Source organism: Microcoleus sp. AT9b-C3, assembly GCF_036705485.1.
GTDB lineage: Bacteria > Cyanobacteriota > Cyanobacteriia > Cyanobacteriales > Microcoleaceae > Microcoleus.
Window position 1 is genome coordinate 1 of the sequence record NZ_JAUBUR010000004.1, and the last position, 57,671, is coordinate 57,671.

Annotated in this window: 51 protein-coding genes (1 of these 51 running past the window's edge); 20 read left to right on the forward strand and 31 right to left on the reverse strand. The window is 46.0% G+C overall.

Annotated features, from left to right (window positions below):
- The first annotated feature begins 68 nt into the window (after nt 1-68).
- Entirely contained in the window at nt 69-260 is a 192-nt protein-coding gene (locus QUB77_RS05070; RefSeq protein ID WP_333170830.1) for a fasciclin domain-containing protein, read from the forward strand.
- A gap of 195 nt (nt 261-455) precedes the next feature.
- On the opposite strand, the gene QUB77_RS05075 is transcribed toward QUB77_RS05070, so the two are convergent.
- Entirely contained in the window at nt 456-1,922 is a 1,467-nt protein-coding gene (locus QUB77_RS05075) for a glycoside hydrolase family 13 protein (protein ID WP_333170828.1), read from the reverse strand.
- A 767-nt stretch (nt 1,923-2,689) separates the two neighbouring features.
- Between QUB77_RS05075 and QUB77_RS05080 the strand changes: the two genes are divergently transcribed.
- Nucleotides 2,690-3,979 (forward strand): glucose-1-phosphate adenylyltransferase, encoded by a 1,290-nt coding sequence (locus QUB77_RS05080; protein WP_333170826.1) that lies wholly within the window; start codon nt 2,690-2,692, stop codon nt 3,977-3,979.
- Between the two features lie 1,335 nt (nt 3,980-5,314).
- On the forward strand, nt 5,315-6,328 hold the full coding sequence (locus QUB77_RS05085) for a J domain-containing protein (RefSeq protein WP_333170825.1): 1,014 nt from the start codon (nt 5,315-5,317) through the stop codon (nt 6,326-6,328).
- Between the two features lie 168 nt (nt 6,329-6,496).
- Here QUB77_RS05085 and QUB77_RS05090 read toward each other — a convergent pair whose 3' ends face one another.
- The 5 genes from QUB77_RS05090 to QUB77_RS05110 all read right to left on the reverse strand — a co-directional run bounded on the left by QUB77_RS05090 (nt 6,497) and on the right by QUB77_RS05110 (nt 10,564).
- A complete protein-coding gene (locus QUB77_RS05090) occupies nt 6,497-6,772 on the reverse strand; it encodes a DUF1816 domain-containing protein (RefSeq protein ID WP_333170822.1) in 276 nt (91 codons plus the stop codon).
- A gap of 264 nt (nt 6,773-7,036) precedes the next feature.
- Nucleotides 7,037-7,327, reverse strand: coding sequence for a DUF1816 domain-containing protein (locus tag QUB77_RS05095; protein WP_333170820.1), 291 nt, complete (start codon nt 7,325-7,327; stop codon nt 7,037-7,039).
- Between the two features lie 236 nt (nt 7,328-7,563).
- Nucleotides 7,564-8,319: a DUF2993 domain-containing protein gene (locus tag QUB77_RS05100; RefSeq protein WP_333170816.1), complete on the reverse strand. Its 756-nt coding sequence runs from the start codon at nt 8,317-8,319 to the stop codon at nt 7,564-7,566.
- A 127-nt stretch (nt 8,320-8,446) separates the two neighbouring features.
- The gene (locus tag QUB77_RS05105; protein ID WP_333170814.1) at nt 8,447-9,043 is read right to left on the reverse strand and encodes a pentapeptide repeat-containing protein; all 597 of its coding nucleotides are present in this window, start codon (nt 9,041-9,043) and stop codon (nt 8,447-8,449) included.
- A gap of 108 nt (nt 9,044-9,151) precedes the next feature.
- Complete coding sequence (locus QUB77_RS05110) at nt 9,152-10,564, reverse strand: HD domain-containing phosphohydrolase (RefSeq protein WP_333170812.1); 1,413 nt, start codon at nt 10,562-10,564, stop codon at nt 9,152-9,154.
- Nucleotides 10,565-10,940: 376 nt separating this feature from the next.
- On the opposite strand from QUB77_RS05110, the gene QUB77_RS05115 reads away from it, so the two are divergent.
- Nucleotides 10,941-11,678, forward strand: coding sequence for a DUF2993 domain-containing protein (locus tag QUB77_RS05115; protein WP_333170809.1), 738 nt, complete (start codon nt 10,941-10,943; stop codon nt 11,676-11,678).
- A gap of 498 nt (nt 11,679-12,176) precedes the next feature.
- On the forward strand, nt 12,177-12,749 hold the full coding sequence (locus QUB77_RS05120; protein ID WP_333170806.1) for a DUF6658 family protein: 573 nt from the start codon (nt 12,177-12,179) through the stop codon (nt 12,747-12,749).
- Between the two features lie 579 nt (nt 12,750-13,328).
- Here the strand turns inward: QUB77_RS05120 and psb35 are convergent.
- Nucleotides 13,329-13,541, reverse strand: coding sequence for a photosystem II assembly protein Psb35 (gene psb35 / locus QUB77_RS05125; RefSeq protein WP_333170856.1), 213 nt, complete (start codon nt 13,539-13,541; stop codon nt 13,329-13,331).
- Nucleotides 13,542-13,731: 190 nt separating this feature from the next.
- Here psb35 and QUB77_RS05130 point away from each other — a divergent pair, with 190 nt between their 5' ends.
- Nucleotides 13,732-16,767, forward strand: a complete 3,036-nt coding sequence (locus QUB77_RS05130) for a glycerol-3-phosphate acyltransferase (protein ID WP_333170804.1) — start codon at nt 13,732-13,734, stop codon at nt 16,765-16,767.
- A 116-nt stretch (nt 16,768-16,883) separates the two neighbouring features.
- Here QUB77_RS05130 and QUB77_RS05135 read toward each other — a convergent pair whose 3' ends face one another.
- From QUB77_RS05135 to QUB77_RS05155, 5 genes are all read right to left on the reverse strand, one after another.
- Nucleotides 16,884-18,614, reverse strand: coding sequence for a chemotaxis protein CheB (locus tag QUB77_RS05135; RefSeq protein WP_333170801.1), 1,731 nt, complete (start codon nt 18,612-18,614; stop codon nt 16,884-16,886).
- A gap of 322 nt (nt 18,615-18,936) precedes the next feature.
- Complete coding sequence (locus tag QUB77_RS05140) at nt 18,937-20,157, reverse strand: ABC transporter permease (RefSeq protein ID WP_333170798.1); 1,221 nt, start codon at nt 20,155-20,157, stop codon at nt 18,937-18,939.
- Between the two features lie 170 nt (nt 20,158-20,327).
- Nucleotides 20,328-21,545, reverse strand: a complete 1,218-nt coding sequence (locus tag QUB77_RS05145) for an ABC transporter permease (RefSeq protein WP_333170795.1) — start codon at nt 21,543-21,545, stop codon at nt 20,328-20,330.
- Between the two features lie 121 nt (nt 21,546-21,666).
- Nucleotides 21,667-23,535 carry an efflux RND transporter periplasmic adaptor subunit gene (locus QUB77_RS05150; protein WP_333170792.1) on the reverse strand — a complete coding sequence of 623 codons (1,869 nt, stop codon included), beginning with the start codon at nt 23,533-23,535 and terminating at the stop codon, nt 21,667-21,669.
- A 233-nt stretch (nt 23,536-23,768) separates the two neighbouring features.
- Nucleotides 23,769-23,945, reverse strand: a complete 177-nt coding sequence (locus QUB77_RS05155; protein ID WP_333170789.1) for a hypothetical protein — start codon at nt 23,943-23,945, stop codon at nt 23,769-23,771.
- A gap of 109 nt (nt 23,946-24,054) precedes the next feature.
- Between QUB77_RS05155 and QUB77_RS05160 the strand changes: the two genes are divergently transcribed.
- Nucleotides 24,055-24,465: a hypothetical protein gene (locus tag QUB77_RS05160; protein ID WP_333170787.1), complete on the forward strand. Its 411-nt coding sequence runs from the start codon at nt 24,055-24,057 to the stop codon at nt 24,463-24,465.
- An 11-nt stretch (nt 24,466-24,476) separates the two neighbouring features.
- Here QUB77_RS05160 and QUB77_RS05165 read toward each other — a convergent pair whose 3' ends face one another.
- From QUB77_RS05165 to QUB77_RS05190, 6 genes are all read right to left on the reverse strand, one after another.
- The gene (locus tag QUB77_RS05165) at nt 24,477-25,487 is read right to left on the reverse strand and encodes an ABC transporter permease (protein WP_333170784.1); all 1,011 of its coding nucleotides are present in this window, start codon (nt 25,485-25,487) and stop codon (nt 24,477-24,479) included.
- A 239-nt stretch (nt 25,488-25,726) separates the two neighbouring features.
- The gene (locus tag QUB77_RS05170) at nt 25,727-27,385 is read right to left on the reverse strand and encodes an ABC transporter substrate-binding protein (protein ID WP_333170781.1); all 1,659 of its coding nucleotides are present in this window, start codon (nt 27,383-27,385) and stop codon (nt 25,727-25,729) included.
- Nucleotides 27,386-27,894: 509 nt separating this feature from the next.
- Entirely contained in the window at nt 27,895-28,380 is a 486-nt protein-coding gene (locus QUB77_RS05175) for a Spy/CpxP family protein refolding chaperone (RefSeq protein WP_333059259.1), read from the reverse strand.
- 19 nt (nt 28,381-28,399) lie between these two features.
- The gene (locus tag QUB77_RS05180) at nt 28,400-28,846 is read right to left on the reverse strand and encodes a hypothetical protein (protein ID WP_333170778.1); all 447 of its coding nucleotides are present in this window, start codon (nt 28,844-28,846) and stop codon (nt 28,400-28,402) included.
- Nucleotides 28,843-29,433: a sigma-70 family RNA polymerase sigma factor gene (locus QUB77_RS05185; protein ID WP_333170776.1), complete on the reverse strand. Its 591-nt coding sequence runs from the start codon at nt 29,431-29,433 to the stop codon at nt 28,843-28,845. The genes QUB77_RS05180 and QUB77_RS05185 overlap by 4 nt, the downstream gene beginning before the upstream one ends.
- A gap of 561 nt (nt 29,434-29,994) precedes the next feature.
- Nucleotides 29,995-30,921, reverse strand: coding sequence for a LysR family transcriptional regulator (locus tag QUB77_RS05190; RefSeq protein WP_333170774.1), 927 nt, complete (start codon nt 30,919-30,921; stop codon nt 29,995-29,997).
- A gap of 93 nt (nt 30,922-31,014) precedes the next feature.
- On the opposite strand from QUB77_RS05190, the gene QUB77_RS05195 reads away from it, so the two are divergent.
- Entirely contained in the window at nt 31,015-31,758 is a 744-nt protein-coding gene (locus tag QUB77_RS05195; RefSeq protein ID WP_333170772.1) for an SDR family oxidoreductase, read from the forward strand.
- A 48-nt stretch (nt 31,759-31,806) separates the two neighbouring features.
- Nucleotides 31,807-32,259: an ester cyclase gene (locus QUB77_RS05200; RefSeq protein ID WP_333170770.1), complete on the forward strand. Its 453-nt coding sequence runs from the start codon at nt 31,807-31,809 to the stop codon at nt 32,257-32,259.
- Nucleotides 32,260-33,121: 862 nt separating this feature from the next.
- On the opposite strand, the gene QUB77_RS05205 is transcribed toward QUB77_RS05200, so the two are convergent.
- The 5 genes from QUB77_RS05205 to gor form a co-directional block, all read right to left on the reverse strand.
- Nucleotides 33,122-35,170 carry a transglutaminase domain-containing protein gene (locus QUB77_RS05205; protein WP_333170768.1) on the reverse strand — a complete coding sequence of 683 codons (2,049 nt, stop codon included), beginning with the start codon at nt 35,168-35,170 and terminating at the stop codon, nt 33,122-33,124.
- A gap of 2 nt (nt 35,171-35,172) precedes the next feature.
- Nucleotides 35,173-36,459 (reverse strand): DUF58 domain-containing protein, encoded by a 1,287-nt coding sequence (locus QUB77_RS05210; RefSeq protein ID WP_333170766.1) that lies wholly within the window; start codon nt 36,457-36,459, stop codon nt 35,173-35,175.
- 69 nt (nt 36,460-36,528) lie between these two features.
- A complete protein-coding gene (locus QUB77_RS05215) occupies nt 36,529-37,491 on the reverse strand; it encodes a MoxR family ATPase (RefSeq protein WP_333170764.1) in 963 nt (320 codons plus the stop codon).
- A gap of 55 nt (nt 37,492-37,546) precedes the next feature.
- Nucleotides 37,547-38,083, reverse strand: a complete 537-nt coding sequence (locus QUB77_RS05220) for an opioid growth factor receptor-related protein (protein WP_333170761.1) — start codon at nt 38,081-38,083, stop codon at nt 37,547-37,549.
- A 180-nt stretch (nt 38,084-38,263) separates the two neighbouring features.
- Nucleotides 38,264-39,607: a glutathione-disulfide reductase gene (gor, locus tag QUB77_RS05225; protein ID WP_333170759.1), complete on the reverse strand. Its 1,344-nt coding sequence runs from the start codon at nt 39,605-39,607 to the stop codon at nt 38,264-38,266.
- A gap of 312 nt (nt 39,608-39,919) precedes the next feature.
- Here gor and QUB77_RS05230 point away from each other — a divergent pair, with 312 nt between their 5' ends.
- Nucleotides 39,920-40,600: a Uma2 family endonuclease gene (locus QUB77_RS05230; RefSeq protein WP_333170757.1), complete on the forward strand. Its 681-nt coding sequence runs from the start codon at nt 39,920-39,922 to the stop codon at nt 40,598-40,600.
- A gap of 323 nt (nt 40,601-40,923) precedes the next feature.
- Nucleotides 40,924-41,688 carry an ABC transporter ATP-binding protein gene (locus QUB77_RS05235; RefSeq protein WP_333170754.1) on the forward strand — a complete coding sequence of 255 codons (765 nt, stop codon included), beginning with the start codon at nt 40,924-40,926 and terminating at the stop codon, nt 41,686-41,688.
- A gap of 181 nt (nt 41,689-41,869) precedes the next feature.
- Here QUB77_RS05235 and QUB77_RS05240 read toward each other — a convergent pair whose 3' ends face one another.
- The 3 genes from QUB77_RS05240 to tadA all read right to left on the reverse strand — a co-directional run bounded on the left by QUB77_RS05240 (nt 41,870) and on the right by tadA (nt 44,045).
- Nucleotides 41,870-42,226: a hypothetical protein gene (locus QUB77_RS05240; protein WP_333170752.1), complete on the reverse strand. Its 357-nt coding sequence runs from the start codon at nt 42,224-42,226 to the stop codon at nt 41,870-41,872.
- 156 nt (nt 42,227-42,382) lie between these two features.
- Entirely contained in the window at nt 42,383-43,111 is a 729-nt protein-coding gene (locus QUB77_RS05245) for a lysophospholipid acyltransferase family protein (RefSeq protein WP_333170749.1), read from the reverse strand.
- 433 nt (nt 43,112-43,544) lie between these two features.
- On the reverse strand, nt 43,545-44,045 hold the full coding sequence (tadA, locus tag QUB77_RS05250; RefSeq protein WP_333170747.1) for a tRNA adenosine(34) deaminase TadA: 501 nt from the start codon (nt 44,043-44,045) through the stop codon (nt 43,545-43,547).
- 75 nt (nt 44,046-44,120) lie between these two features.
- Here tadA and QUB77_RS05255 point away from each other — a divergent pair, with 75 nt between their 5' ends.
- Both QUB77_RS05255 and menB read left to right on the forward strand, forming a co-directional pair.
- On the forward strand, nt 44,121-44,717 hold the full coding sequence (locus QUB77_RS05255) for a TerB family tellurite resistance protein (RefSeq protein WP_333170744.1): 597 nt from the start codon (nt 44,121-44,123) through the stop codon (nt 44,715-44,717).
- 309 nt (nt 44,718-45,026) lie between these two features.
- Nucleotides 45,027-45,860 (forward strand): 1,4-dihydroxy-2-naphthoyl-CoA synthase, encoded by an 834-nt coding sequence (menB, locus tag QUB77_RS05260; RefSeq protein WP_333170742.1) that lies wholly within the window; start codon nt 45,027-45,029, stop codon nt 45,858-45,860.
- 223 nt (nt 45,861-46,083) lie between these two features.
- Here the strand turns inward: menB and QUB77_RS05265 are convergent, their stop codons facing one another.
- Nucleotides 46,084-46,386, reverse strand: coding sequence for a hypothetical protein (locus tag QUB77_RS05265; RefSeq protein ID WP_333170739.1), 303 nt, complete (start codon nt 46,384-46,386; stop codon nt 46,084-46,086).
- Nucleotides 46,387-46,964: 578 nt separating this feature from the next.
- On the opposite strand from QUB77_RS05265, the gene QUB77_RS05270 reads away from it, so the two are divergent.
- The 3 genes from QUB77_RS05270 (at nt 46,965) to QUB77_RS05280 (ending at nt 50,309) form a co-directional block, all read left to right on the forward strand.
- A complete protein-coding gene (locus QUB77_RS05270; RefSeq protein ID WP_333170737.1) occupies nt 46,965-48,179 on the forward strand; it encodes a transposase in 1,215 nt (404 codons plus the stop codon).
- Between the two features lie 60 nt (nt 48,180-48,239).
- Complete coding sequence (locus tag QUB77_RS05275; protein ID WP_333170735.1) at nt 48,240-49,460, forward strand: SPOR domain-containing protein; 1,221 nt, start codon at nt 48,240-48,242, stop codon at nt 49,458-49,460.
- Nucleotides 49,461-49,604: 144 nt separating this feature from the next.
- Nucleotides 49,605-50,309, forward strand: a complete 705-nt coding sequence (locus tag QUB77_RS05280) for a PspA/IM30 family protein (protein ID WP_333085036.1) — start codon at nt 49,605-49,607, stop codon at nt 50,307-50,309.
- Nucleotides 50,310-50,363: 54 nt separating this feature from the next.
- On the opposite strand, the gene QUB77_RS05285 is transcribed toward QUB77_RS05280, so the two are convergent.
- Nucleotides 50,364-50,540 (reverse strand): hypothetical protein, encoded by a 177-nt coding sequence (locus QUB77_RS05285; protein ID WP_333069845.1) that lies wholly within the window; start codon nt 50,538-50,540, stop codon nt 50,364-50,366.
- Between the two features lie 70 nt (nt 50,541-50,610).
- Here QUB77_RS05285 and QUB77_RS05290 point away from each other — a divergent pair, with 70 nt between their 5' ends.
- The 4 genes from QUB77_RS05290 (at nt 50,611) to QUB77_RS05305 (ending at nt 52,902) form a co-directional block, all read left to right on the forward strand.
- Nucleotides 50,611-51,396, forward strand: a complete 786-nt coding sequence (locus tag QUB77_RS05290; RefSeq protein WP_006635936.1) for a PspA/IM30 family protein — start codon at nt 50,611-50,613, stop codon at nt 51,394-51,396.
- Between the two features lie 392 nt (nt 51,397-51,788).
- Nucleotides 51,789-52,199, forward strand: coding sequence for a hypothetical protein (locus tag QUB77_RS05295; protein WP_333170732.1), 411 nt, complete (start codon nt 51,789-51,791; stop codon nt 52,197-52,199).
- A 129-nt stretch (nt 52,200-52,328) separates the two neighbouring features.
- Nucleotides 52,329-52,652, forward strand: coding sequence for a hypothetical protein (locus tag QUB77_RS05300; RefSeq protein ID WP_333170730.1), 324 nt, complete (start codon nt 52,329-52,331; stop codon nt 52,650-52,652).
- 7 nt (nt 52,653-52,659) lie between these two features.
- A complete protein-coding gene (locus tag QUB77_RS05305) occupies nt 52,660-52,902 on the forward strand; it encodes a hypothetical protein (protein WP_333170728.1) in 243 nt (80 codons plus the stop codon).
- Nucleotides 52,903-53,492: 590 nt separating this feature from the next.
- Here QUB77_RS05305 and QUB77_RS05310 read toward each other — a convergent pair.
- The 3 genes from QUB77_RS05310 to QUB77_RS05320 all read right to left on the reverse strand — a co-directional run.
- On the reverse strand, nt 53,493-56,303 hold the full coding sequence (locus tag QUB77_RS05310) for a chloride channel protein (RefSeq protein ID WP_333170724.1): 2,811 nt from the start codon (nt 56,301-56,303) through the stop codon (nt 53,493-53,495).
- 148 nt (nt 56,304-56,451) lie between these two features.
- On the reverse strand, nt 56,452-57,162 hold the full coding sequence (locus QUB77_RS05315) for an HAD family hydrolase (protein ID WP_333170721.1): 711 nt from the start codon (nt 57,160-57,162) through the stop codon (nt 56,452-56,454).
- A gap of 14 nt (nt 57,163-57,176) precedes the next feature.
- Nucleotides 57,177-57,671, reverse strand: the 3' portion of a protein-coding gene (locus tag QUB77_RS05320; RefSeq protein ID WP_333170719.1) for a GDSL-type esterase/lipase family protein. It continues 591 nt past the right edge of the window; 495 of the gene's 1,086 nt are visible here — the last part of the coding sequence; the start codon falls outside the window, past its right edge — the gene reads right to left on this strand; the stop codon is at nt 57,177-57,179.

The following is a 57,671-nucleotide window of genomic DNA, read 5'->3' on the forward strand; positions in this document are numbered from 1 at the left end:
CCTGGCACATCTCTTGATGAAGTTATTCGTGCTTATTGTGCATAAAGAGTGTCTCATACTTATTTGAAATGACTATAACTGAGAATTTGCTTGAGTTAAGTTCTGCTGAAACAGTGGAAGGTTCTGTGGTGGGAATTGATACTTCTGACGGCATTAAAGTGAATGATGCTAAAGTTATCACTCCAAATATTCTTGCCGACAATGGCGTCATTCATATCATTGATGCGGTGCTAATACCAGCATTGGTTGCAGCCGAATAAAACTTGTGTTTTCGCTGGGAAATTTCGGGTGCGCTAGGCGCACCTGATGCCTATAATAAATTCTAATAAACTTAGAATACGCGGGGCCAATCACCGATAAATGTCTGGTGCGCACTTTACACGGATAAATGTCTGGCGCGCACCTTACACGGATAAATGTAGGCCTATGGGGAGCAGACTACCCTACATTTTAAACTAATTATCTGAACCTAAAATCAAGCCAGAGCGTGCCGGCAGCATCAATTCTAAATGCCGAGTTTCCCCGTCACCTTTCCAAACAAACTCGCCTTTACCGAACAGCAATTTATCGTGAGGAGATTTCAAATTAGCTGGCTCAAAGCTAATATTAGCTGATTCTGTCGCGACATTGACCGCAACAACTATTTCCTCATCCCCCAAAATTCGGGCAAAAACGTAAACCGTTCCCTCCGCAAACAGAACTTGGTACGCTCCAGTGCGGAGGGCAGCGTATTTGTGCCGCAAACCTATCAACTGTTTGTGGTAATCTAAAACATCAAGTTCCCAGCGAGATTCTAAGGGAAAACCGCGGCGAGAATCGGGATCGAGAGCACCGGGTAAACCAACTTCATCGCCGTAGTAAATGCTGGGAGCTCCAGGAAAAGTTAACAGCAACAAAGTAGCGAGTTCGACGCTAGCTTTATCGCCTCCCGCAATTGACAGCAACCTAGCTGTATCGTGACTGGCCAACAAATTGAGTTGAGTTAGCTGTATCGGCCACGGGTACAGTTCCAAAACCTGCTGAATTTTTTCGCCGTACTCTTTAGCAAAAAGCGCCGGATAGGGATGGTAAGAACGACCTTCTATTTGAGCTAAATCTACCCGGTCGCCCGCTGCAAAAGCAATAGTCGGGGCAGCAAAAAGATAATTCATCACCCCGTCAAACTGAGTGCCATCGAGCCATTCTCTCGCATCTTCCCAAACTTCGCCGACAATGTAAGCTTCGGGATTAATTGCTTTGACTCGATCGCGAAATTCCTGCCAAAATCCCGGGGTTTTAATTTCAAAAGGAACGTCCAGCCGCCAGCCGTCAATGCCGAATTTAATCCAGTATTCGGCGATTTCCATGATGTATTCTCGCACTTCTGGATTTTCGTGATTGAATACAGGAAGTGCTCGATTCCCGTCCCAACCGGCATAGTTAGCAGGAAAATTGCCGTCGTAGGCCGATAGCGGCCAGCCTTCAACTTTAAACCAATCCAGCCAAGGAGAATGGGGGCCGTTTTCGAGGATGTCGTGAAAGAAGAAAAAGCCGCGGCTGGCGTGGTTGAATACGCCGTCGAGGACGATTTTGATGTTGCGATCGTGAGCTGCGTCTAGAAGCTCTTTAAAAGCCGGATTGCCACCCAACATCGGATCGACTTGATAGTAGTCGTGGGTATGGTAGCGGTGATTGCTGGCCGACTGAAATATTGGGGTGAAGTAAATTGCGTTAATGCCTAAGTCTTGCAAGTAGTCTAGCTGTTCCATCACGCCCCACAAGTCCCCCCCTTTGTAGCCTTGCAGAGTGGGGATTTCGTGCCATTCTTCCCACATGAAGTTTTGCAGCAGGCGTTTGCGGGGCTGTTTGCTTTTGGCGAAGCGATCGGGAAATATTTGGTAGAATACGGCGTTTTTAACCCAGTCCGGCGTTTGAATTAGCATACACTTTTTCTAGCTTTTAGGGGTTAGGCTACAGTAGTAAAGGTTACTCGCGGATCTAGCTTTTGGTAGAGAATAGACATTTTATGCAATTTTGTCGATCGACAAATTGTAAAATCTTACACAAATGTGCAGTCAATTTAAGATTGAAAACTGACTCTACCTAGAAATTTTTTATCGTCCCGGCGGCCGGCGCTTCCTCCCTGCAGTGGAGTTGGACACACTCACATAACAGGAACGCCAGCAAAAACCACCCGATCAAACTCAAACAGAACCAGAGCGCACTTTGGGCCCAAACAGAGCCTCAGCGGACGTGGCGGTGCGATCGCCACCTGCTTTGAAAAAGCACAACAGCGCCATGAGCCGGGAGCGATAAATTGCCAAAACGGGGAATTTACCCACAAAACTTGTTATTAACTACCAAAACCCAGAACCTTATTCTTTTGTTAAACTGCCCTTATCGATAGAGGGGTATTTTAACTCACAACTCCCAACTATTTTAAATATTCATTATCGATAGAGGGGTATTTTAACTCACAACTCAAAAGCCATAACTCCAGCCCCGGAAACACTCCAACTCTTATAAACCGGGTTTTTTAACTCTTATTGAGGGTCGGAAGAAGTATTTGGATTAAACAACCCGGTTTGTGGGTAAGCGACTCAACTCATCACTCAAAACTCAAAACTTCCTTGCTCCCCCCCCTTGTCAAGAAGCCCTCACCATCCGACACTGTACTTGGAGAGTTAATCGACCCTAGGGAGAAAGTTCCTTGAAAAAAGTCTTAGCCATCATCCTCGGTGGCGGTGTAGGCACCCGCCTTTACCCCCTAACCAAACTGCGAGCCAAACCCGCAGTTCCTCTTGCAGGCAAATATCGCCTCATCGATATTCCTGTCAGCAACTGCATCAACTCCGAAATAGTCAAAATCTACGTCCTCACGCAATTCAACTCGGCATCCCTCAACCGTCACATCGCTCGCACCTACAACTTTTCCGGCTTCACCGACGGATTTGCCGAAGTGCTCGCCGCCCAGCAAACTCAGGAAAACCCCAACTGGTTTCAAGGGACAGCCGACGCAGTTCGCCAATATCTCTGGCTGCTAGAAGAGTGGGATGTTGATGAATACTTGATTCTTTCGGGCGACCACCTCTACCGCATGGACTACCAGAAGTTTGTGCAGAGACACCGCGAAACCAATGCCGATATCACCCTCTCAGTTTTGCCTATGGACGAGAAGCGGGCCTCTGATTTTGGTTTGATGAAAATCGATGACAGCGGTCGCATTGTTTCTTTCAGCGAAAAGCCAAAAGGCGATGCGCTCAAACAAATGCAGGTGGATACTACTAAACTGGGACTGACAGCGCAGCAGGCTCAGGAAAGCCCTTACATTGCTTCGATGGGGATTTACGTCTTCAAAAAAGAAGTTCTGATTAAACTCCTGAAAGAATCTCCCAACCAAACTGATTTTGGTAAAGAGATTATTCCGAATAATGCAAAAGACCACAACGTTCAAGCTTATTTGTTTGACGATTACTGGGAAGATATCGGAACCATTGAGGCTTTTTACGATGCTAACTTGGCTCTGACAAAACAGCCTAAGCCACCTTTCAGTTTCTACGATGAAAATGCGCCGATTTATACTCGCCCGCGTTTCTTGCCGCCGACTAAGCTTTTAGATACTCACGTGACTGAATCGATTATTGCTGAAGGCTGCATTCTCAAACAGTGCCGGATTGACCATTCTGTGTTGGGAGTTCGATCGCGCATTGAAGCTGGATGTACGATTCAAGACACTCTAGTCATGGGTGCTGACTTCTACGAACCCGACGCCGAACGGCATTCGAGTTTGGACAACGGCGGCGTCGCCCTCGGTATCGGTGCAGATACTACAATTCGCCGCGCGATTGTGGATAAAAATGCCCGCATTGGCCGCAATGTTCAAATAATTAATAAAGACCGAGTGGAAGAAGCCAACCGCGAAAACCAAGGTTTTTACATCCGCAGCGGCATTATCGTAGTTCTGAAAAATGCCACGATTCCTGATGGAACTATCATTTAGTTATTAGTCATTAGTCATTAGTCGTCAGTCATTAGTTTTTTAAGTTAAAATCTGTTACCTCTCAGCAAGTGACTGATGATAAATAAGTAAATTAGTGACAGATCACCAATGACCGATGACTGATGACTGATGACGAAATTCATTTGACGAAAATCATTCTTTTTTTAGTTGATTATTTATTCCCACCGCTGAGGCGAGGTTGTCGAAATACTTGGCTTTATTCAAAGGCCCGCGCATTATTAATAAGCGACAGTCTCTGTTACTGTCTGCCGTGATACAGATATGTCCGATCGCCGGCGTCTGGCCAATAGCTTCTGATTCTTGTATTTGCGCTGGTAGCAGGACTGACAAATGCGCTGCCCGTTTCTGAGTAAAACAGAACTCTCGGAACTATCTTTCCAATCGTCGCAGCAGCCACAAGGCCAACTTAGCAAATAATTCATAATGTTAGCACCCTGGTAGCGTTAAAAGCTGATCACTCTACTATCCTATCTTAATGTTTTATAAAAGTGTGTGATGTAGCTAACAGACAGGGGAGACATTATGTTATATTACTTGGATTTAAATCTATTCAGAGGTTGTAAAAAAAAAAAATTATAGCACCGGTGTGGGGTTAATAAAAAATATCTAGAAATTTTGTGGAAGAACGGCGCAAGTTAGGGTATTATATAGTCACAATTTAGACACCTGATAGGATCGAACTTGCTGATGAAAACCGGCTAAGATTTCGATTGGGTGATAAAGCTCATACCGAGAAGTTCGTAGGCGTAAGCCGGGGCGTAGCCATCGCACCGCGCCCCGGAAAAAAAGACCAAAAAAAGCTCGATCGTCCGCGCCCATTAACCCTCCTGGGCTCGCGCCCGCAACAGCAAAAGCTTTCGCCCCCTCGCCTCAACCAAGCTGCCACCTCCCTAAAGCCCTAAGCCTCATAACTCCCTAAAAGTTTTGACTGCAGGAGTTTCACCGTATCAAAGCTCACAGGTATAGCAACGGCCTATAGGTGAAGGACGTTCCTTAATGGATGAAAGCATTGTTTTTGCTATCGAAGGCCAAAAGCATTTCTAGAGGCGGCTGCTCCGGCTCCCTTCTGCACGAGAGAGCCGAATGCTATAAAATCTTAAACAGCAGCGGAGTGCGGAAATTGCGATCGAACGCCAAGCAACAACCGAACTCGATCAAGTCCAAACCTTTGATAACCTATAATTTGAATGAGATGCCGCAGGCACTTCGGCTCCTGGCATTATACTAATGCGCCATCCTGCGACTAATTTGGGATTTATTCTTTCTAACAACTAACAACTAACAAATAACAACTAATAAAGAGGGGATTGCTTAATGGCTGCAACAGATTTTAAAGACTATTACGCTATTTTGGGACTCAACAAAACTGCCAGTTCTGACGAAATTAAAAAAACTTTCCGCAAACTAGCCCGCAAATATCACCCGGACATGAACCCCGGCAACAAAGAAGCCGAAGCTCGTTTTAAAGAAGTAAACGAAGCTTACGAAGTGCTCTCAGACCCTGAAAAACGCAAAAAATACGACCAATACGGTCAATACTGGAAGCAGGCTGCCACAACTCCAGGCGGATGGCCAGGCGGGGGCAGTACGACTGTAGACTTTGGCGGCGTTGACTTCAGCCAGTACGGCAGTTTTGACGAATTTATCAATGCCTTGCTAGGCCGCGCAGGTAGCCCCGGTGCTAGTGGTGCCCGCAACGCCAAGTGGAATTACAGTAACTACCGCAACACCAGTGGCGGGCCCACAGGTTTTGGCGGATTTGAAGATTTCGCGGGGTACGAAAACCGCAGCCCCGGAAGCTCTCTCGACACCGAGGTGGTGATTTCTCTGACTCTGGGGGAAGCATTTCGGGGAACTTCTAAGCGAGTCGCCACGGGCGAAGTTTCGATTCCAGCAGGAGTGAAAAGCGGCAGTAAAATTCGGGTAAAAGGCAAAGGTCAAGTTGACCCGTACACCAAGCAGCAGGGAGATTTGTACCTAAAATTAGAAGTTTTGCCTCATGCTTTCTTCCAGTTTGAAGGAGAGAATTTGGTTTGCGAAGTGCCGATAACTCCCGACGAAGCGGTGTTGGGAGCTTCAATTGAAGTGCCGGTGCCTGAAGGTATGATCACGGTGAAAGTTCCAGCGGGGATTCGTTCAGGTCAGTCTTTGCGGTTGCGGGGCAAAGGATGGCCGAAACCCAAGAAAGACGAGCGGACTGATTTGTTAGTAAAAATTGCGATTGTGCCACCGAAAGAAATTAGCACTGTAGAACGCGAATGCTATGAAAAAATCAAAGCCAATCGCACTTTTAATCCCCGGAGCAATTTAAACCAAGCGCTACTTTGAAAAAACTTGCATTGCTCGTACCAAACAAAATTAGGAAGAGGAGCGAATCATCTCTTGGGTTTAGGCGGGTTTACCAATATCCTGGCTCTGAACTCATCGATATTGGTCAACCCGCGCCCTAGTAGATTTAGGTTGATCGACCTATTCATAGTTGAACATTCCACTTTCTCAAGACTCTTCGCTAGCTTTTAGCTGACTTGGTTGGCGACCTTGCCTGATGTTAATGCTAATGTTTTTAGCTCCTTTCTTTTCCAAGTCTGTGATGTAGGCGTTAGTGTTATTAGAAGCTTCATCCTTGCTGTCGTAGGGGCCAAAGTAATAGGTGTGCTTAGGCGAATCTGTGTCAACTTCCACCCACCACTCGCGACCTCTACTGCTGGCCATCGGTTGAGTCAGTATCGAAACCGCCGCCAAGAACAGACCGAACATATAAACTTCAAACATAATTCACCTCTGCAACAAGTTGAGTAGTTTTTACTCTTCTCAACTTATCCGGGCAAATAACTCGATCGGCTCGTCCTTAGTGCTGATTTGACGAGGTAAGTTTTGAGAGTAGGTGCTGTCTAAATCAGCATTTCGGTGGAGAAGAGTTTTAGGCGGGGCGAATCTAAGTCACTGCTAGACATACAAAGTCCGCAAGGCAAGGACTAGAAAAAGAGCCTTTTTATCTTATTGTTGAGATTTGAGTTAACTCAAAACTCAAAATCATTAAATCGCTACACTTTCTGAGACTTCCTCTTCGCAAATGGTCAGATGCGAAGGCTGACACCGTTTAATGCGGATGCTAAGCCTTTTGGCTCCCTCGCTTTCCAAGTCTTCTATGTAGCCTGGAGTATTGCTGGAAGCTTCTTTGTCGGTGTCAAAGGGGCCAAAGTAGTAGGTACAGTGGGGCAAATCGGTGACAATTTCTACCCACCATTTCTCAGCTCGGCGGTGGCTGGGCCCCGCAAGCACGGACAAGACTGCGACGTAGATACAAAATAAATAAAATCCGAGCATCTTTATTCTTGAGGGGTGATTTAATTTATTATTTAAATCTATCAAAATAATTTGCCAGCCTGAATCAACCTCAGTGCTGATTTTGAGTCTATCGAACAGAGATGTTAGATTTTAGATATTAGATTTTTTCTCCCATCTAACATCTAAAGCAAAACCCGCCGGTGCGGGTTGTTTGCTAACTGAAAAATGCTCTTTTTCCAAACTAGAGGGGTGGGTAAACCTCAGCCTGCTGAGGTTTAGCGCTTGCCTTTGGGGAACTGTTCGATACCAGCCCAACCGTAGAAAACCAGCTCGTCGTTCTGAACTCGGCAGCGGTCTACTCGCAGTTGAGTGCCTTCTAAGGCAAATTTGTCTAAGTCTAGCAAGTTATTTACGTGGGCAATTATAGCTTGGCCCAAGTCTACTGCTTGCCCGTCACCGCCGTAAGTAACGCTGACAAATTGGATTTTGCGTCTGTCTTCTACTTGCAACTGAGCTGTAATATCTATGTTGATCGGTTCGCTGGCATCGCCTACGGTAATTTCGGACTGAAGCCGAATTGATTTGTCGGCTCCAAAGCTGACTTGAGTGTTTTGAAAGTGCAGAGATTGCTCTTGGTACTTCAGCTTCTGGAGTTTTTCAACTACAAAAGGTGTATTGAATGAGGTGGTTAAATCCGATCGACTTAAGACTACTCGCATATTTGCCTGGGTAGGCTGTCGCAATTTCACTTGACCTGCAAAAATTGCCCCAAAATCAATTGAGACTGCTTGCAAGTAGAGTTCCATCACTTCTATGCGGAGGCCGTTGTACATCAACATACCTTTGCCAATGAAGTCGAAACCGTCGATGCTTCCCTGCAAGAGTTTGGCTACTGGTTCGACTCGGATGTTGGCTTCAGCCTTTTCAGAACGCTTGAATAAGGCTGCGATCGCAGCTCCTGCTACTTTACTAACAAGGCGATCGCCACTTTGACCTTGAAAGGATGTACTGCTAAACAAAGCTGCTACCATTTATTCGTTTGCTCATCTACAGTCGCCATTATAACCCCATATTAAGAAATGTAAAAATCGCTTGTGCTTATTCACTTCATAAGCAGAGATTGTTTTTTGTCTGTCTTCAAAACCACATTGTGGAAATTTAATGGCTCAGGGGGGTGCCTTGGAGACAGGCGCGATCGAGCAACGCTCCATCCCAAAGGGTTTGTTCGATCGTGGCGCAAAGCAAATTAGCCCCCGTCAGGTTAGCGCCGCGCAGTACGGCTCCATTCAGGATCGCTTCTTCTAAGTCAGCTCCCGACAAATCAGCGCCGGACAAATTGGCATTGCTCAAATCGGCGGAGCGCAAAATTGCCCTAGCCAAAGAAGCGCCGCGCAAATCGGCGCCGCGAAAATCGACACCGCTCAAATCCAAATTGCCGATCATCGCAGCCCCTGTCAAAAAAGCACCCCCAAAACTTGCGTCGCGGACTAAAGCGTTAGCGAAGGAAGCTCCCCGCAAATCGGCATTACGAAAATCTGCGCCTCGCAGGTTGGCGCCGCTCAAGTCAGCGCCGCGGAGGTTGGCTCGCAATACTGCCCGCTGCAAGTTAGCGCCGGCGAGATTAGCTCCTGTCAAATTGGCTTGAGACAAGTTAGCATCGGCGAGCTCGGCTCCCGCTAAGTCTTTGCCGGCTAAATTAGTGCCGACCAACATCAAAATTTTGCCTTTTCGTATGGCTTCGAGGTCATTAGTCATTAGTCAGTTGTCAGTTGTTGGTTGTCAGTTGTTGGTTAACAGTCAACAGTCAACAGTCAACAGTCAACAGTCAACAGTCAACAGTCAACAGTCAACAATCCAGTTATTTTATAATGCCGGAGCGGTCGCGGTCGTTCGATCGCCCAATTCCTCCAACCATACATTCGGCAGTTGACTCGGGCGGTTCGGTAACTCCATCAAACCCATTTCTGTCAGTCTGACGACGTTGCTGAGAGTTTCCACCAAAGCCGGATCGAAGCAACTGCCAGACAGTTCGCGGCACTCTTCCAAAGCTTCGCTCAAACTCAAAGCCGAACGATCGCCACGCGGTTGAGTCAATTCTTGAAAATAGGCGACCAACCCCAAAATCCGCGAAGCAACGGGTATGGTTTCGGCTCGCAAACCCTCTGGCCTGCCGCTGCCGTCCCAATATTCGAGTTGGTGCTTGACAATTTCCGCCACAGGTGCTAGCTCCGGCATTGCTTGCAGCAGTTGGGAACCAATGAAACTGCGATCGCGCCAAAAAGAGAAAGTTGCTGGGTCGAAAGCATCGGGGGTGCGATCAAACACCTCATTCGGGGCAGAAACTAAGCCGACTCGAAATAGCAATCCAGCCAGCCGCAGCCTCCGCAACTGCAAAGCCGGCAAATCCAGCAGTTGACCCAAAGTTTCCGACAAAGCCGCCACCTGCAAAGACGCTGTGGGGTTTGCGGTATCGCGTTCGTCTACGCGCTGGGCCATCCGCAGAAAAGCTTGAAGTTTGTTAGCGTTCAAATTGCGGCTGACGCGCAAAGCTTGACCTTCCAATTCCCACAACTCGCGGGTTTGGCGGTTAATTGCTACCATTTGCTGCTGAGAACTTTGCAAGTAAGTGACTATCCGCGATACCACGCCACTAATGTCTGCTAAGGGCGGGCCAATGGTAGCCAGGATTTCGTGGTACATTTCCAGCAAACTGTCGGCCAGGGGAGAGTTGTAATGTCGCGTCTGTTCTATAAAAATTTCTGCAGCAGCCGACACCAAAGACTGGTCAAACGACCACAAACCGTAGAACTTTCGTTCTGTATCTACTTCAGGCTTGCCTTCGGGCAAGTATTCCTGGTCTGAAAGTTCGCGACAAAGCACCATTGCTTTGTATGTCGGGGCCAGGATGATTAAATTCCATTCTTGGATTATGGGGTCGTTCTCATCGAGATTTATTAAAGATACATTTTCTAATTGCCCGGTTTTGTGGGTAGCGAAACCGCTGTCGGCTACTGCACCGATGACCACGCGCCGCGAGGCATTAGCAATATCTAGGTAGCGATCTGCTTCCTGTAAATACCATTTTCCCTGCTGAAACGTTACCAAAACTAAGGGTTGGAGTTCGCTCTTGTCCCCGCCACTGGTTTGCAAAATGTGGTCTTCTAGGGCGTGACAGAGGGCTACTAGGGTGTTTTTGAAGTATACCCCGTAGCTAGAAGGCATTTTTCCGTCGGGAAGTGTAGCTTGTAGTCTAGCGAGAGTTGATTCTGAATTCATTGCAAAAAGCGGTGCCGGCTCTTACTTATTGTAGCGGGCGATCGAACTTCTAGAAAATACTTTGGGCAAAAATCCGAGTTTTTGGGTTTTCACCGCTTCCCAACCGAGTCAATCGATTTTAGATTTTAGATTTTAGATTTTAGATTTTAGAATTGAAGCATTGACCCCACGGATGAATACGGGGGCTGGTATCCTGGATGCTTGATTTTCAATGTAGAGTGCGCCGAAGAGTACCTGATTAATTTTAGGAATTTTCTGGAAACCCTCTGTCTTTGGCAGAGTTTTTTTCAGATGATAAACCTGCCGAGAGGCAGACGGTAAACGACTTAAATATTAACTACTATTTCTTACAACAATATTATTAGGAATTCTGAGCGTGCTTCAACAAAATAGAAGTTTAGGGGAACAGGCGATCGACAAAGTAGCCGAGATTGCTATTGCTAGCAAATTAGATGAATCTGAAACTTTGTCTGTCACAGTTAACACCGATCCTGGCCAGCTAGCCCAGGGAGAAGTAGAGGCCGTTGCCGTTGAGGGCAAAGGATTGGTAATGCAGCAAGATTTGCGCGTGGAAGAATTGCAAATCCACGTTAAGGATATTGCTGTCAATCCCCTGAGCGCTATGTTCGGGAAAATAGAAATGAACGGGCCTGCCTTCGGTGGGGCGCGCGCCGTTTTAACCGAAAGCGATATCAACCGCGCTTTTAATTCCGAATACATCAGTAGGAAACTGAAAAACTTAAAAGTTACTGTTGACGGACAACAGCAGACAATAGACGTTAAAACTATTGAGTGCAAATTGCTAGCCGGAAAAATCGCTTTAAATGCTGAGGTATTGGTGCGGGAAACTGCCTCCACGGAAAAGATTTCTTTCACAGCAAAACCTGAGATCGCAGCGGGCGGTTGGGCAATTTCTCTTCAGGATGTCGAGTATCCCGAAAACAAGGAATTTTCGCCGGAGTTAACAGCAGCTTTGGCGGACAAAGCTGGTGAAGTTTTAAACTTGCGAAATTTTGAAATTGAGGGAATGTCCCTGCGAATTCAGCAGCTAAATGTGGAAGCTGGTGTGCTGACTTTGCAAGCTGAAGCGAAAGTCGAAAAATTCCCTAATTAGCAGTTGGGTTCTGAGGTTAGTAGCTGGTAGGGTGCGTCAGTGGATTTGAGATTTTAGATGTTAGATTTACTCCACAGATAAATCTGGGAGGTTGAACAAGAGTCTAAAATTTTGATCTCTCCACGACTGGACTCGTTGGCAAGTATGCGTTTTTGGGCGGGGTCAAAAACAGAAAGGCTTTTGATATAGAGCAATTATTGGAACTGACGCACCCGAAGACTATGCTTTGAAACTACCTCTGGCTTTTTCTTGTCTTTCGGGTACGAGTGTCTCAACCGAACTTATTCTAGAAACCCGGTAAAAAACCGGGTTTCTAGATATCAGTGCGTTAGTCATACCGAAAAGAGTTTCTCGAAGACCATCACACTTTTTAAATCCCTCTAAAGTTATAAAAAAAATGCTAGCAATCGGTGGCAAAATATCACCGCCGTTAGAGGCAGATAGGGGGAGTTTATTTTTACTCTATGACAAGTAGTAGTAAAAAAATGGAAACCTTTTGTGAACACTGTAACTTCTTTTTTGAAAAAACTGCGTATAGGTCAATTTTTGACTGTATTGATGGCAGGTGTGCTTCTGTTTACCAGCACCGCTTGCAATTCGGGCGATGTTCGGGGTGCTCGGCCTGAGAATCCTCCCGTTCAAGCTGGAGGAATGAATAACCCTCACAAGGGTGGGGGTGATGGATACACGAATTATAAAACATCCACCGATCCTAAAGTAAATCAGTCGCCTGCTCAAGCAGAAAAGAATCGGGCTGATTTGTCGATCGTGGGCGATCGTCTCCTGGCCTCGACTACCGCTGAATCTAATTCCTCAAAGCTGCTTTATCCTGGTTCTGCACCGATGGAAACTGACAAGTTCGACCTCGAAATCGGCGGAGATAAAACTCTGTTAGAAGCGCCAGACGGACAGCCGGCTAAGGCTCAACCCGTATTCGATCGCAGCGATCCCGATGCCAATATTTTAGAGAGAGTAGGCGCCGCCGTTAAGGATGCTTCTGCTTTCCTAAAAGATAGCGCTGAAGATGCCAAGGAAAGCTCGGTTACGAAACTCAATCCGCTGCAAAAATAAGCAAGCAGAAATTGCGGGATATCGCCGATTTGTAGGGGCTTTTTCAGAATTGCCCCTACACTATATTCACAATACTTAGGCAGAAATTCTCTATCTGTCTTGAAAGAGGAATCTCTAGGTGTGCTGGGCGCACCTTACTATATTTAGTTATGTAAAATTATTTTTTTCCTAAGTCCTGTATATCTAGCGTGCTTATGGCGCACCTTACCCTATATGTATCGTGTCAAACTACTTAAAAAGGAGAATTAAATAACTTCCACAAGATTGTGGGGTGGGTGTCCCGTCCGTCCAAAAAAGACTGCCGGGACGCCCATCCCACAATAACAATTAAATTTGTAAGTTATTTAATTCGCGAGCCTTAATTTTTTCGTAAGCCCTGTATATGTATGGTGCTGATAGCGCACTTTATCCATCTTGTAGATTTTAGATTGGGATTTGAAATTTCTAGGACTTGCGCCAAAAATGGAAAAGTGAAGCCTTGAAATTGCCGCGCTCCGGCTGGCAATGACAAACTCGCAATGACCGAGTTTTCTCATTAATGCACAAGTCCTGCTTTTATTCCTCTAAAGAAACTTTGTTTTATTTACCTTTGGAGTCAGAAACATCAGCAATCAAATCGTCTTTATCAACTTTCGGTACAAAATCAGGGCGTTCTTTGGCTTCCCAACCGGGGGGACGCTTGGAGTTATACCAGGCGATCGAGCCGATCGTAGTTGCGGCAATAAAGCCAGCAACCAGAACTGCTATGGGAGCGTTCAAGCTGACACTTGATTCCGGCACTGGCTGTTGCATCAGCAGCTCAATCATTACTTGGCTGATGGGCGTGGTCAAGCTGATATCTATCATTAGGCTAAATCCTTATTTACTCTACTTTTACATTATCTTAAGTGCTAATGCTGTTTTGTAGATATATCTGAAGACTGAAAAATTGGCAGAATTGCCGTCATAATGTTTAGAGGTTGAAAATAGGAGATCAGATTTTATGCCGTTGGGGACAATAGCATTGCTGTTGGCTGCGAGTTTCAGCCTGGGTGCTTTACCGCTAACGAGATGGGCGGTGCGAGTGTTTACCCGCCGAGATTTGAGGGCGCTGGGTACGGGGAATGTGGGTGTGTCTGCTGCTTTCATTCACGGCGGGAAATTAGCGGGAATTGCTGCAGTGTTGGCGGAAATTGCCAGAGGTATTTTGCCGGTTTTGGCGGGGCGATTTTGCTTCCCGGATGCACCTGCGATCGCGATCGCCCTGTTAATTCCGCTAGTTGCGGGCCGATATGCGATCGCCCGAGGTGGAGGCGTGACCAACGCTGTTTGGGGTCTTTTGGTATTTTCGCCGCCGATGGCTGTTTCATCGGGCATTTGGGGGCTGCTGGTGTGGGGTTTGGCACAGCGGTGGTGGGGTGAGGGCGATCGGGCGAGACTCTTTGCTTCCCGTTGTGGGTGTCTGTGTACTCCTATCTGGGTTTGGGTGTGGCGACAATCAATGCCGGAATTTTTAGCAGCAACAGGATTAGCTTTGTTGTTAGCAGCAATTAATTTCAGTCAGGGTGACGATATGGCTTTATCTAAATCAGAAAAATTGTTTTCTCTTGATGACTCGTTAGATGCTGCAATCTGCGGCGATAAAGCGGCTAAATTGTCTCAACTCAAACGCGCCAGTTTTAACGTACCTAATGGTTGGATATTATTGAATGAATCGGGCATTGGGCATCGGGCATCGGGCATCGGGCATCTAGAAAATGGTGAGGAATTATCAATTCCTAATTCTGTAATCCAAAATCTAAAATCCAAAATCCAAAATCGAATGATTGTGCGTTCTTCGGCTGCGGGAGAAGATGGCGATACGAGTTCTGCCGCCGGACAATATCAAACTATTGGCCCTGTTTTCAGTAAAGCAGAATTAATCGATGCAATTAATCGCTGTCGCCAGTCTTATTGGACTTCCGAAGCCGTTGCTTACCGCCGACAGCGACAACTGCCAGACACGCAAATGGCTGTATTAATTCAGCCTTATATTGACAGCCAAGTTGCGGGAGTCATGTTCAGTCGCAATCCTTTAGATGGCGGTTCCCAGGTAATTATAGAAGCTCTGCCGGGAGGTGCTGAATCTGTTGTCGGCGGCCAATGTACTCCTGTTCATTTAGAAATTGATTTTAGTAAACCTGAGTCTGTAGAAAAAAAATTAACTGAAATCCAAAAAGATTCAATTATTTCTCAACCAGTTTTAGCAGAACTGGTGAAACAAGCGCAAGCGATTGAAGCATTTTTTCACGGAATTCCGCAGGATATTGAGTGGAGTTGGGATGGCGAAAAAGTTTGGATTTTGCAAAGTCGCCCGATTACTAATTTGCAGCCATTCTGGACGCGAACTATTGCAGCAGAAGTGATTCCCGGTGCAATTCGCCCCCTAACTTGGTCGATTAATCGGCCGCTGACTTGCGGGGTTTGGGGAGAGATTTTTAAGGTGGTTTTGGGCGATCGCGCCACTGGCTTAAACTTTAATGAAACGGCAACTTTGCTCGGTTCTCACGCCTATTTTAATGCGACTTTGTTGGGCGAAATCTTTCGGATGATGGGATTGCCAGAGCAGGGTTTGGAATTTTTGCTGAGAGGGCAAAAAATGGGCAAGCCGCCTTTGGGGAAGATTTTGCCTTCTTTGCCCGGTTTGTGGCGTTTGGTGCAGCGGGAGAGGGCGCTGAATGCAGAATTTAAGCGCGATCGTACTTTGATTTTCCTCCCGGCACTGCAAAGTCTGGAGAAGGAAGGCACGACACGGATTTTGACACGGATACACGGATTAATTATTGAGGATGAGTCAAAAGGAATATTAATGCCTAATGCCCAATTACCAATGCCCAATGCCCAATGCCCAATTCCTAATGCCCAATGCCCAATTCCCACTTATCAATATTTAACGGGATTGTTGGAGAAAGCCGAGCAAATTCAGGAGTGGCTGAAACCGATTACTTACTACAATATATTAGGGCCGATAGGGCTGGCTATTCGCAAGGCAATTTTTCGCGTTTCTGATGAATGGCTGGACAATGACAGCGCTCCTGAAATTGCTTCGGTGCGAGCTTTACAGCAGTTGGCTCAGAAGTTGCGACAAGCTGCTGTTTCGCAGCCTGACGAAACTATTTCAGTCGCAAATTTAGCACATACATTTGCGGAAAGTCCGGCTTTACAAGCAGAATTTGAAAAGTGGCTTGATATTTACGGATATTTGAGCGAAGTGGGAACGGATATCGCGGTTCCTACTTGGCGAGAACAACCGGAAGTTTACCAAAAACTGCTAATAACTATGGCTCAAAAAGCCGAAAGTAATTTAGTCGAAAAGCGGAAATTAGGATTGAGTTTTGGGCAGAAGTGGCGACTAGATAAATGTCAAGAAAGAGCGCTCGTAAAAAACGAAATTAGCGAAATTTACGCGCGGTTGTTGGCTCATCTACGCTGGACTTTTTTGGAGATTGAAGCTTGCGGATTGGCAATGCAGGTGTTTCAGGAAAGCGGGGATATTTTTTATTTGGAATTTGGGGAGATTCAGCAGTGGATTCGCAGCGGGGCGAGTGTTTCCTTTAAGGATACAATTAGGGAAAGGCGCGATCGCCTGTTAGCCGATCGCGATCGCCAGATTCCCCCTGTAGTCTACGGCAATTTGCTGCCCAATTCTCAGAAAAGGTCGATCGAACTTGCCACATCCGCAACTAATATCATGCAGGGAATTCCAGCAAGTATTGGTCGTGTCGAAGGCTTTGTCAAGATTTGCCGCACCGCGAGCACGGATTTAGGAGAAAATGCGATCGCAGTAGTCCCATACACCGATGCCGGTTGGGCACCGCTGCTATTAGGAGCAACCGCAATTATCGCTGAAGTTGGCGGCCAACTATCTCACGGAGCAATTATCGCTCGCGAGTACAAAATTCCCGCAGTCATGAATATTTCGGAAGCGACAACTCGCCTGCGAGACGGTCAAAAAGTCCGAGTAGATGGGTATCTCGGCACTGTAGAACTGCTGGAATAAACAGAAAGAAAAATGTAAAAACTCATGCCTCCTGTTGGGGCGGGTTTTACCAACAATAATTATTGCGTAAAACCCACAATCTCGTAAACCCGCCCCCACCCCACAAAAAAGCTTTCCTAAGCCTTTAAGAAATTCTGGACAACATAATTCCCCACATTTCTACCAGCACTCAAACCATTTACGTTAGCACTCATGAAATGAATGCCTCCGTAAAGGCGACTCATGCCCGATTCATCGGCCGCTTCGCTGAAGTTTTCATAGGTTCGCAAAGTGTTGACACTCCTGTCTCCCCGATCTCCAAAGCCGTAATCCGAACCAAATACAGAACTCATAACAGGATCGGCTGCACCGCTAAAGGTACTGTGGCCCGACGTGTACTCAGGGAACGGCGGAGTAGTTATCAGCGGAGTCCACAGGGGGTCGGCTGTCGTTTCGGCATTGTTGTCTGTGTCAGCTTGGCGGATAGCTGTCACCGGCCGCCATAAATTGTACTGGTACTTGGCATCCCAGCAGCTAATAGCTGCATCGGCGAGGGCAAAATTTAGCAGGGCGAACAAGCGGGCACTATCTTCTAAGGATTGGCCGGTGAGAGTCGCTGCTTCTTCGGCGATTTGGTTCCAGTGGCCCGGAGGCGTAAACGTCCCAGCGCCGTTGGCCCAGAATTTGGCGATCGCAGTTTGGTCTGGGGTGCGCGTGAGGCTGTCACTTTTGCCGATTTCTTTGACGTAGTTAACTTCCTCTGCGTACTGGGCGCTGTCAAGGGCGGGCGGGCCGGCCGGGCGGAACTGAGAACCGCTAGTCATCGCAAAGGGAGTAACTTCGGCCCACTGTGGCGCTAGCCCTCCGGCAAAAGCGGGGGGAGTAGGCACCCAACTGCCGGGGTCGGTTAAGGGGGTGTACTGCACTACTTTCGTGATGCCGTCTGTACTCCGCGAACTGATAATTTGGTCGGCAACTTGCTGTCCGAGGGCAATCCCGTCTTGTTTGGCTTTGCCATCGGTAATTTTAGCTAGAGACGATGCGTATGCTTCGTCAAATGTGGCTGCTTGTCCTGGGTAGAGGTTGACTAAGACGCGGTGGGCGGCTGCGGCGGTGGCTGCTTCTGCTGATGTACCTGCAGGTGGGTCTATTTCCACAAGGTAAGGGGTATATTTTTTGCTGATGGAGTTAACAGCATCGTAAATGGCTGCGTGAACCATTGCCATGTTGCGGGAGGCGAGGGGAGGCGCGGTGTTAGCTGTCCGCACTGCATTCAGCGTGACTCCGTTCCACTCGGTGACAGGGTTTCCCGATAGGTGATTTGTGAATTGGTCGCGGTTGATTGTGTTGCTGTTGACTCCTTGCAAGACTGCTAAATACTCGCCCGTGAGTTTGTCTTGAATTACGGTGCTGTTGCTGTTGGCACCGGTGCCTTGCTGGATGTTTAAATCTTCAAAGGTGAGGCCGTTTAGCAATCGAATTTGGTCATTGCCGTTGCCGAAGTCGGCGATGTAGTCGGCTGTAGCTACAGTTGCACCACCGCTCTGTTTAGCAATGGCAAATATATCATCGCCTGTGCCGCCGCTCACGGTATCGCTACCTGCGCCCGCGTAGATGATGTCGTTGCCGGAATCGCCACCAATTAGGTCGCTGCCTTTGCCTCCCCAGAGGATGTCATTGTCTGCACCGCCTAAAATCGTATCGTTGCCTTGGTCACCGCAGATTTTGTCTTTGCCGACATCGCCTTCGAGATAGTCGTCTCCGCTGTTGGCATAAATGATGTCGTTGCCATCCAAGGCGTTAAAGCTGTCTGGTTGGGTGGTTCCTTGGAGATAGTCAAATTCAGGACTAGGGGTCAGGGATGCCATGTTTATTTATTGGATATTTTGATTAAAGCGCAAAGGTTTAGTACCATCTGTAGATGCTTAGGTCTGTTTACCCCTGATTTAATTATTATTAAACTTTCTGGTTTAGAAGTAAACGCCACAGTAAAGCTTTATTTAATAGTTAACGGGTTTTTTAGGAAGTTTTGCGCTGTGAATGTGCGTAAAAATACATACATTTAAACTGTACGAGATACTGCAAGGTTGTTAATTTTTTATAAAAAAACAGTTTTTTTTAATCTTTAGAGCAAGATACTTTTACCAGCATAAAAAGCGCGGATTGTGTAACTGAATAAGTATATATTGATTAAGCACTTCTCAAAGCTGCGATCGGGTCGAGTTTTGCCGCTTGGCGGGCGGGGACAACGCCGAAGAACAGGCCTACTGCACCGGATACACTGACAGCAAGGGCGATCGCCACGGGTGATATTCCAGCTTGCAATGGCGTGAAATTACCTACAAGCAAGATACCCCCGACACCTACGCAAGTACCGACTATCCCTCCGGCAGCCGACAAAATTACAGCTTCGACAATAAATTGAAACAAGATATCTTGTTGGGAGGCGCCGATCGCCTTTCTGAGCCCAATTTCCTGAGTGCGTTCGCTAACGGACACAAGCATAATGTTCATAATGCCAATGCCACCGACTAATAGGGAAATGCTGGCAACAGCAGTTAACATCAGAGTCAAAGCGCCGGAAATTGCCCCCATTCTTTCCATTAAATCTTTCTGGTTTCTGACACTAAAATCATCTTCGGTAGTAATTTTGTGCCGCAATCTCAGCAGGTTTTCCACCTGAAATTGCGCCGCGTCCATTTGCGATTCATCTTTAATCGAAATAAATATCGACGTGACAGCCAAACCGTAGGGAGATTTCCGCCCGACAATGCGATTGGCCATTGTGGCGATCGGCACAGCGGCGGAATTGTCAAAATTCGTGCCAAAAGATGTGCCTTTGGGCGCCAATACTCCAATTACTTTGAGGCTGACATTTTGGATTCGCACCTGTTCGCCCAAGGGATTTGTATTCCCAAAAAGTTTCTCCGCTAATTCTGAACCGAGAACCACAACTTGGTTACTTTGCTTAACATCAAGTTCGGTCAAAAACCGCCCTTTTGCCATTTCAAAACTTCTAACTTCTAGAAATTCGGGAATCGTGCCAAAAATTAGAGCCGAAACATTTTTGTTGCTGTAGCGAACTATTTCGGAACTGTTAAGTTCCGCTGATACGCCTTGAACGGAGGGGACTTGAGTTGCGATCGCCTTTGCATCGGGCAGTACGAGAGTTTGAGGCGCACTTGAGATGGTACTTCGCCTAGCGTTCGGTACTCCAGGCCTCACGATTAATACGTTTGTACCCAGGGATTGAACTTGTCCTGCTACAAATTTTTGAGCTCCTTCTCCAATTCCAATCATGGCAATTACTGAGGCGTTGCCGACAATCATGCCAATCATGGTTAAACTGCTGCGCGTTTTATTTGCTAGCAGTGTTTGACCTGCCATTTTGACGCTTTCAATAAAATTCATATTTTTTTTTATGAAGAAGAAGAAACAAGCCAGACAGCCCTATGTCATGGTTTGCTGTGCGTCAAAATCCCAGGGGATTGGGATTGCGACGCACAGCGAAAATGACACACTTAATAATGAATTACTACAGTCAACAGTCAACAGTCAACCGCCAACAGTCAACAAACTAATTAAGCACTTCTCAATGCCACAATCGGGTCTAATTTAGCAGCTTGTTTTGCAGGTACAATGCCGAAAAATAAGCCGATGCTGCCGGAAACACCGACTGCAAGTGCGATCGCCACTGGGGAAACACTAGCTTGCAGGGGAGTAAAAGCAGATACTAAAAGCACGCCGCCGATACCGAATCCAGTGCCGATAGCCCCGCCTGCCGCTGACAAAATCACAGACTCTATCATAAACTGAATTAGAATATCTTGCTGAGATGCTCCGATGGCCTTTCTCAATCCAATTTCCTTCGTGCGTTCGGTAACAGAAACCAGCATGATATTCATAATCCCGATTCCGCCCACAAACAGCGAAATTGCCGCCACGAAAGCCAACATCAACGTCAAAGCCCCAGTAATACTGCCCAAAGTATTCATCAAATCTTTCTGGTTGCGAACAGTAAAATCATCCTCTTTAGTAATTTTATGACGCAATCTGAGCAGATTTTCTATTTGAAATTGAGCAGCTTGCATCATAGTTTCATCTTTGATAGCAACCGAAATAAATGTTACTTTTGTACCGTAGGGAGACGAGCGACCTACGATTCTATTTGCCATTGTTGTTAGTGGCAAATAAACATTCATATCTTGATTGTCGCCAAAACTAGAACCTTTTGCCTGCATGACACCAATCACTTGAAAACTAGAGTTTTTGATGCGAATGTATTGACCAACTGGCTGTGTATTGCCAAACAATTGTTCTGCTGCTTCCGATCCTAAAGCTACTACATTTTCTTGTCTTTCTAAATCTAACTTGCTTAAAAATCGACCTTGACCAACATCAAAGCTTCTGACTGTCAGAAATTCTGGGGTAGTTCCCACAATCGAAGATGAGACATTTTTGTTGCGGTAGGTAACGAGTTGACTGTCATTGAGAGTTGGTGCGACTTCTTGGACAGAAGGAACTTGAGATGCGATCGCCTCTGCATCTTCCACTACTAAAGTCTGGGGCGGAATCACCGGGCGGCTTTGCGCTTCAGGACTTCCGGGAATAATAAATAGCAAGTTTGAACCCAGAGAGTTAACTTGTCCCTCGATAAATGTTTGAGCTCCTTCGCCGATACCGATCATCGAAATGACAGAAGCATTGCCGATGATAATTCCTAACATCGTCAAGGTGCTGCGAAGCTTGTTTGCCATCAAAGTTGTGACGGCCATTTTGACGCTTTCAACAATATCCATAATTCGATTTTAGATTTTGGATTTTAGATTTTAGATTAGGGAAGTGGTAATTGGTAATTGGTAAGGTGCGCACTGCGCACCCTACTAATGACTTGCGAGCGAAAGGATAGCACTCAAATGACTACTTTTGATTCTTGATAATATCCTCTAATTTTTTACCTTGAGGAAGTTCGGTAAAAACGCGATCGCCCGCTGCTGCACCCTCTAAAATCTGAATTTTGTTGCCAATAGTCGATCCAACAGTAACAGGCTTAAACTTCGGCTCTTGTTTCTCATCAGGAACCAGCACACCCGTTTGACCTTTATTAGTCACAATTGCCACCGTCGGCACAACTAAAGCATTGCTCAACTTTTCACCAACAAATCTCAAATCTACATTCATCCCCGATTGCAGCGAATCTTTGCCCGTATCAATGGCCACTCGCACTTGAAATAGCGTCACATCCCGTTCCTTAACTGCTTCAGGTGCAATTAACTTAACGCGGCCTTTAAACACTTTATCTGGATAAGCATCAGCCACTATTTCAACTTCTTGGCCCGGTTTAATTTGACTGATATCAGCCTCCGGGACTTTCGCCAAAACTTCCACATCTCTAGCTAAAGCCACAATCGATGTCGAAGTTGCCGAAGTAGCTTCCGAGGCCGAAGTTGCGGGAGTTACAAAAGCTCCTTGGATGGCGTATCTTTGGGTAATAATTCCAGCAAAAGGAGCCCGAACTTTCGTATCTTCTAACTGCACTTCTTGAAAGCGGACTTGAGCTTGAGCTTCGGCTAATTCAGCTTGAGCTTGAGCTATTTCTTCCGGGCGAGAACCGTTTTCTTGTGCGGCCAATTGGCTTTTTGCTTCAGCCACTGCTGCTTCGGCTTTGGCGATTTCTTCTGGACGGTTGCCGTTTTCTAGCTGCGCTAATTTGCTTCTAGCTTCGGCAACTTCTGCTTCCGCTTGGGCAATTTCTTCGGATCGCGTGCCGTTTTGCAATTGGTTCAATGCTTGCTGCTCGACTTGCACAGCCGCTTGCAGTTGCTGAATTTGCGACAGCCGATTTTCTTGTAGTTGTTGCAGGCGTTTTTGAGATTCTATTAATTTAGCTTGGGCTGTACGATTTTCTTTAATTAATTCATCCAGTTTATCTTTAGCCAGAGCACCTTCTTCTACTAGCGGTCGGTTGCGTTCCACCCTTTGAGCGGTTAGTTCGGCTTGGGCTTTACTCGAATCAATTTGCGTTTGTGCTTGGGCAATTTCTTGTTTGACACTGCCGGTTTGAGCGTCTGCTAAACGAGCTTGAGCTTGGGCTAAACGAGCTCGCGCTTGGCTGACTTCTTCTACGCGGCTGCCGGCTCGCAGTCGCTGCAGGCCAGCTTGAGTTTGCTGCAATCGAGCTCTGGCTCCTGCAACTTCTTCCACGCGGCTGCCGGCTTGGGCTTGCGCGAGACTAGCCTCGGCTTGCTCTAAGCGCGCTCGGGCGCTGGCGATGTCTTCCGATCGATTCCCGGCTTCGATTTTGGCCAGTCTTGCTCGCGCGCTGGCTTCGCGGGCTTTAGCTTGAGCGAGTTGCGCTTCTACATCACGGCTTTCCATGCGGGCCACGATTTGCCCTGCTTCGACTTTATCGCCCTGTTCGACAAATAATTCTGCGATCCGGCCGGAGCCTTTGGGGCTGAGATTCACGCGCTGTACTGGCTGCACGGTGCCGCTGGACGTGATCCGCACGGTGAGGTTTTGCGCTTCCACCGGCACTGTCATAGTGGCGATCGCATCTACTTTCGGCTGCGATCGACTTTTTGCTATATATATGGTGGTCGGTACAGCTAGCAACCCGGCTGCCACCAACCCAATCGCCCACCGCTGCGGTTTGCGCGCGGGTTTCTTCGGAGACTGCTTTTGGGCGGTTTTTTTATCTGCAATTTTAGTCTCTGCGGCCTTGGTGTCTACAGTCTGAGTATCTTCCACCTTGACCTGAGCAGTTTCCTTTTTAGGGCTAACGATCATACCGACTCACCTAATTTAATCTCAGGATTACCTTAAAGGTAAAATTTTTGCTGATGCTTGGCATCGTCTTTCAGACTCATCCGATCGGGTGATTTAAAAAAAGTTCCCCAACCAGCACCTGTAAACAATTATAGCTAATCTTTGCAACTTATTAAAAAATGTTAAGTTTTTTCAGCCAAAAGAGGTGATTCTAAACAAAATCGCTCCTGGCTGCTGGCCAATTAATATATATTTTAGCAGATAATATTGTTTTTGGCATCTAGGAGCGCGCTTCTCACCAGCAACAAAGGCGGATATGGCAGGGGGCGATCGAGCATTACTAGGTCATTGCGGACTCGTGAAGTGCGATCGCACCGGGATCTGCCAGTACGAATCTCGCTACGACACACTATGGACACACTTATTCTCATAAACCCGGTTTCACGGGTAGCGGTGCGTAAGTCCTGAATACATATCCGCCCGGTGTCCACAACAGGTTAAAATATTTTGCAAATCCGTTAAAAATGGAAAATCAAAACAATGAATCGTCCTCAAAGCGTTACAGTTTTGGCAATTTTGCAGCTAATTAGCGGCGTATTCAGCCTCCTTGATGCCTTGTTCATCTTACTTTTTGCAGGCATTTTTGGCGGTCTAGGTGCGGCTTTCGGCGGGGCAAAAGTGGGGGCTGTAATCGGCGGCTTCATTGGAATTTTTGCTGCGATTAGTTTCATCTTAGGCCTCCTCTCCTTACTTTTAACTTGGGGCTTGTTTCAACTCAAAAATTGGGCTTGGACGGGAACGTTAATTGTCCATATCATCGCCACCCTCGCGCAAATTGCCAAAATGTTGGGCAGCGGCGGTACAGCAGTCAATTTTTTAACTCTGGGTTTTGCAGTGGCTAGCATTTACTACCTGCTGCGGCCGGATGTTAAACAAGCATTTCGTGTCTAATTTCCTTTTCATTAACGGTACTGAATTCTCGGATCTAAAAAAGCATAGGAAATATCAACCACCAGATTAATCAGTACAAAAGTCACAGCCACAAAAATTACTCCTCCTTGGACAATTGGGTAATCCCGCGTCAGAATACCAGTGTAAATCCAAGAACCAATTCCCGGCCAGGAGAAAATCGTTTCCGTCAGAATAGCGCCTCCTAAAAGAGTGCCGAACTGCAAACCTATAGTTGTGACGATCGGCAAAAACGCATTTTTCAAAGCGTGTTTCAAAATCACCCAATATTCCGGCAATCCTTTTGCCCTCGCAGTGCGGATGTAATCTTGAGAAAGCACTTCCAGCATCGCAGAACGAGTGATGCGAGCTATAATAGCCAGAGGAATAGTTCCTAAAGTCAAAGCTGGCAGGATTAAATGGGCGATCGCATCCCGCAAAGCAACCAAATCCCACCTCAGCAAAGAATCCAAAACATAAATACCCGTAATCGACTTAAAACCCAAACCCAAATCTACACTAATCCGCCCGCTAGGAGGCAGCCATTTCAGATAAACGGCAAACAAATAAATCAATATCAATCCCAACCAATATACTGGCAAAGACACGCCAATTAAGGAACCGCTCATCGCGAGATTGTCCAGCCAGCTATTTTTCCGAACAGCAGCCAGAATACCCGCCGGAATTCCGATAAAAAGTGCCACCAACATTGCCACCACAGACAGTTCAAAAGTAGCAGGCCAGCGAATTGTAATTTCATCAATTATCGGAATACCACTAATAATACTATTTCCCAAATCGAAGCGCAGCAAACTCCATAAAAAAGCCAAATATTGCAAAGGTAAAGGCTGATTTAAACCTAATCTCGCTTTCAAAATTTCCACCTGTTCGGGAGTTCCCCGTTCTCCCAAAAGCACTGTAGCTGGGTCTCCAGGTATCAAATGCAAAAATATAAATACTAGCAGAGTGATTCCGAAAAGGACTGGCAATAGTCCTAGCAAACGTTTAGCAATATATTGAATCATATTTTTAAGAAATATTTAATCAGCTCTATTTTTGCGGCATTTGCACATATTATTATATGATTGGTAGGGGCGGTTTTTACGATAAATACTTGGAATTACTAAAACTATATAAACCCGCCCTTTCTTTGTTAGGGAACCAGGAATAGAAGAGGGCGGGTTTTTGAGAGTGTAGGTTTGAGGTAATTATTGTTGGTAAAACCCGCCCCTACACAACTATATCCAGGGAAAATCAGCCTTTTTCAAGACTTACTAACATCCTCAAAAGACTCCGACCCCAAAGGACTCGGAATCCAACCTTGAATATTCTTGCGTTTCCCTAAAAGCGGCTGCGAATGTACGATCGGCAAACGTACAGCTTCCCCATGCAAAATCTCGCTAACTTCCGCATAAATTTTCGCCCTAGCTGCTTTATCGCCACTGGCCCTCCCTTGATCCAAAAGTTCCAGAACTTTCGGATTTTGCCAATTTCCCAAATCGCCCGTGGAACCAGGCCCGAAGTGAGGATAATAAAAATTGTCTGGATCGCCGTAATCTCCAATCCAACCCATCATAAAAGCTTGAAATCCGGGAGGTTTGAGGCGATCGGCTAAATAAGCAGACCAATCCTTTGTCAGCAATTTTACCCGAATCCCGATCGCGCTCAAATCCGCCGCCAAAGCCTCAGCAATCGGCTTCGGCGTGGAAAAATAGGGACGGCCCACGGGCATATACCAAAAATCCAAATCAAAACCGTTCGGATAACCGGCTTTCGCCAGCATTGCTTTAGCTTGCTGCGGGTTAAATTCATAATCTTTAACTTTATCAGACGCCGCCCAATTCAGCGCAGGCGGGATAAATTGCGAGTCGTATTTTCCCAGTTCTCCCCAGAAAGCTTTGACTATTGCTGGCTTGTTAATTGTTTGGGCGATCGCCCGCCTGACTTCCGGTTTTGACAAAGGTTCGTAACTCGGATTTAACCCTAAATAACCGACATTAAAAGAAGGTCGCACAACAGCTTCTAAATTAGGATCTGCTTGAACTTCTTTTAGTTGATCCGGCGTTAAATCCACAGTAAAATCAAGTTGTCCTGCTCGCAACTGAGCCAGTCTCGCCGCCGGATCGTCAACAAAGCGAAATACCAATTGATTGACTTTTGGCGTGCCAGTTTTCCAATAATTCGGATTTTTCTCCAAAACAATGCGATCGCCCGATCGCCATTCCTGAAACACAAAAGGCCCCGTACCCACCGCCAGCGAACCCGGAGTGCCGTATTTAGCACCCGCTTTTTTCACCGCCGCCGGACTCGCCATCCCGAAATAAGCAGACCCAATCGCCGCGGGAAAAGCAGCAAAAGGTTGATTTAAAACAAACTTAATCGTAGACTTATCAACAACTTCCACATCTTTTACCAGGGAATTTTTATCTCCCTTGAAACCACCAAAAAAATTCTTCCAAATAGGATAACTTTTGCCAGATTCTCGATAACCGTTAGGATTTTTCGCATCCCACCAGCGCTCTACATTAAACTTAACAGCTTCCGCGTCAAAATCCGTGCCGTCGTGAAACTTGACCCCGGCACGCAACTTAAAAGTCCAACTTTTACCATCTTTAGAACTTGACCATTCAGTAGCCAGACTCGGCTCAAGTTCCACAGTCCCCGGTTTGAAATCAGTCAAGCGATTGTAAATTTGGTCAATAACAATCACCGAATTGCCATCAGTAATATTTCCCGGTTCCAGATTGATCGGCTGCCCCCCCGCACCGTAAACCAAAGCCCCGCCCGGAACCGCAGCAGGAGTTGTCCGAGTTGGAGAATTATTGCTAACCGTGTTTGAGGGCGTGCCGCAATTTGATAAAATTACAGCCATCCCAAAAACTAGACTTAATAAAACTAAACGCCAAGGTTTTAACAATCTCATTTGAATCGCTCCGGTTTAAGAGAAAATTGTACTCATATCAATAAATTTCTAATTTGCTCTTTCTCTCACCTCTGTAGTTTCTGCCTTTTCGGCAGTTCATTTAGTAAATTCTATATTAAAAGCCAATCTAAATTAACAAACCAAATAGACCAGCCTGATGATATCATGCTGGAGGGGAAAATCTCAACCCACACCTTTACATTAAGCGACGCAACCACCATGAAAGCTAACGTTGGCGCCCCAGCTAGAGGGGTCATTAGATTTGATTGAGGTTTTAGATTTTAGATTTTAGATTTTAGATTTACTCCATGAATCTGGGGGGATAATCTCATATTTGTAAAAACACTTCTTATGGCTCCTTTCTTCTTCCTCTTTCCTTCTGCCTCCTGCCTCAAAACTCCACTTTCTAGCTTAGCTGCTTTCATTGAGATGCTTCCAATCTGGGAACTTGAACTAATAAATCGCAGAGTGCGTAAGCACCCTGCGATTCACTCAAAACTACTCGTCAATTACTGCGGTTTTTGACCGTTTTGCATCCGGTTTTTAGCATTTTGCCGGCGCTGCTGCATCATTTGAGCTAATTGGCTGCGCTGTTCGGCAGTGAGCACTTCTCGCATTGCGAGTGTAATTTCAAATTGCACCTCTTCAAACTGCTGTCTCAATCCCATTATTTGACGGTGTTTTTCACGGATTTCGCTGGCATTTGCCGTGCCGGACATCATCGTGTCCAATTCTTGTCTGGCTTGGCGGACTGCTTGCATCCGCTGGGAAACTTGGTCTTTGTACCGATCGCGAACTGCCTGCATTTGCTGCTTTTGGTCTGCGCTTAAATTAAGTTTCTCGAACATCCCACCTTCCCTGCCACCTGGTCGATTGGGACGCTGGTTTTGGGCAATTGTTTCCGGTTCTATGGGATTGGGAACTGCTATTGCTGCGGCTGTGCTGCCGAGAGTCAGCATTAAAACGGCTAGGGCAGAAATACGACGAATTGACATGAAAATTGCCTCTTTGATATTACTTATTTGTTGGCGGTTCCCTGTCAGAACCCACGCTGAAAGTCAACCAGTCTGTTTGTGAGCGATCGGTCATATTTTCTTGGGGAGAATCATGCAGTACGCCCTCCCAGTTAGTAACTAAAAATGCTTCTAACTGAGCTGTTTCTTTATCTGGCAATTGTGCAGTCTCAAACGCACGGTAGCTCGACCAAAAAACTAGCAGGGTAGCAGCAATCGCAGACGATAAAGCCCACTTAGAAACAGAGGATATTTTTAACCTGTAATCAGACTTAGCTGAGGCCCTGGCTCGCGTTTTTTGGCGGTGGTTTTCATGGAAAACACTCGCCTGATTACTTTCGATTGCTGCTAGTATTTTTAGCTCTAAATCTGGTGCAGCTTCAGGAATATTGGGGCGATGTTGCTTCAAGAAATTAACTAACTCTTGGTCGCTGCTTGGGTTATTCATAGCTCGCTGACACCTTCTTTTTGCAAAAATTGGCGCACAGCATTTCGGGCATAAAACACGCGAGATTTGACGGTTCCTGCAGGCAGTCCCAAAATTTGGGCTACTTCTTTTTGCGGGATGTCTTCTAAGTCGTGCAGCACCAAAACGCTGCGGTGTTCAAAGCTCAATTGCTCCAGTCCCCGCTGCACTAAATCTTGATAGTGCAACTGCATCAAGTCCGAGGTGTTATCTTTGAGAATAACCCCATCCATTACTTCTTGATTTTTGAGCTGGGAGTCAAAAGAATGCTGTTTAGCAAATGCTTGTCTTTGGTCGGAAGCCACATTCCAAGTGATTCGATAAAGCCAAGTAGAAAAGTTTTCCTGGTGCTTGAGTTTGGGCAATCCTTTCCACACTCGCAGGAATACTTCTTGTGCTAAATCGTCAAGAAGTGACGGGCCGCAGAGTTGGTAAAGGGTTGACCTGACTTTGTGTTGGTAGCGTTGGTAAAGGTAGCGAAAGCAAGTGCGATCGCCCTTTAAACACTCAGCAACTAAGTCCGAGTCGGAACAGTCATCGATTAAAACATTGGCTGGCACAGCTAACACCTGTGAAGTCTCCCCCACCAGTTCGTTATCTGAAGTGTTTAGACAGGACGATCGAAAAAAAGGTTCAAAGTATTTAAAATTTTTTTTTGACGAGGCTGCAGGTAGGGAAACGGCACTGCCGTGTCCTGATTTTTCCTGTAATTAACTGGTTCGGAGGTGTAAAGCGTGGGAACCCAAATCCAGAATCCCAGCCTTGGTTGAGAAAATGGACGCTCTGACTCGCCCCAGAAGAGTTACTTTCGCTAAGCGCCTAGTACCCACATTCCGCACCCTGAACAGTCACACTACGAATTTTCGGAGTTGGGCGAAATTGAACTGGCGATCGCAAGTCCAATTTCCCAGTTGTGTGTACAAAAAGTGACCATTTGGGTTCACAAAATTACGCAAAAACCGATCGTGACAGTGGAGGGTGCAGAAAGTGGGTTACTAGCGGCAGGTGAACGGGGTCGTTATGCGGCTTAATCCTAGTGGCAGCGCAACCTGAACTTTATCTGTTGGTGTCCGAGCTTAAAAAAGCATTCAATTAATTATTGCGAGTTCTATCGATCGATCAATTTTGGCTTAACTTGTCTCGATCTTTTGAGAAATTGCTTTGATTGAGCTGCGCAACCAAAGATTGGCTTCATCTCGATCGCTTAAGGTACTCCACAGCATGGAAACCATCCAGGGTTTTGTTGTGGCTGGCAGTTCAAAAACTGTCAAATTGCAGACATCTGCTAAATGCAGCGCAATGCGTCGGGGAATTGCCGCAACTAAATCACTTGATGCGATCGCAAACGGCAAAACCATCATATGCGGTGTTGTGAATGCAACCCGACGCTCTAAGTTTTGCTCGTTCAACACCTTGTCGATAGCACCTGTCGTATCTCGACGTAGCGTTGTGAGGGCGTGAGGAAACTGGGTAAAGGCTTCTAAACTCATCGTTCCTTGCTGGAGGGCGCGATGTCCTCTACGGGCAATTCCCACAAATCGTTCTTCAAAAATAGGTTCCCATTGCGTTTGTCGGGGTGGATCGGGAAAAACACCCAATGCTACATCGATTTCTCCCTGTTCTAGTAAGTCTCCAACACTGTCCTTCTCAAATTCAATCATCCGAAGGGTGATTGATGGAGCCTTTTGAAGACTAAACTTCAGTAACGGCGGCATCAAGACAAAGCTGGTGTAGTCCGAACTACCAATCGTAAAGGTGCGATGACTAACCGATGGTTCAAAGGTTTGGCTGGCGGTAACGGCTTGGCGAATCTGTTGCAATGCTGCCAGAATACCTGGGGCGATCGCTTGGGCTTTGAGCGTCGGCTGCATCTGTCGCCCCAAGCGCACAAACAATTCGTCTTCAAACAAAATCCGTAAACGACTGAGTGCTGCACTCATAGCAGGTTGACCAATCTGAAGTTGCTCGGCAGCTTTTGTCACGCTGTGCTGCTCTAAAAGGGCTTCAAAGGCAACCAACAGGTTTAAGTCAATCGCTGCAAGATTTATCGATTTCATTGATACTAATCATCTAGAATATTGTCTTTTTAAATAGTTTAGGGGTTGTTACTGTAATGGTGCAGCCAATTAATTCAGAAAAAATTCATGAGCATGACGCAGAAAATTGCCGCAATCACGGGTAGCCATAAAGGGTTGGGATATGCGATCGCTCGTCAGCTAGCACAGCAAGAGAATGTTGGGGTTGTGCTGACCAGTCGTCAGGAGCAAGATGGTCTTGCGGCTCAACAACGGCTATTCCAAGAAAATATTCAAGTGAATTTTCATCCTTTAGATGTTACAAGCGATGTCAGCGTGCAGCAGTTTACAACCTGGGTGCAGCAGACCTACGGCAGAGTCGATATTCTGGTTAATAATGCGGGTGTCAACCCCACGATGCAACCCGAAGAATCTAGCCTACTCACGGCTCAAATAGAAACCATGTTGGCAACCTTGACAACCAACGTTTTAGCCGTAGCTCGAATCACTCAGGCGTTAGTGCCCTTGATGAAAGCGCAAAATTATGGGCGGATTGTCAATGTGTCTACTGAAATGGCTTCCCTTACGTCTATGGGCAGCGATTACTATCCCCTGGCTCCGTCCTATCGCCTTTCCAAATCTGCGCTGAATGCTCTGACAGTCCTTTGGGCAAAGGAACTTCAAGGCACCAATATTTTGGTCAATGCTTACTCTCCTGGCTGGATGCAAACCGATATGGGTGGCTCTAACGCGCCGTTCACAGCCAATGAGGGAGCTGAAACTGCTGTTTATCTAGCAACGCTTCCAGAGGGGGGAGCACAGGGCAAGTTTTTTGCAGAGATGCGGAAGTTTGGCGGGGCAGTGGCACTCCCCTGGTAAATCATTGAGTCGAAAAGACAAATCAACGACAGCAAGGAATTAAGGTTAATGACTCCCACTGAAGAACAAAACTTGGCGATCGCCCGTATCTTTATTGAGCAGTTTTTGGGCAAAGGTGATATGACCGTAGCGACGGATGTGCTGGATGAAAATGTACAGGCTATCACCGGGTTAAAGCCAGATGGTCCTATCGAAGGACGTGAAGCTTACAAGCAAGTGTTTAGTTCCTTTTTCGATGCCTTTCCTCCCATTCCTGGCTTCGAGATGTTGATTGAAGATATGTTTGCAGCAGGCGATCGAGTGGTCGTTCGGTTTCGATCCGTGCAGAAACACGCTAAAGAGTTTTTTGGTGTTCGCGCTACAAATCGGGATATCACGTTTATTGAAACTCATGTTATGCGGCTACGAGAGGGCAAGATTGTAGAAAATGTGGTCAGTGCGACCAATCTGGAGTTTGAAATGTTAATGGCTCCTGTTTTAACACCGCTCATTCTCAAGTAAAGTGTTATGTTCCTTTGATTGAGTATGAGTGCTATCGCCGCATAATCGGGTCGTCGGAGGGTTTTCCCCTCCAGCTTCCACAACACCCCACATGCGGGTCCGCATGGGGCGTTTCCTCAAAGAGGTTTAGACGGTTCAATTGCCAAGAATTGATGTCCAGGGCTGGCTTGGCAATTAAGCGCCGACAAATTTAAGCTCCCCCGGTCGGGTTCATCGCCCTGTCGAGCTTTGCTGCTCCTCCCTGCTCTTTGAAGTTCAGCCCTTCGCCCTGTCTCACCCATTACGGTGAGCCTTTGACTACTATGGCTTCTGCTGACTATTGCTCATCTTTTAAAAATACTCTATCGGGCGATCGCACCTGCGGAATGTGGGCTAGTAACAAGTAAAACCAGTAAAAATTTGCTCAGCGGGTAGGGACATGACAACGCCCATTGGTGTCAACTTAACCTCAAATGTAGTGCAACTCTTCTGTCTAGCGATTAAGACCCGATCGCCCCGGCGCTCCCCGAATCGTTGCGGGGGGACAAGAATCTTCTCTTTCATCCCCCTTTTTAAGGCTACCGCGTACACACCAGTGGATTATGAGCTAGTTTCCACTCTTGCTGTTCCACCAATGCCTTGGTCGGAGCGTAGATTAATTGTATAAGTACCCTGATAAGGCTGTTCTCTTAAGTAGGCATAAAGCAATTGTGAGTTGTCTAATAACCGACGGTCTTGTACAAGTGATTTAGAAAAGCTATATATAGCGGTTCTCAATTAAGGGAGGTACAAGTTGAGATTGAATAATTGAATAATTGGGGAATTTACGAATCAATTAAAAAGTCCTCAACCCCCCAATTTAAAATCTAAATCTCTACATCATCTACCTGAGAAAAGCTATAGTAGACTTACCGCTTTTATTAACCTGAGACTTTGAGGCGATCGCTTGCCTGCGATATTGATCGATCCAGGATTGCATTGCCAATTTAAATTCAGCTTTTTGTGCGTCTTGAATTCCTTTTGGATCGAAGCGATCGCAATAATGAATCTCAATCAACAATGCTAACTCTTCGAGACAAGATAATTCCGGTTTTTCTTTTTTCAACCTCTCGATCCAATTTTTTAAAGACTCGGAAGGAGAGCGAATCAATCCAGACTCATTTAACGCCTGTTCGATTAAATAAAATTCCGATTTCGGACTCAACGAATCTTTGTTATAAATAGCTTTTAGCCATCTTTGTTTCTTAGATAAAAGGCGTACAGCTTTCTTGAAATTAGAATTACGACTCCAAAAAAATATTAATGCTGCCAGCAGGATGAGTCCCCCATACTTCAATCCATTGCTACCTGATAAATATCGCAACCATAGCACAATTTTGTAGCTCAATAGCGACCATAAATCAGAGAAAAATGCCCATCGGGGAGCCGCAGCATCCTCCATGCTTTCCCAATCAGAAGGCGTAGGATCAAAAGCTTGCCATTTTCCTGCGATATAAGCCAAAGTCCAAGCATGAGCATGGCGACTTCTTACAATATATTGGTTCTCCAAAGAACTAAATTCGTGAACAGAATATCCAACAGCATAACGGGCTGGAATACCGAGTTTTCTCAGGAGAAGTGTCGCAGCAGTAGCAAAATATTCACAATGTCCAGAGCGAGTGTGCAGTAAAAATGTTGATAGAGGCGTAGCATCATTATCTGTGCCCCTAAGCTTCAGTGAATAAACGAAATTTTTTAGGAAAAACCACTCTATTCTATCTAATATTTCTGGTGGCGACTTTCCTTGAGTATCCATTTGACTAAGGATTTTATTCAGTGCCGCCATTTCTGATTTGGGTATTTGCAGGTCGTCTTCTGTAGGCGGGCTATCTACAGAAAAATTATTATTAAAGTAGCTTCGATAAGCCAGCCTATCAACTTTTCCCACCACTTTTATTGTCCCATATTTATTCTTTTCCATCTGACTGACAGGCAATTCGTCAATTTTAAAAGTTCCATCTGGCAGCTTTAATAAACCTTGGTTGCCTTGGAGTGTAGCCGAAATAGTAATCGTTGATGGATTCGGTAGTTGGTCGCCTAAATCCCAAGTTGTGCCATTAATCTTTGGTTGTACGGGAACAAAGTTAGGATTTAAGGCGAGCCAAAGTGAAGAGTTGTAGCGATTATAAGTGGCTTCTCTTAGCAGTCGGGGAGGAGTCTGTTTAGCTTCAGGAGCAACTCTAAAAATAATTTCATTTGACTGTTTTAATAATCCCACTGACCCGATATTCGTTTGTTTTTTCAAAAAATCTGTTTCTTGAGAGTTCCCCTGACTAAGCCATGAGATTGCTTGCTGTTCTACTGCTAGGTGAAGTTGGTGCAGGCCCATCTGTCCTATAAATCCTATACTGCCAGCCATTAACATCAGACTAAGCCAGAGAATAAATGAAACATTTTTCGGTCTCACAGACCACAAAGCAATAGCGGTTAAGGCAAATATCCCAGCATAAAAAGAGCTCTCTCTACTGTTCGTCGCACTAGCGGATAGCAGACAACAGATAAAATATGGATAATTTAGATTCACCATCAAGGGGTTAAACGGTGCTTTTTTTGTGACTTTGTTTAGCCACAAAAACAGTAGGCGTATATCCAAACTTTCCTTGACAGAATATACCTGAGCAGCTACCAGTGGAAAAAATACACCAGGAAGCCACTGCAACAAATTATATATCAAGTAAATAGAGCGGTTGGCGACCAGGAGATAAACCAGCAAACAGCACACAAAAATCAGGCAGAAATTAGCAATGCGCCTAAAATCACTAGCTGAAAAATCCCACCGATAAGGCAACCAGTTAGCTGCCTCTAAAATCAGAGCAATTGGCAAAGCAAAAAACCATAGTCCCGTCTGCCAGCCCCAAAAAATTACACTAACACCCAAAAGAAACACTGGCATTTTCATAATTTCATTAACTCCTCTTGTATTTGACCTAGCTTTAAAATATGGCAGCTTGTTAAGTCATCTTTAATCAACTCTAAATTTAAGCTATCTAATTGAGGTTCTCGCTCTGTTAAAATTAAAACTAATGTATGGATCCCGCGACTTCTCAGATAATTTACTAATTTTTTTCTAGGTTCATCCCAACATAAAAATATACAAATACAACCGCTTAGCAGAGAGATTTTTTCCATCAAAACTGAGGTGAGCGACTCAAAAGCTTTATCCTGACAGGCACCGACGGAGGCGAGAATTTCTAGCACTTTTTCAGTAGAGTTTAGCCCTCTGCCAAAGGTAAAACAATAAGCTTCTTGAACGACGAACATCAAATCCAATAATGATTCTTGAGTCTGAACTTCATAGGATAATGAAGCAGCAATTGAAATTGCCTCTTCTAAAATTTCACTATATTTTACACTTTGAAATGTATCCAAAATTAAGGCGTGCCTCACGAAAAATTCATCCTGTTCTTCTTTGACAATTGGCTTACCTGTTTTTGCCCAACTTTTCCAGTGAATTTGGCGTAGCGCATCTCCCGGTCGATAATCCCGCAGAGACCTAAATTCCTCGGAATCTCCTACGGATGAAGCTAATGTTACGCCACCTGATTGATATCTTCTTGAACCAGGAAGCTGAATTGGTGGTAAATGATATAGTTTGGGTAAAATTAACATAGATTGGGGCAAGGAAATTGTTTTACAAGCATTCCAAATCCCAAAAGGATCTGACCTAGTAACTGTTAGACCGCTGAGGCGGATAACACCTCTGTAGGACGGCGTAATTTCACATACCACTTCTGTTTTGCTATTGGGTGGAAGAGGAGGCAATTCTATGGCTTTAGCTGTGGCGCATTGTTTTCTATAACTCAGCCACAGCCAACGATAATAGCCCAAGTATTTATCCAATGAATTGCGCTGTTCTTCACCTGGTTCAGGTGTTTCTGTAAATTCTTGAAAACTTGGCCAGGTGTCGGCAAAATTTTCCCCCATTTTCAGAGTGTTTTGAGTCTGGGTAGTTTTGTTATGAATGAGAATACGGTATTTTAAAGTGACTCCAACAGTTGCAAACTTTGGCAAGAACCGTACTGCGTTGAAGCGGAAGCGAAAAAATCTACTGAAAATTATGGCTATTCCTATAATTGACAACAGGAAAGTAAAGATTTGATAAGTCACAGTCTGATTAGTATCTAATCCTAAAATTCCCGCTAAAAGCGTGCAGCTAAGCACTGCTAACCCATTGTTGGTCAATCGCTTATTTCGCGATCGATTTACGCGCGCACCGAAGCGAAAGATAGCGTAGAAAACACGTTTCATTTTTTAGGCGGGTACAGGAATAGATTTGATAATTTCTTCAACAACACCTGGGGCCATTCTACCAGAAAAACGCGCTTGAGGTTCCATTACTAGGCGATGAGCGATGACTGATACCGCCTGTTCTTGAATATGTTCTGGCGTAACAAACTCATAGCCATCGAATAAAGCTAATGCTTGAGCAACTTTCATTAAAGCTAGGGAAGCTCTGGGACTCGCCCCTAGTTGTACGCCTTCGGCTGAGCGAGTTGCATTCACGATATCTACGAGGTAACGTTTCAATTCTTCACTAATTCTAATTTGCTTTACCTGCTGTTTTAAGCTAATTAAATCCTCTAAATTAACGCAGGTTTGAAGTGTATCAATAGGATGTTGGTGAATTTGGTCTCCGAGCAGGTTAACTTCTTCTTCTGGTGAAATGTATCCTAGACTAAATTGAACTGCAAAGCGATCCATTTGGGCTTCAGGAAGTGGATAAGTGCCACGAGATTCAACTGGATTTTGAGTAGCAATGACAAAAAATGGGTCTTTAAGTTTGTGCAAATTTCCGTCAATGCTGACTTGAAATTCTGCCATTGCTTCTAGGAGTGCGGATTGGGTTCGCGGTGATGACCGATTGATTTCGTCAGCCAAGATAATATTAGCAAAAATTGGGCCTTCGTGGAAATGGAACGTGCGTTGATTGGGGTCGAGCATGGATATGCCCAAGATATCGGATGGCAAAAGGTCAGGTGTAAATTGAATGCGTTTAAAGCTGACATCGACAGATAAGGCTAGGGCTTTAGCTAGGGTAGTTTTACCTGTACCGGGATAATCTTCTAGGAGGACGTGCCCGCCACTCACAAAGGCTGACAGCAATTTCCTGATTGCTGCTGATTGCCCTTTCACCACTTTTTGAATGTTGTTGGAAATCCTTTGATAAATTTCTCGGCCCGACTGAGCGTGATTTTCTGTAATTGCTTTATCCATTATTTATTGGGTTCGTAGCGTTCGGTTACTGTCCCGCTGATTGGCTTGTACCGATTTAACTATTTACAGCATTTTTCCAATATGTATAAGTTTTTAAACCAATACTTTCTTTATTTTCATTATATATTTCATCCAAACATCTGAAAAGAGCCAAAGCATAATTCTTCAATCCCAAATTTGTCAAGCTTGTGAGAATCCTAGTCAGCCGCAGGTAATTGTGATTAAAGGGTTCAATCCACTCTCTTTTTCTTGACAAATATTCGTCTGATTTGGCAATTACTATTTCTGCGTTTTCCCCTTCGCGGCATTCCAACCCATAAAACGCCAGCATGACTTTTAGAGATTTAACTAAGCGACTTCTCAAATCTTCAGTTGTTCTAAAAGCTTGAATCACCTCGTCATTTAAAGTCGGAGCAGTGGAATTAAATCGGCTCTTTTCTCTCAGCGGAAACAGCCATTGAATGTAATTGTGCACGGATTCCAGCTTCTGGTAATCCCACGACCACATATCCTCGATCGCCCGACCTTGTGCATCAGGCTGCTGACCGAGATAGAATGTTAAAATTTTGTTGTGTTTGGTTGAATCACTCATTGATAAGCTGTTTTGTATCTAAATTGTATTTTTGGGCGGGCGGGACACCCCACAACCAGAAAATTAAATTTTTGTGTGGAAGAGGCATCCTGCCTGTTCTTCAAAATAGTTTTCTTGAGTCGGTTTTAACCGACTTTAGCTATTAGCCAGGGGTTTAAACCCCTGGCTGCTTCCCCCGCTTTACCGCAGAGTTACAAACTCTTCAGCAGTCGATGGGTGAATGCCAATAGTCGCGTCGAAGTCTTTCTTCGTAGCTCCCATATTAACAGCGATCGCCATTCCTTGAATAATCTCGCCCGCGTCTTTCCCCACCATGTGCACGCCCAAAACTCTGTCAGTATTAGTCTCAACAATTAACTTGACAAAAGTTTTCTCGTCTGCACCTGTCAAAGCGTGAAACATCGGTCGAAACTTGGCTGTGTAGCACTTAATTGAGTCGGGAAACTTTGCTCTAGCCTGCACTTCGTTTAAGCCGACTGTAGCAGCTTCAGGCTGGGAAAATACCGCTGACGGGACATTTTCGTGAGTGATTGCTCTCGGATTGTTGCCAAACTCAGTATCTGCAAAAGCGCGTCCTTCGGCGATCGCAATTGGCGTTAAATTGATGCGGTTGGTGCAATCTCCCACTGCAAAAATGTGCGGCTGACTGGTGCGGCTGTCTTTGGTAACTGCGATCGCACCTTTATCTGTTTCTACTCCCGCATTTTCTAAACCCAATTTTTCTAAATTAGGCTGACGCCCGGTAGCGCACAACAGCGCGTCTACTATTAACGTTTCTTCGGATTTTCCCGACAGAGTTAATTTTAAGCCTTCTGGGGTTTTCTCAATGTGGTTGATCGAGCTTTCTGTCAAAATGTTTATTCCGTGCTTAATCATTCCTTCTTGCACGTTGGTGCGAATTTCTGTGTCAAATTCGTTCAAAATTAAGTCGCGGCGGATGATTTGAGTTACTTGGCTTCCCAATCCGTTCATAATGCAAGCAAATTCGACGCCGATGTAGCCGCCGCCCCAAATTGCCAACCGTTTTGGCTGCTCTTTTAGGAGGAATATTTCGCGAGAGGTAATCGCGTGTTCGATGCCGACAATTGGGACTCTTTGCGCTTCTCCGCCGACTGCAATTAAGATTTTGGCTGCGGTAAATTTTTTGTCACCAACTTCGACGGTATGGGGATCAATAAATTTGGCGTATCCTGAGATTAATTCGACTCCGGCTTTTTCGAGGAAGCTGATGTGCAGTTTGCTCAGCCGCCGCACTTCTGCGTCTACGGTGGTGACAAGTTTTTCCCAATCAAAGCTGCTTTCGACTGGACTCCAACCGTAGCCCACCGCATCTTCATAAAGGTGCGAAAATGTTGAGGCGTACACCATGAGTTTTTTGGGGACACAGCCGCGAATTACGCAGGTTCCGCCTACTAAGTCATTTTCGGCGATCGCCACTTTTGCACCGTAGGATGCTGCTCGCTTGGAACTCGCCAATCCGCCGGAACCCGCACCTATCACAAACAAGTCGTAGTCGTATGTCATAATTGTCTGTACCTTCTTATCGCCAACTTGCCAATTTTTCGCTTTACTTTTCTTAATGGTAGCTCAAAAAATTCGCCTTTTTTTTTCGGGGCTATCGCTTTAGTTCTTGCGCTTGATATGGTATTATTTAATAATGGGAGTGTGACTATTTTTATTTAAAAATAGTCACACTCCCATTATTAGATTATAGCACAAGCGAGCAGCAAAAAACATAAAAAAATGTAATTTTTTTTGAGGCCGCCGCCGAGAAGGAAAAAGCTAATTGTCGATCGCTTTAACCTGCAAGTCAGACTATTTTCGGAGACAACCACTATGCAAGTCACGACCGAACAAATTATTTATCCATGCAGCGACGGCCAACCAATGGCAGATAGCACAATTCAATACAAATTAATTGTCAAAATCAAAGAAGGTTGCGAATCGCTGTTTAAAAACGACCCAAACGTGTTTGTAGCAGCCGATTTACTGTGGTATCCAGTTAAAGGTAGACCAGACATTTCTCAAGCACCGGATGTCATGGTAATATTTGGCAGACCAAAGGGCGATCGACGTTCCTACCTGCAATTTAACGAAGATAATATTGCTCCCCAAGTTGCGTTTGAGATTCGATCTCACAACGACAGACAAACCAAGATGTACAAAAAACTTTCATTTTACAATCGCTATGGAGTCGATGAATATTACCTTTACGATCCCGAAAACAACGATTTGAGCGGTTGGCAAAGAATTGAAAGAAACTTAGAATTAATTGAGCCGATGGAGGGTTGGGTAAGTCCGAGATTGGGAGTGCGATTTGAGTTGGGCGAAGCTGGGTTAGAAATATATCGACCCGATGGACAAAGGTTTCTTTCATATTCGGAATTGGAGGAACAGGGGGAATTAAACCGCCAGCGTGCCGAACAAGAAGCTCAAAGGGCAGAACAAGAAGCTCAAAGGGCAGAACGTTTGGCAGCAAAACTGCGCGAATTGAACATCGATCCTGAGAGCATTTAAGCGACAATTTGTTTAATTTAGGGCTTACGCATAAAGACCACAGAAACCTGGTTTTTTATGGTTTATGCGCGCTGTAGCGAATGATTTTCGTCAAAAAACCAGGTTTCTCACCACCCTTGTGTAATTCCCATAATTACAACTTGTCCGACTTGTTTAAAGTCGCGAAGCAATCTCCATTCTTCGGGATTGGTTCACTCCACTCCGGTGCATTTGCAATGACGCCTGATACTGAAATTAGCCTCCAAACGATCGCCCTGACCGCCGCCAAAACCGATAAGAAGTGTTAAGTTAGTAGTTAGTTGTGTCGATCGCACAGAAAAAAAATGCCTGAACTACAAACCGATACATACCAAAACCTCGACCCGCAAGTCCTCTCAAAACCCGTGGTTGTCGGTCTGGAAGAGGTAACAAAAGTTTACGGGGTGGACGACTTGGAAGTTCGCGCCTTAAACGGCGTCAGCTTGACCGTAAGAGAAGGAGAATATTGCTCGATTATGGGCGCATCGGGTTCCGGCAAATCTACAGCTATGAATATTATCGGCTGTCTCGATCGACCTACGACCGGCAGTTACTACTTAGACGGCGTAGATGTCGCCCAAATGCCCGAAGAAGAATTAGCCGGAATTCGCAATTTAAAATTAGGTTTTGTCTTCCAACAATTTCACCTGTTGCCTCAATTGACAGCCTTAGAAAATGTCATGTTACCGATGGTTTATGCCGGCATTCCCGCAGCAGAAAGACGCGAACGGGGAGTAGAGGCTTTAACCAAAGTAGGCCTGGAAAGTCGGCTGCAAAACAGACCGAATCAACTATCAGGAGGACAGCAGCAGCGGGTAGCCATCGCCAGGGCTATTGTTAACCGTCCTGTGTTGTTGCTGGCTGACGAACCGACTGGTGCATTGGATACAAAAACTACTCAAGAAGTAATGGATATTTTTACCGAATTCAACGAAAGCGGCATGACTGTAGTTATGGTAACGCACGAACCGGAAGTGGCGCGTCAAACTCGCCGCGTTGTCTGGTTCCGCGACGGTAAAGTTATTCATAACAATCTCAACCCCGAAGAGCTTTCACACGCTGTATTTTAGTATAAGAGTCCGCGAAAAAGGAAAAGAAAATGGGGCGATTGAAATCGCTTCTAGACAAACGAAGTCCGCCTACGCGGACTGAAGAATTAACAGGGTATCAGTCCTATGCAAGAGGACTTTAGCTATTAGACAGGGGTTTTCAACCCCTGGCGGACTAATAGACAAAACGCCAGATATGTGATTAATGAAAAGCACTCGGAAAAGCTTCCCAAACTCGAGCGACAAAATCTCTAAGTTGCCGAGATGCGATCGTACCATCCTTTTTTTCAGCATCCAGAGAGTGCAACTCGGTCAACAGTGAAATTACCTCAGTATCTAAAGCCGCCCGAAACAAGCTCAGCGGCCAAAGCAAATCAGCACCATCTCGCAAATCCGATAAAGTGTATTCTGTGGGTGAATCTTTCCCCGACACCGATACAACTAACATCAAAGGGCGCACCCAACAAACTTGACGTGCCTCAACCACTTGAATTACCTCGGAATGCAGGCACCCATCTCCACATTCTAAACTGACAATTTGACCAGGCTTAAAGTTCAAAGCACAACCCATTAATGCTCACACTTAATACAGACATAACAAAGCAGCCAAATAAGTGCTGCATCTCTCCACAGCACCCGAAAACATTATATCATAATTCCTTCTTCCTTCTTCCCTCTTCCTTCTTCCCTCTTCCTTCTTCCTTCTTCCTTCTTCTTAACTTTCATCAAGCTTTTTAATAGCCATTTCGAGCTCGGCTGTCAACAATCGTGCTTCTTTTTTACCACCGCCACCATTGGCATAATCCGCCACGGAAATCGGAGTACCGATCGCAATTTTTACCTGAGCACCCCATTGAGGAATGCGCGGGCGATAGCGGATACTCATCGGTACAATTTTCACCCCCAAACCCGGTTTGCTCAACTCTGCTTGCATTGCCAAACGCGCCAATCCCGGCTTAATCGGATGAACTTCGCCATCCTGAAAAATGCCGCCTTCGGGAAAAATCACCAACATTTCCCTGTCGAGGAGTAGTTCCACCCCATAACGGAGACTGCCAATTGCCGGATGCTTGAGATCCACAGCAAACCCCCCCAAATGTCTGATGAACCAACCTTGAACTCCTTTGACCTCATCAGCAGTTACCATAAACCGCAAATCGCGTCCAGTCACCTTCTGTCCCGTTGAATAGGGCATCATCAGGGCATCCCACCGGGAGCGGTGCGTAGGGGCTAAAATGACAGGCCCGTCTTTCGGCAAGTGCTCCTGTCCGGTTATCTCAATCTTGCCAAAATGAAACGGTAGGACAACATAGTGACCTAGCGGATAGAGCAAGGAGGTTAACCAAGGAGAAACGCGAGAGGTATTAGATGCTACCTTGGCAGGCATTGGCTTCACTAGAGATGATTTACTGGACTCAACGGCGATCGTGGCGGTGTGGGGCATAGCAATTAAGCTGCTTTCTCGAAATCTAAAGTCTAAAGTAAGTTGTTGGACAAATCTTTAGTTTTTGGATCGGGACACTTTTGCTATTGGCCTTGTACCGATCGAGCGATCGCGCCCGCAAGAGATAATCTCTAACAGGTAAAACCTCAGCCAACCGGACAGCACTAATACAGAGTAGTCGGCCGCCAGGAAATCTCGATCGGGCAATTACGGATCTATTATTTCAGCTAAAGGGTCAATCCATTTTAGATTTTAGATTTTAGATTTTAGATTTTAGAATTGAAGCATTGACCCCCACGGATAAATTCGGGGGCTCCTTTATCAGATACAGGTTTTTTATTTCTGGACGGATGAATACGGCGGCTTGTATCCTGGATGATGAAGGTCAATTTCGATTAAACCTCGCCCCCAAGAAAGTAAAAAATTTTACCAGTTAAATTTTCCGGCGCGCTTCAAACCAAGAAAGCAACTGATCGCGGCAAACAGACTCCATAATACCGCCCAGCACCTCTAAGCGGTGACACGAATAGGCGCTATCTGGAATATTAGCCGCAGTCCGAATCGTGCCCGTTTTCGGGTCATCTGCTCCGTATACCAGCAGGCCAATCCGAGCTTGGACGATCGCACCAGCACACATCGGGCAAGGCTCCAGCGTTACGTAGAGCGTGCATTGGTTAAGATGCCAGTCTTGCAAAACTTGGCCGGCCGCCCGCAAAGCCAAGATTTCAGCGTGAGCAGTCGGATCGCAATCTCGCTCTCGCCGATTTTGCGCTTCGGCAATCAATTTGCCAGTAGCGTCAACAATGGCAGCACCAACGGGTACTTCACCAGCATCACCGGCTGCTTGTGCCAATTCGACAGCCCTAGTCATCCAGCGTTTGTGAATAAAATAAGTAGTATCACTAATAGACAACGGCTCAGCTTTACAATTCACGTCATACCTAAGTAACAGAAAAACTTAAGATCGATAAAGAAAGTTACATTACAGCTTAATCGAAAGTCTTTAATTATGGACACCACTACGATTACCACTGAAATTGTTGAGCTGTTGTGCCGCATTAGCCGGCAAAAGCTGCGCGAACAAGATATCACTCCTTTGGTAGTGTTTCTGACTGCTCTGATTTCCATCCTGCGCGGAGTGATGATTATTGACAGGACGATCGCAGTTGAAGAAGAAGAACGGCTGCAAAAGACTCTCAAAGCCTTTGCCAGCGGCGACCCCGATCGGGTAGAACTAATTCAGCGCCTTGTCAAAGGAGTCTCCAAACAGCAGGTTTACTTCAACCCCACAGAATTGCTAACCCTGACAGCTTTGTTCTCAGAATCTGAAAAACTGTTGCTTATCGGTTCCGGCTACGAAATGTCAGCGGCCGACGGACACATCGATATGCGCGAGCAAATGTACTTACAGTCGATCGCGAATCGGCTCGGCCTCGACTCCAGACACATTGCAGTCATAGACACTTTATTTACTAAAGAAGGAACCTTAGACTCACAAGCTTTTGCCGAAGTTCAAGCTTTACTCGATCCCAGCGAATTCGAGTCCCGCGATCCGGTATTTGGCAAAGCAGCAAAGCACTTGCTGAGTATTTTACTCCGCAAATAATCCAGCGCATATAAATTTTTGGGCAGTAAAAGTAGTGAGAGAGGATTCCGAGGATTTGACACTGTTTCCAATTGAGATGGGAATTGGGCGCTCTTACCCTCAAAAACCGGGTTGTTTAACCCCTACCCAGAGCGCTGCACGGAGTATGTTGGTGAAAAACCTGGTTTCTGCCTAAGTCCCGCTTTATTTTTTTTTGCCAGAGTCGATCGACCCTTGTATCCCATTGAACCGAATGCCTCTAAAATCTAAAAGCGACTTGTCGCTGCCTTGATTGACTCAGCTCAATCTCAAATCTCAAATTGATTGATTATGCAAATTGAATGGCAAACCGCCAAAACCTACGAAGACATTCTCTATCACAAAAGTGGCGGCACCGCCAAAATTACCATCAATCGACCTCACAAACGGAACGCTTTCCGTCCCAAAACAGTGCAGGAACTGTGCGATGCCTTTACTGATGCCCGCGAAGACACAAAAATCGGCGTTGTCCTTTTCACAGGTGCGGGGCCTCATACAGACGGCAAATACGCCTTTTGCGCCGGCGGCGACCAAAGCGTGCGAGGTGCGGCGGGATATGTAGACGAAGGTGGCATACCCCGGTTGAACGTGCTCGACTTGCAGAAGTTGATTCGCTCGATGCCCAAAGTTGTAATTGCTTTAGTTGCAGGCTACGCAATTGGAGGGGGTCATGTTCTGCACTTAATTTGCGACTTGACGATCGCTGCTGACAATGCTATTTTCGGACAGACCGGCCCCAAAGTCGGCAGTTTCGACGGTGGTTTCGGAGCTAGCTATCTTGCCAGAGTCGTCGGCCAGAAAAAAGCCAGAGAAATTTGGTTTTTGTGTCGCCAGTACAGCGCACAGCAAGCCCTAGAAATGGGTTTAGTCAACTGCGTCGTGCCTGTCGAACAACTAGAACTAGAAGGGATTCAGTGGGCTACGGAAATTCTAGAAAAAAGTCCGATCGCGATTCGCTGTTTGAAATCGGCTTTTAATGCCGACTGCGACGGTCAAGCCGGTTTACAAGAACTGGCAGGAAATGCCACTTTGCTGTACTATATGACCCAGGAAGGCGCCGAAGGCAAACAAGCCTTTTTGGAAAAACGGCAACCTGATTTTAGTCAATATCCTTGGCTGCCATAGCGGGATGGAGAAATCAGTCTTTTTTATGCGCTCATATTAAAGTAGATGTTGCTGATTTTTATGAGTTAGTAAAGCCAAATGCACCCGATCGTCCAAAAGTGTGACTATTGATACCAGTTCCCAAAAAGAATGAAACTGCTTTGTCAGATCCAAACCATGATAATGATCAGTGATTTCCCAATCGAAAATCGAAAATGGTATGACCTATCCTGCTGCCGACTAACTAAACCGAGACTGCAGCAGCGGATTTTTCGGTTAACGTTGTGCCTGTAAGCTGGCAGGCATGGCGCTCGGAAAGAGTGACGGTGGCATCCTGCAGCGTCAGAGTCGATTCTTGCCACATTCCAATTTCTTCTATGTTTTCCCAAGATGACCTAAAAGGCGAAACCGCTAAAGCACAAGCTTTCCAGTGACTTTGAACCGGGCCGCCTAGTAAAGCGCAAACACCCCCACGTCTGCCCTCTGGGGTATAGTGACGGCAGTGACCACAAGCTGAAGTTAAAGGTGAAGCTAATGAGGTTTGCATAAAAGTTCTTAGGGAAATCATTTTCATCTCTAATTCTCCTTTGTAGAGCTAGCAGGTTTTAGAGCATCCCAGCCTTTATGCTGTCTGGGTTGTAGCGATCCCCGGAGCATAATTAAATTTTATAATTTATTTATAATCTCGTTATATATAGAAACAATTAGCTCTGTCGTTGCTCATTGTATAGGTGAAAACAAAGGTTAAAAGTTTATAAAGCCGTCAGGGATCAAGAAAAAGTACAAATGTGCAACGAGTATGAGAGGTTACAAATAAGCGGTAGCTCAGGATACACAAAGTGGCTGAGAGTGTCGGTAAGCTGCATCGGGGAAACAGCAACAATTAAGTTTTCAAATTAAAATGAAAAATAGCTGCCGACGATCGACAGCAGGCGATCGCGCCCCTATGGCATTGACGCCAAAAGTAGCTAATCATAAAATAGGCAGTTTTTCAAGATTCTTGTTTATATCTACCAAAATTTTGGGGTGAGAGCCTCGCCCATAAGCGAGCGACTTTAATTGGTTCTAAGAAATCCTTTGACGATTTGTAGACTTGTTGTATGCTAAGTCAAGGAGGTGAAGCAAGTGTTTAATTTGACGTTTGAATTTAAGTTGAAGCCCACAGCGACACAAATAGCAGTTTTTGAAGATTGGCTAGAACAGTGCCGCAAGGTGTACAACTATGCCCTAAGAGAACGCAAAGACTGGTACAACTCACGCAAATGTCAAATTAACTCTTGCTCCATTCGCTCCGAGTATATTATTCCTGCTGAGGTGCCTAGACCGACATATTCAAGTCAGTGTAAGGCTTTAACAGCATACAGGAAGACCAGCCCCGCATTGCAGCGAGTCAACGCTCAGGTGTTGCAACAAACGCTGCGGAGATTGGAAAAAGCTTTCGTCAGTATGTGGGAGCAAAATCACGGGTTTCCTCGGTTCAAAAAACAGGGGGCTTTTAGGTCTTTGAGTTTCCCACAGTTGGGTGCAACTTTCCATCAAGGCAACCGCTTTAAATTGCCTGTAATTGGCTCGATAAAATTTTGTCAGTCGCGTCCCATTCCCCAGGGCGCAATCGTCAAACAAGCTCGCGTCGTTAGACGGTCTAGTGGCTGGTATATAATGTTGACTTTGCAATGGGATGTCTCAATTCCCGATATTATTCCTCACGGCAATCCCGTAGGAATTGATGTAGGGTTGACTAATTTGATTGCAACTTCTAACGGGCTTTTAATTAAAAGAACGAGGTTTTTTGCTGACGCAGAACGCAAGCTTAAATTGCTGCAACAGCGCGTTACTAGAAAAAAAAGCGGGTCAAATAATTGGAAAAAGGCTCAGAAAAAAGTCGCTTTGCTGCATGAATATGTGGCAAACTGCCGAAAAGATTGGCATCGCAAGCTGTCACATCAAATCTGTGATGACGCGGGTATGGTTTTTGTCGAAGACCTTAATCTGGTCGGACTGAAAGCAGGGATGTTAGGTAAGCACTGCTTAGATGCTGGGTTTGGGCAATTCTTCAACATATTGGAACAAACTTGCTTTAAGCGCGGTGTGTATTTCCAGAAAGTAGATGCTAAAAAGACTAGCCAAACCTGTCCCAATTGCCTTAACGAAACAGGCAAAAAAGAGTTATCACAACCAACTCACTCGTGTCACAATTGCGGCTATACAACCGACAGAGATGTCGCAGCCGCGCAAGTAGTTCTCAACCGAGGGCTTGCAGCCGTAGGGCATACGGTCAAGATGCTTGCCGAGGGTAAATTCATTGGAATCCCTGCGAAGCAAGAATCCCCACGCCTTTAGGCCAGGGAGTGTCAAAATCAAAAGATTCAAATTAATTCAGAGGCGGTAGGAGTTTTGCTAATGAGTAAGCGTTCTTCGGTTGAATCCCCAAATCATCAATCCTCTTCAACCCCAATCAAGCCTGCTTTGCAAGCAGTCCTGGGGAGTCTAGATGTAAATCTAGAAGCAGAACTGACAACATACAGAAGGCACAGGAGGCGCGCCGAACAGTGGGTGTCGCCCTCAGTTCGTACCGGCAAGCAAACAGCCACAACCGAGCAACAGCTAGCCCAAAATTTGGCGCAGCAGACTGCGGAGGAAACCCAGCAGCCGCTATCGCTGCCCCTATCCCTTGCCGGCACTCAGGGCGATGCCCCGCTAGCCACTACCAGGGGTGGCACAAAACTATCTAGCAGTGCCTTGGCACCCAACAAGTATCTCGAATCAAGCGAAAAACTGATCGAAAGTTTGGACGAGTCAAAAGCTGAGCCTACTGTAGAACGCAGTTTAGCCGCCAGTTTGTTAACTCCGTTGGGACTGAGTTCGATGCTGCTGTTTTTGCTGTCGTGCACAGCTTTGGGCTACGCAGTCATGTACCCGTCAAATCTAGTTAAGATGGCCGGCCTGAACCGTTTGCTCCGCACCTCACCCTCTCCCGACAGTCCCGCCTCTACTTCCACCTCAGATACCAAGACCAAGGAACTGCCGAAAGCTCCAAATCTGGTATCCAAGGAATTTGTGGAGCTAGATTTGAGCACTCTCAGCAATGTCAAGCCGACAGTCAGCCCGATTCCTTCCCCGTCACCAAAAGCATCAATCCCGCCAACTCCGCCAGCGCCTCCGGGCCCCAGCGGGGCTGTGCCGATTCCTACAGAAGACGGCAACCCGGCTAGAGGCAGGGAACAAGGACTCAACAATCTGAGCACGGCTTTGCTTCCCAGTCCCAGCCCCAGTGCCGCGCAGCCAGTGCCGACACTGCCGACACTGCCTCCAACACCATCCCCAGGCCAGCCTGCCGCCACATCCCCGGCGACAGCATCGCCAGCCGCCGCATCCCCAGCGGCCGCAGCCCCGCTGGGAAGGCCTGCACGGGCCGCAGACGGTTTTTATTACGTTGTTACCGATTACACAGGCGAAAAATCGCTGCAGCAAGCCAGAACCGCAGTTCCCGATGCCTACGTGCGGAACTTCTCAAAGGGTGTCAAGATCCAAATGGGGGCTTTGAACGATCCTGCCTCAGCAGAACGTTTGGCGAAAGAACTCCAAGAAAAAGGGGTGAAGCCACAATACTATCAGCCATAAATTAGGTAAAGGGTGAAAAACTTTAACTAAATTGTTAGACAAAGCTAGACAATGAGGAATGTTTTGTCTAACACAAAATTGGTTTTGTAATTGTCAATTCCCTGTCCTAAATCTAAAATTTAATAAAATCGGGAGACGGGCAAAATGGGATTATTCGATCGCCTATGGCGAGTGATTCGAGCCAATATTAACAGTTTGGTCGGGGCTGCAGAAGACCCAGAAAAAATTCTGGAACAGGCTGTAATGGATATGCAGGAAGATTTAGTGCAGCTCAGACAAGCTGTGGCAGGAGCGATTGCAGCTCAAAAACGCACTGAACGCCAGTGTTCCCAAGCTGAGTCTACAGCAGCAGAATGGCATCAGCGGGCGCAGCTAGCTTTGCAAAAAGGCGAGGAAAATTTGGCGCGGGAAGCTCTGACGCGCAAGAAATCTTATCAAGAAACGGCAACGGCGATGAAAGCCAGTCTGGATCAGCAATCGGCTGTTGTCACTAAACTTAAAGAAAATATGCGGACGCTCGAAAGTAAAATTTCCGAGGCAAAATCTAAAAAAGATATGTACATTGCCCGAGCTCGATCGGCCGCATCGTCGGAAAGGCTGCAAGAAATGATGGGAAATCTCAGTACCGGCAGCGCTTTGAGCGCGTTTGAACGGATGGAAGAGAAAGTCATGCAGCTAGAAGCTCGCTCCGAAGCAATCGCAGAACTCGGAACTAATGATTTAGAAAAGAAGTTTCTCTCTCTCGAAGGTGCCGACGATGTGGATACCGAGTTGGCGGCGATGAAAGCACAAATGCTTCCGGGCAACAATACACCCAAATTGCCGTCGAGCGAGCCGCCCGCATCCTGAACCCCGGGCAACAGAACAAGAGTCGAGACGAGCAAAAACTTCTCAACAGCCTAGCTAGAGATGGCTCGAAGCCTGTTGGGGAATTCCCGGATCGACGTTAAACTCAATGGATAGGTGCATGAATAAGCTTGCCTGCATCACATTACTCGATCGCTTTAAACTGGATTTATCTGTCTGCAAAAATTGCCAAAAACTAAATCGCACTAAAAATCTGACAAGAGTGAATTTCACAACTGCGGGCTAGGGCTATCAAGCCTGCTTTCCGCCTACTTCGTACACCTCACCCAGGAAAAATAGCATTATGGGATTATTTGACCGCATTAGCCGAGTCGTCAAAGCCAATCTTAACGATCTGGTCAATAAAGCTGAAGACCCGGAAAAGATTTTAGAACAGTCTGTTACGGATATGCAGGAAGACTTGGTGCAGTTGCGTCAGGCCGTTGCCAGCGCGATCGCTACTCAAAAGCGCACCCAGACTCAGTACAATCAAGCTGAATCTCAGTCTAACCAGTGGCAGCAGCGCGCTCAGCTAGCCCTGCAAAAAGGAGACGAGACTTTGGCCCGGGAAGCGCTAGTTCGCAAAAAGTCTCACGCTGAAACGGCGGCTACCCTGAAAGCCAGTCTGGATCAGCAATCGGCTCAGGTGGAAAGTCTCAAGCGCAACTTGATCGGTTTGGAGAGCAAAATTTCTGAAGCTAAGACTAAGAAGGATATGCTCAAAGCGAGGATATCGGCTGCTAAAGCTCAGGAACAGCTCAACAATACCATTGGCACCTTGAATACTGGCAGTTCAATGGCGGCTTTCGATCGCATGGAAGAAAAAGTTTTGCAGATTGAAGCTCGCGCGGGGGCTTCCGCAGAATTGGCGGCCGGCGGCAGCAATTTAGAGGAACAGTTCCGCTTGCTCGAAAGCGGCGGTGATGTTGATGACGAGTTGGCTCAGATGAAAGCTCAACTGACCGGGGGTTCTGTGTCTCAAGGTCAATTGCCGGCAGCGGGTAAAACGGCAGCAGCTAGTAGCTCGGAGTCGAGCCCGGTGATTGACGCTGAGTTGGAAGAATTGCGATCGCAGCTCAATAAAATGTAGTCATCTCTATCAAAATTTATCTATTTCTCAGATCGCAGGTTTGATAAAATGCTCCGCCGACCTACAGCGCTAGCTTGGGAGGTCGGAGTTTTTTTTTGTAATTTCTAGTTACACAAAATATGAAGTATGTCAACCATCTTTATATTGACTTAAGGAATTAAGTGTTTAAAAAGTGATAGAGTAATTTTATTCCTTGCAAGAGGGGTAGCTTGGGAGGTCAGAGTTCTTTTCAGTAATTGCTTATTACACAAAACAAGAGGGCTGTCAACTATCTTTATATTGACTTAAGGAATTAACTCTTCCAAAAGTGATAGAGTAATTTTATTCCTTGCAATTGCGTCGGCAGCGCCCGATCGTAAGTGTAAATAACTATCAAATATCGCTAATCTGTCATGCCCGTGCAATTTTCTAGAGGCTTTTGTAAAATCAAGTTTTTCAAGGCATTAGCACTTGGTTTTTCAATTGCAGCTATTTGCCCCGCACTGCTATCAGCTCTAAGTGTTGGTGAGTCGATGGTTGGTACGGACTCCGGGGTGCAAGCGCCAATTTTGCAGGATAATTTACCGTCTCAATTCAAACTAAATCAAGAAACAGCAGACGATCGCGATCGGCTTCGTGATTTATACTCGGGTTCAGAATTAGATAGAGGTAGTAAAGAGCTAGAAAATAGCATCCCGGAATTCGATCAAACCACCCAAAGTGAGGCTCCAGAAACTCTCCCTCAATTGCCGAACAGAGGAGAAAATAGACACGAATTTCCGATTCCTAACCCGCGACTGCCAAATCCGGCTCCTCTCCCATAACCCGCGCCACCAAAGCCCTTGCCTTCAGCCGCACAGCTTTTGCCGCCTGCTGTTGCGGCGCCGGCACAGCCTGCTGAATTGCTAAGATTCCGGGTACGATAAGAGTCGATCGATTTGAAGTAGTTGGCAGTGATTTACCGCGAGCCGATCGTGCAAAATCCCAGAAGAGAAATCGCGATCGGTATCGGTACCAGCAGTCGAGAAAGCGATACATCTTTGCTGGGAAAGGATTTTCCACCGCAGTTGTGTCTCGCAATGGCAGCATTTGGTGCTAAGGTGAGCAGCAGCAGCCCTGAGAGTCGATTTTTGACCTGGCTGGGTCGATTTCAGTACGTGCGGTTGTTGGCTCCTGAGACGCTGCTGCAGGTGCGATCAAATGTGGCATTGGCTGGGGCAGAGCTTTTGGCGATCGAACAATTCGGTATAGGAGGCTCAGATATCTTGCGGGGTTAGCGTCAGGATGCAATGCTTGCCGATAGCGGGATTTTTGATTCAACCGAGTTGCGGTATCCGATGCAAGCGCAGCGACGACACACAAGGAGTTTTGCAGGTGACGCCGTTTCTGGATTCTGGCAATGTTTGGAATCCGAGGGAAAGCGCGGTTTTGGAAGCGAATACTTTGCTGTCAGCGGGATTGCGGCTGCGGGGACTGTACGGCGAAAGGTGGAATGCTCAGCTTGGGCTGGGGAATTCCTTTGATTGATATTAAGTCGAGCAACAGGAGTTTACAAGAGCGCGGGCTGTATTTTTCTGTATAATTCAAACCTTTTTAGGAAAGCAGTCGTTTTGCCCTTGGCGGAACTGAGCAATTCCGCTATATAGTAATAAGTATCATTTGGCACTCCTCTGTAGCTGCCAAGAGTGCATTTTACTGATAATCTTTAAATTAAACTATGTCTAAGGTGCGGTTGCTGCTTTTAAGTTCTTTTGCTGCCGGTTTTGGGCTTTGCTCAATCATTTTGGCGATGTTTACGATGACTTCCCGGCTGTCGTTTACGTCTTTTTTTACATTTGTTTTAACTTTGGTGTTTTTTGGAATTAACCTGCTTTTTGCTTTGCATTATTATACATCAATAACCAAGCAATTGAGTGTTAAAAATAAAAGGAAAGCGAGAATTTAGCGGCTGTGAAGCACAAGCGGAAAAAGGCATGGAGACTTCTTTATGGAATTGGAAGGGAATCAAGGAAAACGCCTCTGCGTTAGGAAAAATATCTAGCTGTAACCCATAATTATTTAAAGTCTAATTATTTAGGAGGTCGGTCTAGAAACAAGACTAAAATGGTATGAATTTGCTAAGAGGCCGATCGCACTAAAATGACTGTACAGTCGCACCCACGCGCCACAGCTTCCGGGATGTTCCCGTGAATCACCTGCTTCAGCAGCCCTTCACGGCTCGCTCCCAAGACGATCGCATCGCACTGATCGTTCTGAGCCAAATCAATTAAAGCATCAGAAACCGATTTAGCGCAAACCGAAGTCGCTATTATCGAACAGCTAACCCTGCGCTTGATAAACTCCGCTGCTTGCTTTAATTCTCCGCGATCTGGTTCTGCAACAGAAGGCTGATGAACCTGACACAATTTAATCTCCGGTACAGCACTCGCAGCCACCAAAGCAGGTAGCAGTCGCAAAGCCGCAGCTTGCTTGTAACCGCCGCGAATTGGCACCAACCAACGGTGTAAACCCATCAGCGTGTGCAGTCCCAATTCTGGCCCTGGAATCTCTGAATTCGGCGGGGCAAATTCAGTCTCAGGAATCGGTGAGGAATCTGAGGCGGCTAATGTGAGATTATCTGCACCATCAACTCCTTTGGCATTAAATTCCCATTCAATAGACGCATATTTCCGCCCGCTAAAAGCGGTGGCAAACTCGTTTTTCTTTCGTGTTGCTAATAATTTTTCGCTCCATTTAACCAAAATCACCTCGCAGCCTGCTTGCCGAATTACGGTATCGACCACATCGCCAAAAATACGTCCTTTTGTGGAAAATTCGCCTTGCCAGCCCATCAAAATCAAATCGATATGTCGCTCCTTTATTGTCTCTAAAATCGCGTTAGGCACGTCATGAGCTACCCGTATTTGGGTGTGTACTGGCAATTTCCAATTGCGTATTATTCGTTCGGCTTGTTGCAGCAGGCGGCGGCTTTTGGTTGTCCGCACTGCGGTTTCTGAGGGAGAACTGTTGCGCGGTACTAAGATGATTTGCAGGCATTCTAATTCGTAATTGCGATCGCGCGCAATCGCCGCCGCCAGCCGCAGCAAAGCGGGTGCTGTTTGGGGATTGGAAAGCGGTACTAATAAGCGGCCGTTTCCGACTTGCGGAGCTCTGGTTTGATAGACAACATAGGAAGGTTCTGGATGCGGGCCCTGGGTTGTTTCTCCGCTGAGGCGATCGGATTCAACTCGGATAATGTCGCTGCGGGTAATAATTCCCACCAAACGCCGCCCTTCTACGACAGGCAAACGGCTGATATTGTAGTTATTGAGCCTATACAATACCTCGCTTAAAGTATCCCTTGCTTTGACTGCGATCGGCCCTACAGTCATAAATTCTTTGAGCAGGGAGTTGCCGGACAAATTGCGCTCTCTGGCATTGGCCAAATCGGTTTGACTGACAATCCCGACTAATTTGCCCTCTTCAACTACTGGAAATCCTCGGTGGTGCGATCGCGAAAATGCCTGCATCACTTCATCGAAAGTCAGCAGACTCGAAAGAGTTTCTACTCGGCGCTGCATCACGTCATCTGCGTGCAAGTCGCTCAAAGTATTGCTGGCAGCTTTTGCCTGCGTCAGTTGAATGCCGTTAAACTCCAAAAGGCGATCGTACAAAGAGCCATTGTCCACCTTTTCTGCGACCAAATAAGCCACTACAGAACAGATCATCAAAGGCAGCACTAATTTGAAATCCGCAGTAATTTCAAACACAATTACTACCGCAGTAATCGGCGCCCTAGAAACCGCGCAAAAAAACGCTCCCATTCCCGCCAAAGCGTAAGTTACCGGCAAACCGATGCCCAGGGAATCTGCCTGCACAATGCCCACCATGTGACCGAGTGCAGAACCGAGAACTAGGGCAGGTGAAAATAATCCTCCCGGAGCTCCAGAAGCAGCGGAAATAATTGTCAGAAAAAAGTGAGCTACAAAAGCAATTAAACTCGTTATGCCACTTGCTTCGCCGGTCAGCATAAACTCCCGTAAACCCGTATTGTCGCGGAAAGTTGCTGGGAGAAAAGCTATTACTGAACCGCAGATTAAACCAGCTAGAGCCATTCGCACGGGCAAAGCTAATTTGAGCGATCGCCTGTTAAATTGCAAGCTAGCCATAATCCCTTTGGTGAACAAAGCTCCCAGCAATCCGGCTAAAACTCCTAACAGTATATAAAACGGGATTTCCTGAGCATCAAAACTGGTTTGGTACGCGCGAAGGTTCAAACTTAAACTATCGCCTCCCAAAAGCTGCGAGACAACTGCACCGATAAATGAAGCGATAATTGCAGTCCCTAAAGTCAATCCCGAAACGTCGTGCAGCAGTTCTTCAACTACAAACAAAACTCCTGCAATGGGAGCATTGAAACCCGCAGCCAATCCAGCAGCAGCACCGCAAGCAATCAATTGTCGGCGGTAGTCTGGAGAAGTGGGCATCAAGTGACCTATCCAGCCAGCCAAAGATGCTCCTATTTGGACAGTTGGGCCTTGCCTGCCTAAAGTTAAACCGGAACCAACGGCTAAAATAGTGGTCAGAAGTTTGGCGACAGCTACTCGCAAATCTAAGGCAAGATTGACGCCGCCGAGAGCAGCTTTGACGTGGGGAATGCCACTGCCTGCAGTTTCGGGAGCCAAACGCTCAACCAATAAACCTGTCAGCAACCCGCCACATAAACCGACGCACGGCAGTAATATCCAAGCTGGAATTAATGTCGAGGTAGCAACTCGCCAACTGCCGAGCCATCCGACTCCTGATTTGAGCAAAACACCGGCCAGGCCGGCCACTAAGCCGATTAGACAAGCTTCAAAAATAGCGAGGCGTTTCGGTCGTAAAAAAAGTTGAGATTTGATGACCCTGGAAGGTTCCCTAAATTGTTTAGGGATAGTTATGTACGGCATAAATAGCGTAGATGGCCTGAGAATTGTCTGCTCGATCGCACTTTAGCGAAAAATCGTTCGATTTGGCAAAATATAACTAATTTTTAACCGAACGTTCACGCAGAGTAACGCAGATAAACTTTACTAATCTGCGTTACTCTGCGATTATTTACCCAATAACCTCTACTAATGTTTTTAAATTCGGCACTTCCAAGTCTGGCTGGCCTCTAGCCTGCAGTGTCGCCCCAAATCCTGTTTTGTCCTGTCTGCGATTTACCCAAACCGTTGAGATTCCCCTTGATGTGGCTGGTACAATGTGATGATAGATGCTCAGAGCAACCTGCAGGGGTTTGTCAGTAGAAATCCCCATTGTTTCTAGGGCTATTTTAAAGTTGCGAGTTGGCGGTTTGTACGATCGCACTTTTTCCCCAGCAATCAACCAGTCGAATTCAACTTTTAACTGCTGGGTTGTACCAGCAAACAAATCATCGTCAATATAGGAAATAACTGCCAGTTTGTATTTCTGATTTAGTGCTGTTAAAGCGGCCACGGGATCGGGAAATGGTTGCCAATTTTTGAGAGAATCAAGCAAACAATTTATTTCTGTTCTTGATGCTGTTTCTGTGGGTTGAAACTTAATTTCTTGCTCTAACTTTTTAACTATTCCTTGCAAAATATTTCGAGATTTTATATAATTATCATTGTGTTTTTTTAGGGGAAATTCAAAGTCAGCAAAAAGCTCTAAAATTCCGTCATACATGAAATATATTTCCCGATTAGACCGGAAGTGTTTCAATGCGGCTAATATCCCTCTTTCCCCATCTATTAGAGTGCCGTAGCAGTCAAAACTCACTATTTCAAATTGATTAATTTTTAGCATAGTTCACTCCTAGTTTAGGGTTGATATTCCGCAAAAATCTCAATTTTTCCCACAATATTTTGATTGAATTCGCTCAATTCTTCTGCCGGAATCCAATATTCTTGGTGAATCGAACTGCCCACATTTTGTACGGGATATTTTTTTAAGAATTCGGCCGCCACCCGAAAGCGCGTGGCATAGCCGAAATATCCCGATGCTGCATCTCTTGTATTCCAATCTCGCGCGATTTGTATGGCATAGGCTTTGTGAACTACGGGATAAAAAGTAGGCTGAAAGGATAAGCGTGGCGGAAATGCCAGAAAATCGCTTTCTTTAATCAGTTCCATTTCTTTTTTGCCGACGGCTCGAAACAGCGTTACTGTCTCTTGATCTGATACATTGATATTTTTAAACCACGCTTTCCAACCGTCCCAATTGTGAACTATTTTAGCCAATTCAGCGTAACCGGCGGCGCCTGGATGGGAGCCATCGTTTTCGGTAAGTTCTTTTTGCCAAATTTCTGATTTTTG

Bases quoted from the DNA above. Each gene is read 5' to 3' on its own strand.
- QUB77_RS05075 (WP_333170828.1), bottom strand. From the start codon at position 1,922: ATGCTAATTCAAACGCCGGACTGGGTTAAAAACGCCGTATTCTACCAA.
- QUB77_RS05160 (WP_333170787.1), top strand. From the start codon at position 24,055: ATGAATCGTCCTCAAAGCGTTACAGTTTTGGCAATTTTGCAGCTAATT.
- QUB77_RS05135 (WP_333170801.1), bottom strand. From the start codon at position 18,614: ATGGCATCCCTGACCCCTAGTCCTGAATTTGACTATCTCCAAGGAACC.
- gor (WP_333170759.1), bottom strand. From the start codon at position 39,607: ATGACATACGACTACGACTTGTTTGTGATAGGTGCGGGTTCCGGCGGA.
- QUB77_RS05220 (WP_333170761.1), bottom strand. From the start codon at position 38,083: ATGAGTGATTCAACCAAACACAACAAAATTTTAACATTCTATCTCGGT.
- QUB77_RS05195 (WP_333170772.1), top strand. From the start codon at position 31,015: ATGACGCAGAAAATTGCCGCAATCACGGGTAGCCATAAAGGGTTGGGA.
- QUB77_RS05085 (WP_333170825.1), top strand. From the start codon at position 5,315: ATGGCTGCAACAGATTTTAAAGACTATTACGCTATTTTGGGACTCAAC.
- QUB77_RS05290 (WP_006635936.1), top strand. From the start codon at position 50,611: ATGGGATTATTTGACCGCATTAGCCGAGTCGTCAAAGCCAATCTTAAC.
- QUB77_RS05180 (WP_333170778.1), bottom strand. From the start codon at position 28,846: ATGAATAACCCAAGCAGCGACCAAGAGTTAGTTAATTTCTTGAAGCAA.
- QUB77_RS05305 (WP_333170728.1), top strand. From the start codon at position 52,660: ATGCAATGCTTGCCGATAGCGGGATTTTTGATTCAACCGAGTTGCGGT.
- QUB77_RS05110 (WP_333170812.1), bottom strand. From the start codon at position 10,564: ATGAATTCAGAATCAACTCTCGCTAGACTACAAGCTACACTTCCCGAC.
- QUB77_RS05200 (WP_333170770.1), top strand. From the start codon at position 31,807: ATGACTCCCACTGAAGAACAAAACTTGGCGATCGCCCGTATCTTTATT.
- QUB77_RS05190 (WP_333170774.1), bottom strand. From the start codon at position 30,921: ATGAAATCGATAAATCTTGCAGCGATTGACTTAAACCTGTTGGTTGCC.
- QUB77_RS05105 (WP_333170814.1), bottom strand. From the start codon at position 9,043: ATGACTAATGACCTCGAAGCCATACGAAAAGGCAAAATTTTGATGTTG.
- QUB77_RS05140 (WP_333170798.1), bottom strand. From the start codon at position 20,157: ATGAATTTTATTGAAAGCGTCAAAATGGCAGGTCAAACACTGCTAGCA.
- QUB77_RS05295 (WP_333170732.1), top strand. From the start codon at position 51,789: ATGCCCGTGCAATTTTCTAGAGGCTTTTGTAAAATCAAGTTTTTCAAG.
- QUB77_RS05255 (WP_333170744.1), top strand. From the start codon at position 44,121: ATGGACACCACTACGATTACCACTGAAATTGTTGAGCTGTTGTGCCGC.
- QUB77_RS05245 (WP_333170749.1), bottom strand. From the start codon at position 43,111: ATGCCCCACACCGCCACGATCGCCGTTGAGTCCAGTAAATCATCTCTA.
- QUB77_RS05170 (WP_333170781.1), bottom strand. From the start codon at position 27,385: ATGAGATTGTTAAAACCTTGGCGTTTAGTTTTATTAAGTCTAGTTTTT.
- QUB77_RS05095 (WP_333170820.1), bottom strand. From the start codon at position 7,327: ATGCTCGGATTTTATTTATTTTGTATCTACGTCGCAGTCTTGTCCGTG.
- QUB77_RS05265 (WP_333170739.1), bottom strand. From the start codon at position 46,386: ATGCAAACCTCATTAGCTTCACCTTTAACTTCAGCTTGTGGTCACTGC.
- QUB77_RS05150 (WP_333170792.1), bottom strand. From the start codon at position 23,535: ATGATCGTTAGCCCTAAAAAGGAAACTGCTCAGGTCAAGGTGGAAGAT.
- QUB77_RS05215 (WP_333170764.1), bottom strand. From the start codon at position 37,491: ATGGATAAAGCAATTACAGAAAATCACGCTCAGTCGGGCCGAGAAATT.
- psb35 (WP_333170856.1), bottom strand. From the start codon at position 13,541: ATGCAACAGCCAGTGCCGGAATCAAGTGTCAGCTTGAACGCTCCCATA.
- QUB77_RS05235 (WP_333170754.1), top strand. From the start codon at position 40,924: ATGCCTGAACTACAAACCGATACATACCAAAACCTCGACCCGCAAGTC.
- QUB77_RS05165 (WP_333170784.1), bottom strand. From the start codon at position 25,487: ATGATTCAATATATTGCTAAACGTTTGCTAGGACTATTGCCAGTCCTT.
- QUB77_RS05315 (WP_333170721.1), bottom strand. From the start codon at position 57,162: ATGCTAAAAATTAATCAATTTGAAATAGTGAGTTTTGACTGCTACGGC.
- QUB77_RS05230 (WP_333170757.1), top strand. From the start codon at position 39,920: ATGCAAGTCACGACCGAACAAATTATTTATCCATGCAGCGACGGCCAA.
- QUB77_RS05205 (WP_333170768.1), bottom strand. From the start codon at position 35,170: ATGCCAGTGTTTCTTTTGGGTGTTAGTGTAATTTTTTGGGGCTGGCAG.
- QUB77_RS05070 (WP_333170830.1), top strand. From the start codon at position 69: ATGACTATAACTGAGAATTTGCTTGAGTTAAGTTCTGCTGAAACAGTG.
- QUB77_RS05155 (WP_333170789.1), bottom strand. From the start codon at position 23,945: ATGAGAATAAGTGTGTCCATAGTGTGTCGTAGCGAGATTCGTACTGGC.
- menB (WP_333170742.1), top strand. From the start codon at position 45,027: ATGCAAATTGAATGGCAAACCGCCAAAACCTACGAAGACATTCTCTAT.
- QUB77_RS05275 (WP_333170735.1), top strand. From the start codon at position 48,240: ATGAGTAAGCGTTCTTCGGTTGAATCCCCAAATCATCAATCCTCTTCA.
- QUB77_RS05280 (WP_333085036.1), top strand. From the start codon at position 49,605: ATGGGATTATTCGATCGCCTATGGCGAGTGATTCGAGCCAATATTAAC.
- QUB77_RS05090 (WP_333170822.1), bottom strand. From the start codon at position 6,772: ATGTTTGAAGTTTATATGTTCGGTCTGTTCTTGGCGGCGGTTTCGATA.
- QUB77_RS05145 (WP_333170795.1), bottom strand. From the start codon at position 21,545: ATGGATATTGTTGAAAGCGTCAAAATGGCCGTCACAACTTTGATGGCA.
- QUB77_RS05310 (WP_333170724.1), bottom strand. From the start codon at position 56,303: ATGCCGTACATAACTATCCCTAAACAATTTAGGGAACCTTCCAGGGTC.
- QUB77_RS05130 (WP_333170804.1), top strand. From the start codon at position 13,732: ATGCCGTTGGGGACAATAGCATTGCTGTTGGCTGCGAGTTTCAGCCTG.
- QUB77_RS05100 (WP_333170816.1), bottom strand. From the start codon at position 8,319: ATGGTAGCAGCTTTGTTTAGCAGTACATCCTTTCAAGGTCAAAGTGGC.
- QUB77_RS05175 (WP_333059259.1), bottom strand. From the start codon at position 28,380: ATGTCAATTCGTCGTATTTCTGCCCTAGCCGTTTTAATGCTGACTCTC.